47 protein-coding genes (1 of these 47 cut by a window edge) are annotated in these 57061 nt (G+C 72.4%); 18 read left to right on the top strand and 29 right to left on the bottom strand.

Going from position 1 to position 57061, the window contains the following annotated elements:
• Positions 1-319 (top strand): hypothetical protein (locus tag AC4IJH_RS30540; RefSeq protein ID WP_490855152.1); only part of this gene is annotated, 319 nt, incomplete at its 5' end.
• 24 nt (positions 320-343) lie between these two features.
• On the opposite strand, the gene AC4IJH_RS30545 is transcribed toward AC4IJH_RS30540, so the two are convergent.
• Entirely contained in the window at positions 344-1351 is a 1008-nt protein-coding gene (locus AC4IJH_RS30545; protein ID WP_490855153.1) for a stage II sporulation protein M, read from the bottom strand.
• Positions 1352-1485: 134 nt separating this feature from the next.
• Between AC4IJH_RS30545 and AC4IJH_RS30550 the strand changes: the two genes are divergently transcribed.
• The gene (locus tag AC4IJH_RS30550; RefSeq protein WP_490855154.1) at positions 1486-2448 is read left to right on the top strand and encodes an RDD family protein; all 963 of its coding nucleotides are present in this window, start codon (positions 1486-1488) and stop codon (positions 2446-2448) included.
• 277 nt (positions 2449-2725) lie between these two features.
• On the opposite strand, the gene AC4IJH_RS30555 is transcribed toward AC4IJH_RS30550, so the two are convergent.
• Complete coding sequence (locus tag AC4IJH_RS30555) at positions 2726-3340, bottom strand: hypothetical protein (RefSeq protein WP_490855155.1); 615 nt, start codon at positions 3338-3340, stop codon at positions 2726-2728.
• A 134-nt stretch (positions 3341-3474) separates the two neighbouring features.
• On the bottom strand, positions 3475-4932 hold the full coding sequence (gene ahcY, locus AC4IJH_RS30560; protein WP_490855156.1) for an adenosylhomocysteinase: 1458 nt from the start codon (positions 4930-4932) through the stop codon (positions 3475-3477).
• Positions 4933-5580: 648 nt separating this feature from the next.
• Between ahcY and AC4IJH_RS30565 the strand changes: the two genes are divergently transcribed.
• The gene (locus AC4IJH_RS30565) at positions 5581-7644 is read left to right on the top strand and encodes a fructose-specific PTS transporter subunit EIIC (protein ID WP_490855195.1); all 2064 of its coding nucleotides are present in this window, start codon (positions 5581-5583) and stop codon (positions 7642-7644) included.
• A gap of 95 nt (positions 7645-7739) precedes the next feature.
• On the opposite strand, the gene AC4IJH_RS30570 is transcribed toward AC4IJH_RS30565, so the two are convergent.
• The 7 genes from AC4IJH_RS30570 to AC4IJH_RS30600 all read right to left on the bottom strand — a co-directional run bounded on the left by AC4IJH_RS30570 (position 7740) and on the right by AC4IJH_RS30600 (position 15333).
• Positions 7740-8699, bottom strand: a complete 960-nt coding sequence (locus AC4IJH_RS30570) for a cation diffusion facilitator family transporter (RefSeq protein ID WP_490855157.1) — start codon at positions 8697-8699, stop codon at positions 7740-7742.
• A 187-nt stretch (positions 8700-8886) separates the two neighbouring features.
• A complete protein-coding gene (manA, locus tag AC4IJH_RS30575) occupies positions 8887-10083 on the bottom strand; it encodes a mannose-6-phosphate isomerase, class I (RefSeq protein WP_490855158.1) in 1197 nt (398 codons plus the stop codon).
• A gap of 99 nt (positions 10084-10182) precedes the next feature.
• Complete coding sequence (locus AC4IJH_RS30580; protein ID WP_490855159.1) at positions 10183-11325, bottom strand: SIS domain-containing protein; 1143 nt, start codon at positions 11323-11325, stop codon at positions 10183-10185.
• A gap of 49 nt (positions 11326-11374) precedes the next feature.
• Positions 11375-11557 (bottom strand): Trm112 family protein, encoded by a 183-nt coding sequence (locus AC4IJH_RS30585; RefSeq protein WP_490855160.1) that lies wholly within the window; start codon positions 11555-11557, stop codon positions 11375-11377.
• A 116-nt stretch (positions 11558-11673) separates the two neighbouring features.
• Positions 11674-13035 (bottom strand): phosphomannomutase/phosphoglucomutase, encoded by a 1362-nt coding sequence (locus tag AC4IJH_RS30590; protein WP_490855161.1) that lies wholly within the window; start codon positions 13033-13035, stop codon positions 11674-11676.
• An 83-nt stretch (positions 13036-13118) separates the two neighbouring features.
• Positions 13119-14744: an L-lactate permease gene (locus tag AC4IJH_RS30595; protein ID WP_490855162.1), complete on the bottom strand. Its 1626-nt coding sequence runs from the start codon at positions 14742-14744 to the stop codon at positions 13119-13121.
• Positions 14745-14883: 139 nt separating this feature from the next.
• Complete coding sequence (locus AC4IJH_RS30600; protein ID WP_490855196.1) at positions 14884-15333, bottom strand: DUF3499 domain-containing protein; 450 nt, start codon at positions 15331-15333, stop codon at positions 14884-14886.
• Positions 15334-15625: 292 nt separating this feature from the next.
• On the opposite strand from AC4IJH_RS30600, the gene AC4IJH_RS30605 reads away from it, so the two are divergent.
• The gene (locus AC4IJH_RS30605; RefSeq protein ID WP_490855163.1) at positions 15626-16075 is read left to right on the top strand and encodes a metallopeptidase family protein; all 450 of its coding nucleotides are present in this window, start codon (positions 15626-15628) and stop codon (positions 16073-16075) included.
• Positions 16076-16104: 29 nt separating this feature from the next.
• Here AC4IJH_RS30605 and AC4IJH_RS30610 read toward each other — a convergent pair whose 3' ends face one another.
• The 3 genes from AC4IJH_RS30610 to AC4IJH_RS30620 all read right to left on the bottom strand — a co-directional run bounded on the left by AC4IJH_RS30610 (position 16105) and on the right by AC4IJH_RS30620 (position 22073).
• On the bottom strand, positions 16105-17628 hold the full coding sequence (locus AC4IJH_RS30610) for a DUF5719 family protein (protein WP_490855164.1): 1524 nt from the start codon (positions 17626-17628) through the stop codon (positions 16105-16107).
• Positions 17625-21455 (bottom strand): glycosyltransferase family 2 protein, encoded by a 3831-nt coding sequence (locus AC4IJH_RS30615; protein WP_490855165.1) that lies wholly within the window; start codon positions 21453-21455, stop codon positions 17625-17627. The genes AC4IJH_RS30610 and AC4IJH_RS30615 overlap by 4 nt, the downstream gene beginning before the upstream one ends.
• A gap of 354 nt (positions 21456-21809) precedes the next feature.
• Positions 21810-22073, bottom strand: a complete 264-nt coding sequence (locus tag AC4IJH_RS30620; RefSeq protein ID WP_003983763.1) for a WhiB family transcriptional regulator — start codon at positions 22071-22073, stop codon at positions 21810-21812.
• A gap of 680 nt (positions 22074-22753) precedes the next feature.
• Here AC4IJH_RS30620 and AC4IJH_RS30625 point away from each other — a divergent pair.
• From AC4IJH_RS30625 to AC4IJH_RS30635, 3 genes are read left to right on the top strand one after another with little or no spacing between them, the layout of a single operon-like run.
• Positions 22754-23266: a cysteine dioxygenase gene (locus tag AC4IJH_RS30625; protein WP_490855166.1), complete on the top strand. Its 513-nt coding sequence runs from the start codon at positions 22754-22756 to the stop codon at positions 23264-23266.
• Positions 23267-23299: 33 nt separating this feature from the next.
• Entirely contained in the window at positions 23300-24256 is a 957-nt protein-coding gene (gene cofD / locus AC4IJH_RS30630) for a 2-phospho-L-lactate transferase (protein ID WP_490855167.1), read from the top strand.
• Complete coding sequence (locus AC4IJH_RS30635) at positions 24253-25575, top strand: coenzyme F420-0:L-glutamate ligase (protein WP_490855168.1); 1323 nt, start codon at positions 24253-24255, stop codon at positions 25573-25575. Before cofD ends, AC4IJH_RS30635 begins: the two co-directional genes overlap by 4 nt.
• Before the next feature lie 71 nt (positions 25576-25646).
• Here the strand turns inward: AC4IJH_RS30635 and AC4IJH_RS30640 are convergent, their stop codons facing one another.
• From AC4IJH_RS30640 to AC4IJH_RS30650, 3 genes are all read right to left on the bottom strand, one after another.
• Positions 25647-26561: a DNA-3-methyladenine glycosylase family protein gene (locus AC4IJH_RS30640; protein WP_490855169.1), complete on the bottom strand. Its 915-nt coding sequence runs from the start codon at positions 26559-26561 to the stop codon at positions 25647-25649.
• A gap of 94 nt (positions 26562-26655) precedes the next feature.
• On the bottom strand, positions 26656-27738 hold the full coding sequence (gene manB, locus AC4IJH_RS30645) for a mannose-1-phosphate guanylyltransferase (RefSeq protein WP_490855170.1): 1083 nt from the start codon (positions 27736-27738) through the stop codon (positions 26656-26658).
• 74 nt (positions 27739-27812) lie between these two features.
• Positions 27813-29183, bottom strand: coding sequence for a peptidoglycan recognition protein family protein (locus AC4IJH_RS30650; RefSeq protein ID WP_490855171.1), 1371 nt, complete (start codon positions 29181-29183; stop codon positions 27813-27815).
• Between the two features lie 138 nt (positions 29184-29321).
• Between AC4IJH_RS30650 and AC4IJH_RS30655 the strand changes: the two genes are divergently transcribed.
• The 4 genes from AC4IJH_RS30655 to AC4IJH_RS30670 all read left to right on the top strand — a co-directional run bounded on the left by AC4IJH_RS30655 (position 29322) and on the right by AC4IJH_RS30670 (position 35245).
• Positions 29322-30074: a TIGR03089 family protein gene (locus AC4IJH_RS30655; protein WP_490855172.1), complete on the top strand. Its 753-nt coding sequence runs from the start codon at positions 29322-29324 to the stop codon at positions 30072-30074.
• Between the two features lie 159 nt (positions 30075-30233).
• Complete coding sequence (locus AC4IJH_RS30660) at positions 30234-31559, top strand: LCP family protein (RefSeq protein ID WP_490855173.1); 1326 nt, start codon at positions 30234-30236, stop codon at positions 31557-31559.
• Positions 31560-31794: 235 nt separating this feature from the next.
• The gene (locus AC4IJH_RS30665) at positions 31795-33549 is read left to right on the top strand and encodes an LCP family protein (protein WP_490855174.1); all 1755 of its coding nucleotides are present in this window, start codon (positions 31795-31797) and stop codon (positions 33547-33549) included.
• A gap of 82 nt (positions 33550-33631) precedes the next feature.
• Entirely contained in the window at positions 33632-35245 is a 1614-nt protein-coding gene (locus AC4IJH_RS30670; protein WP_490855175.1) for an LCP family protein, read from the top strand.
• Here AC4IJH_RS30670 and AC4IJH_RS30675 read toward each other — a convergent pair.
• Positions 35233-36261, bottom strand: coding sequence for a glycosyltransferase family 2 protein (locus AC4IJH_RS30675; protein ID WP_490855197.1), 1029 nt, complete (start codon positions 36259-36261; stop codon positions 35233-35235). The two genes, AC4IJH_RS30670 and AC4IJH_RS30675, sit on opposite strands and share 13 nt — an antisense overlap.
• A gap of 206 nt (positions 36262-36467) precedes the next feature.
• On the opposite strand from AC4IJH_RS30675, the gene AC4IJH_RS30680 reads away from it, so the two are divergent.
• The gene (locus AC4IJH_RS30680) at positions 36468-37898 is read left to right on the top strand and encodes an LCP family protein (protein ID WP_490855176.1); all 1431 of its coding nucleotides are present in this window, start codon (positions 36468-36470) and stop codon (positions 37896-37898) included.
• Between the two features lie 19 nt (positions 37899-37917).
• On the opposite strand, the gene AC4IJH_RS30685 is transcribed toward AC4IJH_RS30680, so the two are convergent.
• Entirely contained in the window at positions 37918-38469 is a 552-nt protein-coding gene (locus AC4IJH_RS30685; RefSeq protein ID WP_490855177.1) for an acyl-CoA thioesterase, read from the bottom strand.
• A gap of 117 nt (positions 38470-38586) precedes the next feature.
• Between AC4IJH_RS30685 and AC4IJH_RS30690 the strand changes: the two genes are divergently transcribed.
• Entirely contained in the window at positions 38587-39993 is a 1407-nt protein-coding gene (locus AC4IJH_RS30690) for an LCP family protein (protein WP_490855178.1), read from the top strand.
• A gap of 74 nt (positions 39994-40067) precedes the next feature.
• Here AC4IJH_RS30690 and AC4IJH_RS30695 read toward each other — a convergent pair whose 3' ends face one another.
• Positions 40068-41228 (bottom strand): acyl-CoA dehydrogenase, encoded by a 1161-nt coding sequence (locus AC4IJH_RS30695; protein WP_490855179.1) that lies wholly within the window; start codon positions 41226-41228, stop codon positions 40068-40070.
• A gap of 190 nt (positions 41229-41418) precedes the next feature.
• Between AC4IJH_RS30695 and AC4IJH_RS30700 the strand changes: the two genes are divergently transcribed.
• The gene (locus AC4IJH_RS30700; protein WP_490855180.1) at positions 41419-42759 is read left to right on the top strand and encodes a UDP-glucose dehydrogenase family protein; all 1341 of its coding nucleotides are present in this window, start codon (positions 41419-41421) and stop codon (positions 42757-42759) included.
• Positions 42760-42817: 58 nt separating this feature from the next.
• Here the strand turns inward: AC4IJH_RS30700 and AC4IJH_RS30705 are convergent, their stop codons facing one another.
• The gene (locus AC4IJH_RS30705; protein WP_490855181.1) at positions 42818-43366 is read right to left on the bottom strand and encodes a CGNR zinc finger domain-containing protein; all 549 of its coding nucleotides are present in this window, start codon (positions 43364-43366) and stop codon (positions 42818-42820) included.
• A 73-nt stretch (positions 43367-43439) separates the two neighbouring features.
• Here AC4IJH_RS30705 and AC4IJH_RS30710 point away from each other — a divergent pair, with 73 nt between their 5' ends.
• The gene (locus tag AC4IJH_RS30710; RefSeq protein WP_490855182.1) at positions 43440-43811 is read left to right on the top strand and encodes a VOC family protein; all 372 of its coding nucleotides are present in this window, start codon (positions 43440-43442) and stop codon (positions 43809-43811) included.
• A gap of 19 nt (positions 43812-43830) precedes the next feature.
• On the opposite strand, the gene AC4IJH_RS30715 is transcribed toward AC4IJH_RS30710, so the two are convergent.
• From AC4IJH_RS30715 to AC4IJH_RS30730, 4 genes are all read right to left on the bottom strand, one after another.
• Complete coding sequence (locus AC4IJH_RS30715) at positions 43831-45021, bottom strand: dipeptidase (RefSeq protein WP_490855183.1); 1191 nt, start codon at positions 45019-45021, stop codon at positions 43831-43833.
• Between the two features lie 113 nt (positions 45022-45134).
• Complete coding sequence (locus tag AC4IJH_RS30720) at positions 45135-46346, bottom strand: dipeptidase (RefSeq protein WP_490855184.1); 1212 nt, start codon at positions 46344-46346, stop codon at positions 45135-45137.
• Positions 46343-46885, bottom strand: coding sequence for a 5-(carboxyamino)imidazole ribonucleotide mutase (gene purE / locus AC4IJH_RS30725; protein WP_490855185.1), 543 nt, complete (start codon positions 46883-46885; stop codon positions 46343-46345). Before purE ends, AC4IJH_RS30720 begins: the two co-directional genes overlap by 4 nt.
• Positions 46882-48021 (bottom strand): 5-(carboxyamino)imidazole ribonucleotide synthase, encoded by a 1140-nt coding sequence (locus AC4IJH_RS30730; protein ID WP_490855186.1) that lies wholly within the window; start codon positions 48019-48021, stop codon positions 46882-46884. The genes purE and AC4IJH_RS30730 overlap by 4 nt, the downstream gene beginning before the upstream one ends.
• Positions 48022-48140: 119 nt before the next feature.
• Between AC4IJH_RS30730 and AC4IJH_RS30735 the strand changes: the two genes are divergently transcribed.
• Both AC4IJH_RS30735 and AC4IJH_RS30740 read left to right on the top strand, forming a co-directional pair.
• Positions 48141-48641: a protease inhibitor I42 family protein gene (locus tag AC4IJH_RS30735; RefSeq protein WP_490855187.1), complete on the top strand. Its 501-nt coding sequence runs from the start codon at positions 48141-48143 to the stop codon at positions 48639-48641.
• A 138-nt stretch (positions 48642-48779) separates the two neighbouring features.
• A complete protein-coding gene (locus tag AC4IJH_RS30740; RefSeq protein WP_490855188.1) occupies positions 48780-49304 on the top strand; it encodes a GtrA family protein in 525 nt (174 codons plus the stop codon).
• A gap of 13 nt (positions 49305-49317) precedes the next feature.
• On the opposite strand, the gene AC4IJH_RS30745 is transcribed toward AC4IJH_RS30740, so the two are convergent.
• Both AC4IJH_RS30745 and AC4IJH_RS30750 read right to left on the bottom strand, forming a co-directional pair.
• A complete protein-coding gene (locus AC4IJH_RS30745) occupies positions 49318-50601 on the bottom strand; it encodes an ATP-binding protein (protein WP_490855189.1) in 1284 nt (427 codons plus the stop codon).
• 87 nt (positions 50602-50688) lie between these two features.
• Positions 50689-51369: a response regulator transcription factor gene (locus AC4IJH_RS30750; protein ID WP_490855190.1), complete on the bottom strand. Its 681-nt coding sequence runs from the start codon at positions 51367-51369 to the stop codon at positions 50689-50691.
• Between the two features lie 451 nt (positions 51370-51820).
• On the opposite strand from AC4IJH_RS30750, the gene AC4IJH_RS30755 reads away from it, so the two are divergent.
• Positions 51821-53347 (top strand): peptide MFS transporter, encoded by a 1527-nt coding sequence (locus AC4IJH_RS30755; RefSeq protein WP_490855191.1) that lies wholly within the window; start codon positions 51821-51823, stop codon positions 53345-53347.
• Between the two features lie 366 nt (positions 53348-53713).
• Here AC4IJH_RS30755 and AC4IJH_RS30760 read toward each other — a convergent pair whose 3' ends face one another.
• The 3 genes from AC4IJH_RS30760 to AC4IJH_RS30770 form a co-directional block, all read right to left on the bottom strand.
• The gene (locus AC4IJH_RS30760; RefSeq protein WP_490855192.1) at positions 53714-55114 is read right to left on the bottom strand and encodes a hypothetical protein; all 1401 of its coding nucleotides are present in this window, start codon (positions 55112-55114) and stop codon (positions 53714-53716) included.
• Positions 55114-56244, bottom strand: a complete 1131-nt coding sequence (locus AC4IJH_RS30765) for a hypothetical protein (RefSeq protein ID WP_490855193.1) — start codon at positions 56242-56244, stop codon at positions 55114-55116. The genes AC4IJH_RS30760 and AC4IJH_RS30765 overlap by 1 nt, the downstream gene beginning before the upstream one ends.
• A gap of 206 nt (positions 56245-56450) precedes the next feature.
• Positions 56451-57061: part of a COG1470 family protein coding region (locus AC4IJH_RS30770; protein WP_490855194.1), annotated on the bottom strand (this coding region is incomplete at its 5' end). Its footprint extends 699 nt past the window's final position; the window shows 611 of its 1310 annotated nt.

Below are 57061 nucleotides of genomic sequence, written 5' to 3' on the forward strand. Positions count from 1 at the left end.
TCCTGGTTTCCCTTTCCGGCGGTTCCGACTTTACCAGATTCTTTTCCTTGTCGTTTCCGACTGGGATTTGATTCCGGCGGCCTTTGGATTGGCCTTTGTCTTTCGACGTTTCCGACTTTATCAGAAGCATTTTGGTCGATTGGATCGACTTGGTGTTCCCGATAGATATTCGGAGGTGCTCGACCGAATCGAAATTCTGGTCCGAGCGAAGGAGATGCTAACCGTTGCGGTCGAACTTGTCCAGTTCGAGGCAACTGCTCGAATCTACCTCCCCGCGGCACCCGTGTCAACGGGTTTCTTGGGGCGGAGAGGAGGCTAGCAGGTCAGAGGCGGTCGGCGCACATCATGCGGCGATGGGGAGGGCGGCGTCGCGGTCGGCGGTGTCTACGTCACCCGTCTCACCGGAAAGGGTGGCGCGGCGGCCCAGCACGTAGACGTACAGGAGAAAGGCCAGTTCGGCGGCGATGCCGATACCGATGCGGGCCCAGGTGGGGAGGCCGGAGGGGGTGACGAAGCCTTCGATCGCGCCGGAGACGAAGAGGACCGCGGCCAGGCCGACGGCCACGCCGAGGGCGGAGCGGCCTTCTTGGGCCAGGGCTGTGCGGCGGGGGCGGGGGCCCGGGTCGATGACCGTCCAGCCGAGGCGCAGGCCTACGCCGGCGGCGACGAAGACGGCGGTCAGTTCCAGGAGGCCGTGCGGGAGGATCAGGCCGAGGAAGGTGTCGAGGCGGTCCGCCGAGGACATCAGGCCGATGCCGACGCCGAGGTTGAGCATGTTCTGGAACAGGACCCACAGGACCGGGAGGCCCAGGAAGGCGCCGAGGACCAGGCACAGGGCGACGGCCTGGGCGTTGTTCGTCCAGACCTGGGCGGCGAAGGACGCGGCGGGGTGGCTGGAGTAGTACGTCTCGTACTGGCCGCCGGGACGGGTCATTTCGCGGAGGTCGGCCGGGGCGCCGATGGAGGACTGGACCTCGGGGTGGGTGGCGATCCACCAGCCGATGAGGGCGGCGACCGCGGTGGAGAGCAGGGCCGTGGGGATCCACCAGTGGCGCAGGCGGTAGACGTCGGCCGGGAAGGCGTGGGTGAAGAAGCGGGCGGCGTCGCGCCAGGAGGCCTTGCGGGCGCCGGTGACCGTACTGCGGGCGCGGGCGACGAGGGAGGTCAGGCGCGCGGTGAGGACGGGGTCGGGGGCGCTGGACTGGAGGAGGGAGAGGTGGGTGGTGGTGCGTTGGTAGAGGGTGATCAGCTCGTCGGCCTCGGGGCCGGTCAGGCGGCGCTTGCGGCGCAGGAGTTCTTCCAGGCGGTCCCACTCGGCGCGGTGGGCCGTGATGAAGACATCGAGGTCCATGCGGGGTCTCTCCTCGTTTCTCCTCGCGGCGCCGTCGGGCGTGGGATCGGCTGGGGCCGGTGTGCTGCCAGCTTGGCAGACTGGGGATGTCGGGAGTGGGGCGGGCGGGCCCGGGGACAGGAAGGACGGCGCACGTGAACGAGCTCGTGACGGGCGAGGCGGTGGTGCTGGGGCTGCGGCCGGCCAGGCTGCCGAGCCGGGCTCTCTCGGTCGCCATCGATCTGGTCGTGGCCTGGGCCGCGTACATCGGGGTGTCGATGGCGGTGTTGAGCGCCATGGCCTCGATGGACGACGCGTCGGTGGCGGCCGTGTCGGTGGCGACGTTCGTGCTGGTGCTGATCGGGGTGCCGATCGTGGTCGAGACGCTGAGCCACGGGCGTTCGCTGGGAAAGCTGGTCTGCGGGCTGCGGGTCGTACGGGAGGACGGCGGGCCGATCCGGTTCCGGCACGCGCTGGTGCGCGGGGCGATGGGGGCCATCGAGATCGTGCTGACGATGGGCGTGGTGGCGTGTATCGCCTCGCTGGTTTCGGCGCGGGGGCGGCGGCTCGGGGATGTCTTCGCGGGGACGTTGGTCGTACGGGAACGGATTCCGGCGCCGCGCCGGGCGGTGGCGCTGCCGCCTGCGCCGCCCTGGCTGGCGCAGCAGCTGCGGGCGCTGGACCTGTCGCTGGTGCCGGATGCCTGGTGGCTGACGGTCCGTCAATACCTGGCGCGGATCGGGCAGTTGGATCCGCAGGTCGGCGGGGCGATGGCGGCGCGGCTGGTCGGGGACCTGGTCGGGTGGACCGGGGCGCCGGTGCCGGGCGGGGTGCCGCCGTACGCGTACTTGGCCGCTGTGGTGGGCGAGCGGCAGGCGCGGGAGACGCAGCGGGCGTTCGGGGCGTCGTTGGGGGCGCCGTCGGTGGTGGCCGCGCCCGGGCAGGGGGCCGGGATGCCGGGGGCAGGGTGGCCAATGGGGCAGTCGTCGCCGCCGGAGGGGGCCGGGTCAGGGGCCGGCCCGGTTGCCGGCGGGGAGGCGGTGCAAAGTTCCGTACGGGATGCGGCGCGGGAGCGAGGTGGCGGGGAGCGGCGGTCGGGGTTTGCGCCGCCGGCGTGAGGTGGGGCGAGTGGGGGCGGTGACGGTGGTGCGCGGGGCGGCTGCGGCCTCGTAGGCGGCCGGGCGGTGCTCGGCACGGGTATGACGGCGGCGTTGTGCGATGTGGCCTGCGGTTCCGTCCCTCTGGGCATGGGGCGGCGTGAGTCGGCGGGCCGGTGCTCGGGGTGGGACGGGCCGACTGGTCCAGGGGTGAGGGCGGGGACGGGAGTCAGGGCGGCGGTGGCCAGCCGTGGTCCCGGATTCGGTCGGACGGGCCCCAGAAGGCGGAGGGGCGGGGTCAGCGGAAGGTCGAGGGCGGGGAGTCGAGGGATTCCAGCTCTATGCCGGGGGCGGAGAGGACCACGTCGCCGGCGAGGTGGACGGAGTGCTGTTCGCCGGTGGCCAGGTCGTTGACCTGGTATTCGTCCACGGTCAGCGGGTCGTTGTCAGTGGCGTGTGCTGTGCTGTTCAGCAGGGCCCAGGACTGGTCGACGGTGCGGGGGGCGAGGACGGGGGGTGTGAAGGCGACGAGGCGGGTGCGGACGGCGCCGGTGCCCTGGGTGGGGCGCAGCAGGCGGGCCGTGGCGACGAGGAAGGCGGGGGACGCGCCAGTGAAGGCGTGGGCGGGGACATTGCCTTCGGTGGCGTGGGTGCCGGTGGGGTCGGTACGCACCCAGGTGACGCCGTCCAGGGCGGCGCCGCGGATCTGCCAGGCGGCGGCGTGGAGTTCGAGGCGGATGGGGCGGCCGAGGTCGTCGAGGGTGAGGTCGACGGAGCCCGCGTGATCGCCGGAGGGGGTGGTGATCTGGGAGACGTAGCGCCAGCCGGAGGGGCCGGTGGCGCAGTGGAAGTGCTCGTCGCCGAGGGGGGTGTGATCGTGCGGGTCGTGGAGGGAGTAGCGGCCGCGGGGCATGGGGGTCCTTCGGGTGGGGCCGGGGTGAGGCGCTCGAAGGGGCCTTCATGGGCCAGGCCCCCGCCCTTGGGGGACGGGGGCCTGGACTACCGGCTGCTGCTGGCGCGGGTGGTCAGCAGTGAATCAATTGCGGATCAGTAGCGGTAGTGGTCGGGCTTGTACGGGCCCTCGACCGGGACGCCGATGTAGTCGGCCTGCTCCTTGCGCAGCGTCGTCAGCTTCACGCCCAGCGCGTCCAGGTGGAGACGGGCGACCTTCTCGTCGAGGTGCTTGGGGAGCACGTAGACGTCGGTCGGGTACTCGGACTGCTTGGTGAACAGCTCGATCTGGGCCAGCGTCTGGTCCGCGAAGGAGTTGGACATCACGAACGACGGGTGGCCGGTGGCGTTGCCGAGGTTCAGCAGACGGCCCTCGGACAGGATGATCAGGACCTTGCCGTCGGGGAAGGTCCAGGTGTGCACCTGCGGCTTGACCTCGTCCTTGACGACGCCCGGGATCGCGGCCAGACCGGCCATGTCGATCTCGTTGTCGAAGTGGCCGATGTTGCCGACGATGGCCTGGTGCTTCATCTTGGCCATGTCGGTGGCCATGATGATGTCCTTGTTGCCGGTCGTGGTGATGAAGATGTCCGCGGTCTCGACGACGTCGTCGAGGGTGGCGACCTGGTAGCCGTCCATCGCCGCCTGGAGGGCGCAGATCGGGTCGATCTCGGTGACGATGACGCGGGCGCCCTGGCCGCGCAGGGACTCGGCGCAGCCCTTGCCGACGTCGCCGTAACCACAGACGACGGCGGTCTTGCCGCCGATGAGGACGTCGGTGGCGCGGTTGATGCCGTCGATCAGGGAGTGCCGGCAGCCGTACTTGTTGTCGAACTTCGACTTGGTGACGGCGTCGTTGACGTTGATCGCCGGGAAGAGGAGGACGCCGTCGCGCTGCATCTCGTACAGGCGGTGGACACCGGTGGTGGTCTCCTCCGTCACGCCGCGGATCTCAGAAGCCAGCTTCGTCCACTTCTGGGGGGACTCGGCCAGGGTGCGGTTGAGCAGCTGGAGGATCGCGCGGTGCTCTTCGTTCTCGGCGGTCTCCACCGCGGGGGCCTTGCCGGCCTTCTCGTACTCGACGCCCTTGTGGACCAGGAGCGTGGCGTCGCCGCCGTCGTCCAGGATCATGTTGGGGCCGCCGGTGGGCGAGTTGGGCCAGGTCAGCGCCTGCTCGGTGCACCACCAGTACTCCTCCAGCGTCTCGCCCTTCCAGGCGAAGACCGGCACGCCGGCCGGGGCGTCGGGAGTGCCGTTGGGGCCCACCGCGATGGCGGCGGCGGCGTGGTCCTGGGTGGAGAAGATGTTGCAGGAGGCCCAGCGGACCTCGGCGCCGAGCGCCACCAGGGTCTCGATGAGGACGGCGGTCTGCACGGTCATGTGCAGCGAGCCGGTCACCCGGGCGCCGGCCAGCGGCTGGGAGGCGGCGTACTCCTTGCGGATCGCCATCAGGCCGGGCATCTCGTGCTCGGCGAGGGTGATCTCCTTGCGGCCGAAGGCGGCGAGGGAGAGGTCGGCGACCTTGAAGTCCTGGCCAGTGGCTGCTGTCGTCATGGTGGGGCTGCTCCTCGGGAGGTCGAGGTGGACACGGGCTGTCAGTCTGCGGCGCGGGCAGGCAGAATCATCAGCGGAAGCGGATACACCTCTCCCCTGGCCGCAGCGCAGTCCGTCGGAGGCCCTCTCTCCCTCGGCCGGTCCGTCGCGCGAACCGCCCGACCGCCATCAGCAGCGACGTCTGGCACTGGGCACGAATCTACACCGATCGGCCCAGTGAACCCCAGCCCGTCCGTGCAGATTCGGCAAGTGACCCCTGGCGTGCGGCGGGGCGGAGAGCGCTGTGGCTCGGGGCCAGGGGATGTGCGTACGGTCCCGCTCGTTCCCCCGGGGGCGGGAGGCCCGGCGTTCACGCGCGAGGGAGAGCTTCGCCGTCCGCCGGGGGCGGGCCGTGCGGCGGGGTCGTCGAGGCGCCGCCTGCCTGGTGGCGGCCGGTGTGCGGGGTCCGTCGTACGGAGGAACAGTGGGGGTTCCAAGACGGGACTCAGAGCACTTTGCTCCCCGGCCCGTGTGTTGCAGGATGCGAGGAGCGCGGGAACACTTGCACGGCTTCGCGCGCCCGTCCGTTAGGAGAACCACGTGACCACCAGTCCAGCCGATCCCCCCGAGGACGCGGGGAGGGACGGGCAGGGTCTGAAGCTGCTCGCTGTGACCGCCTGCCCCACCGGCATCGCCCACACCTACATGGCCGCGGAAAAGCTGGCCCAGGCCGCCGAGTCGCTCGGCCATGAGATGAAGGTGGAGACGCAGGGCTCGATCGGGGCCGAAAATGTCCTGTCTGACAACGATGTCAAGAGCGCCGACGGCATCATCATCGCCGCGGACAAGGACGTCGACCCGAGCCGTTTCGTCGGCAAGAAGCTGTTGGTGGTCGGTGTCGCCGAGGGCATTCACCACCCGGAGCAGCTGATCGAGCGGGTGCAGAGCGCGCCCGTGTACGCGGGGGACGGTGGCGCGGCCGGGGGCGGCGGGGCCGCGGCGGCCGGCGGCGGTGGCGGTGGCGGTGGCGGTGGCGGCAAGGAGCGCAGCGTCGCGTACAAGGCGCTGATGAACGGCGTCAGCTACATGATCCCGTTCGTGGTGGTCGGCGGACTGCTGATCGCCATCTCGCTGGCGCTGGGCGGGCACACCAGCCCCGAGGGCGGGCTGGTCATCCCCGACGGGTCGTTCTGGAAGCACGTCAACGACATCGGCGACATCGGCTTCAAGCTGATGGTGCCGATCCTCTCCGGCTATATCGCGTACGCGATCGGCGACCGGCCCGCGCTGGTGCCGGGCATGATCGGCGGCTGGATCGCCAACAACGGCGCGCTGTACGACTCCAAGGCGGGCGCCGGCTTCATCGGCGCGATCGTCACCGGCTTCCTGGCCGGATACCTGGTGCTGTGGATCAAGAAGGTCAAGGTCCCCAAGTTCGTCCAGCCGATCATGCCGATCATCGTGATCCCGATCGTGGCGACCACCGCGCTCGGGCTGTTCTTCATCTACGTCATCGGCAGGCCCATCTCGTGGGTGTTCACGCATCTGACCGACTGGCTCGCCGGCATGACCGGGACCAGCGCGATCCTGCTCGGCGCGATCCTCGGCCTGATGATCGCGTTCGACATGGGCGGGCCGGTCAACAAGACGGCGTTCCTCTTCGGCGCGGGGCTGATCACCACCGGCAACCAGACCGTGATGGGCATGTGCGCCGCCGCGATCCCCGTCATGCCGCTCGGGCAGGGGCTGGCCACGCTGATCCGTAAGCGGCTGTACTCCCAGCAGGAGCGGGAGACCGGTATGGCCGCGCTGTTCATGGGCCTGTTCGGGATCTCCGAGGGCGCGATCCCGTTCGCCGCCGCGCGCCCCGCGCAGGTCATTCCGGCGAACATGCTCGGTGGCGCGGCGGCCGGTGCCGTCGCGGGCATGGCCGGGGTGACGGACGCGGTGCCGCACGGCGGTCCGATCGTGGCGGTGCTGGGCGCGGTCGGCGGGGTGCCGATGTTCTTCCTCGCGGTGGCCGTCGGTTCGGTGGTCACGGCGCTCGCCACGGTGGCGCTGGTCGATCTCGCGGAGCGCAAGAAGAACGGCGGTGCGGCGGCGTCCCCGGCGCCCGAGCCGGTGCCCGCCGGTGTGGGAGCAGATGTGGGAGCGGGTGGCGGCGCCTCGGTGGCGGCCGCGTCGGCGGCGGCTCCTGCTGTGGCCGGAGGGCAGGCCGGCGGAGCGCGTACGGCAGCGGATGCCCGTACGGAAGAGACGCCCGGAGCCGAGGGCGGCGAGGTGCTGTCCGGGTATCTCACCGGGCGGACCGTGAAGGTGAGCCTGGACTCCGCCGAGAAGGAGGCGGCGATCCGCGAGATGGCCGAACTGGCCGCCGCCTCCGGCAAGGTGGCGGACGTGGACGAGCTGGTGCGGGTGGCGCTGGCCCGCGAGGCGCAGGGCACCACGGGCCTGGGCGAGGAGATCGCCATCCCGCACGCCAAGACAGACGCGGTGAGCGCCCCCGTGGTCGCCTTCGCGCGCTCGGCGCAGGGCATCGACTGGGGTTCGCTGGACGGCACGCTGGCCAAGCTGGTCTTCATGATCTCGGTGCCCGAGGCGGCGGCGGGCGATGAGCATCTGCGCATCCTGGCGCTGCTGTCGCGCAAGCTGATGGACACCGGCTTCCGGGAGCGGCTGCAGAGCGCGCCGGACGCGGAGGCGGTGCTGCGGGTGCTGGGCGAGATCACGTAGCGGCCGGACAGCCGTACGGACCACGGGAAAGGGCCCCGCACCTGCGAGAGGTGCGGGGCCCTTGGGCGTACGGGCGCGGTCGGCCGCCGGCCGGCTCAGTGGCCGCCGGGTGCCTTGGCCGGGTCGCCGCCCGCCGCCGCGGCCTGCTCGCGGTAGATGTCCGGCTCCAGGTAGATGACCCGGGCGATCGGTACGGCCTCGCGGATGCGCGCCTCGGCGGCGTTGATGGCGTCGGCGACCTCGGTGGCCGTGTCGTCGTGCTGCACCGCGATCTTGGCGGCGACCAGGAGTTCCTCCGGGCCGAGGTGCAGGGTGCGCATGTGGATGACGCGGGTGACGGTGTCGCCGTCCACCACGGCGGCGCGGATCTTGGCGACCTCGTCGGTACCCGCCGCCTCGCCCAGCAGCAGGGACTTGGTCTCGGCGGCGAGGACGATCGCGATCAGGACGAGCAGGGCGCCGATGCACATCGTGCCGATGCCGTCCCAGATGCCGTCGCCGGTGGCCAGGGTGAGGCCGACGCCGGCCAGCGCCAGGACCAGGCCGACCAGCGCGCCGAGGTCCTCCAGGAGGACGACCGGCAGCTCGGGTGCCTTGGCGCGGCGGATGAACTGGGCCCAGGTCTGCTTGCCGCGGACCTCGTTGGACTCCTTGATGGCCGTACGGAAGGAGAAGGACTCGGCGATGATCGCGAAGACCAGGACGCCGACCGGCCAGTACCAGTGGTCCAGCGCGTGCGGTTCCTTGATCTTCTCGTAGCCCTCGTAGAGCGCGAAGACGCCGCCGATGGTGAACAGGACGATGGAGACGAGGAAGCCGTAGATGTAGCGCTCGCGGCCGTAGCCGAAGGGGTGCTCCTCGGTGGCGGCGCGCTTGGCCTTCTTGCCGCCGAGCAGCAGCAGGCCCTGGTTTCCGGAGTCCGCGAGCGAGTGCACGCCCTCCGCCAGCATCGACGACGAGCCACTGAAGGCGAACGCCACGAACTTCGCTGCGGCGATCGCCAGGTTGGCGCCCAGCGCCGCGACGATCGCCTTGGTTCCGCCTGATGCACTCATGGGTGCCGCTTGTCCCTTCCGTCGACCGGCCGCTGTACGCGTCACATCACCGGCTGCTTTACGAGCTCTTTAGGCGCGCCATTGTTGCAGCACGGTCGACGGGGGCCGCACCAGGAGGCGGCTAGGGCGCTTCTGACGGGTCTCCGCGATGTCGCGGAGACCCGTCAAAAGCGCCCTAGGGTCACAACTAGGCCACCACTGTTGCCCGGAAGAGTGTGCCCTCGCCGGTGACGGCGACGTCCTCGGCGGCGGGGGCGAAGGCCGACTGGCCCGGTGCGAGGGTCAGTTCGGTCCCGGGGGTGGTCAGCCGGATCCGGCCCGCGGTGCACAGCAGGATCTGGGGGGTGCGGGCGGGCAGGGTGCGGGGGGCGGAGCCGGGGGCCAGGACGTGGCGCGAGAGGCGGAACTCGTCGATGGGCGTCTCGTAGATCTCCTCGCCGTCCGCGGTGGCCTCGGGGCGCAGGACGCCCGCGTCGCCCGCCTCGAAGCGGACGATGCGCAGCAGTTCGGGCACATCGACGTGCTTGGGGGTCAGCCCGCAGCGCAGCACGTTGTCGGAGTTGGCCATCAGCTCGACGCCCAGGCCGTTGAGATAGGCGTGCGGGATGCCGGCGCCGAGGAACAGGGCCTCGCCGGGCTGGAGGCGTACGTGGTTCAGGAGCATGGCGGCGATGACGCCGGGGTCGCTCGGGTAGTGGTGGGCGATGGCGGCGTAGGCGGCGTAGGAGTCCGCGTACGCTCCGCCGGCGGCCGCCAGGCGCTGGGCCACGGCCGCCGCCTGGTGCACGGTCTCGGCCATCGCGTCGCGGTCGGCGCTCAGGACGGCGGTGAGGACCTCGCGCAGCGCGGCCTCTTCGGGCTCGGCGCGCAGGATGTCGGCGTACGGCTTGAGGCTGTCGACGCCCAGGCCCTCCAGGAGGGCGGCGGCCTCGGCGGGGCGCCGGAAGCCGCACAGGCCGTCGAAGGGCGTGAGGGCGCAGATCAGTTCGGGCTTGTGGTTGGCGTCCTTGTAGTTGCGGTGCGGGGCGTCGAGGGGGACGCCGCGCCGCTCCTCGTCGGCGAAACCTTCCTTCGCCTGGGTCAGGTCCGGGTGCACCTGGAGGGAGAGCGGCGCTCCGGCGGCCAGCAGCTTGAGCAGGAAGGGCAGCCGGGGGCCGAAGGCGCGTACGGCGTCGGGGCCGAGCTCTCTCTCCGGGCCGGCGGCGATCACCTCGGCCAGGGAGACGGGGCCGTCGCCGCGGTCGATACGGGAGGGGGCGCCGGGGTGGGCGCCCATCCACATCTCGGCCTGGGGCTCGCCGGTCGGCTGTTCGCCCAGGAGCTCGGGGATGGCGGTGGTGGAGCCCCAGGCGTAGGGGCGCACGGTGTTGGCAAGGCGGTCCATGGCGGAGGGTTTCCTGACTGTTGTACGTGCCCTGGCGCGGGCCGGGTCCCTAACCGGCTGCCGCGGGGCGTTCGTGACGGGCAGTGCGGCGGCAGGAGTTCATGGTCGCTCGGTGCCGGCGAGCGCCAGGTAAACGGCGGCGAAATCCGTGACGGCGAGGAGTTCGGCGGCGGTTTCCAGGGCGCTGCCCTCGTTGGGCTCCAGCTCGCTGACGGCGGTGTCGCGGCCGAGCGCGAGGTCGCGGGCGGCGGGTGCGGCGGACAGCGGGCCCGGCTCCTGTTCGCGCAGCAGGACGATGCGGGCGTGCAGCGCCTCGGGCTGCTCGACGCGGTCGCGGAAGAAGTCGTCCGGGTCGGCGCCCGCCGCGAACGCGCCGCTGAGCAGGGTGGCGTGGGTGGCCAGCGCCTCGGGGAGCGCGGCGGCCAGCGCGGGGCGGCCGGCCAGCCCGGCCAGCGCGGTGGCGAAGTGCCGCCCGACGGCTCCGGCCACATCGCCCTCGGTCCAGATCAGCGGCAGCGTGTCGGCGAGTTCGGCGGCCAGGGTCTTGGCCGGGTTGCTGTACGTGGCGATCGCCGGGCCGCAGCGCTCGGCGACCTGGTCGAGCCGGTCGGCGAGCTGGGCCAGCGCCTGGGGCGGGGCGGTGAGCAGGCCGATGCGGTCGGCGAGCGCGAGGAGCGGGGTGAGCAGCGACCACAGGGTGCCGGGGGCGGCGGGGGGCGCGCCCTCGATGTCGAACTCGGTGTCGTACACGGTGGTGGCCAGCGGGACGGTCAGGCCGCGGGCCTGGGCCAGGGCGTCGGCCAGCGGGGCGCCCGCGGGGGTGACGCCGACGACGGCGCAGCCGCGGCGGTAGGCCTGCTCGATGAGTTCGGCCAGGCCCGGGTCGCCGCCGTCGGGGCCGAGGACGAGCAGCAGGTCCAGCGGGCCGCTCCAGCCGGGCAGCGTCCAGCGCAGAGCGCCGGGAGCCGGGGCGACGCCGGTGGGGTGGATCAGGGTGACCGGGCAGCTGCCGCCGCCGAGCGCGCCGAAGAGGTCGGCGACGCAGGCCGCGGCCGGTCCGGGGCCCGCGACCAGGACGGTACGGGGCCGCCCGTCGGGCCTGAGGTCCCGGATGCCGGCTTCTTCGGCGTTACGGGAGGCCGTCCGCACCCGCGCGCCGGATTCGGCGACGCCGCGCAGCAGCCCGTGCCGGTCGGCGCGGGCCAGGGCGTCGGGGGCGTCGAGAAGTGACTCGTCGAGCATGGTGTGCGCTGCCTCCGATCGCCGGGTGCAAAAGGGCTGTGCCGCCGGGTCAGGCGGGGCGGCGCGCCTCGTCGACCAGCAGGACGGGGATGCCGTCGCGGATCGGGTAGGCCAGGCCGCACTCCGTGGCGGTGCAGACCAGCTCGGCGGGCTCGGCTCCCGACTTGTCCTCCAGCGGGGCGTGGCACGCCGGGCAGGCGAGGATCTCCAGGAGGCTGGCTTCGACCGGCATGGCGGCTTCCCCTTCAGGGTGGTGGTGGGTGCGGTGCTCCGCGTTGTCACGGCCTGGCCAGCCTACCGCCGGGCCGCGCCCCGGGCGCGGCCCGGCGGTGGCCGGTCGAGGCATCCTCAGGCGCGGACCACGGCCAGGACCTCGTCGCGCACGCGGGCCACGGTCTGGGCGTCGCGGGCCTCGACGTTCAGGCGCAGCAGCGGCTCGGTGTTGGAGGCGCGCAGGTTGAACCACCAGTCGGCGGCGGTGACGGTCAGCCCGTCCAGCTCGTCGATCTGCACGCCCTCGATGCCCTCGTACGCGGCCTTGATGGCGGCCAGGCGGCCGGCCTGGTCCCCGACGGTGGAGTTGATCTCGCCGGAGGCGGCGTAGCGGTCGTAGGAGGCCACGAGCTGGGACAGCGGGCCGTCCTGCTCGCCGAGGGCCGCCAGCACGTGCATCGCGGCGAGCATGCCGGTGTCGGCGTTCCAGAAGTCGCGGAAGTAGTAGTGCGCGGAGTGCTCGCCGCCGAAGATCGCGCCCGTCTTCGCCATCTCCTCCTTGATGAAGGAGTGGCCCACGCGGGTACGGACCGGGGTGCCGCCGTGCTCCTTGACGACCTCCGGCACCGACCAGGAGGTGATCAGGTTGTGGATGACCGTGCCGGAGCCGCCGTGCTTGGCCAGCTCCCGGGCCGCCACCAGGGCGGTGATGGCCGAGGGCGAGACCGGGTCGCCGTTCTCGTCCACGACGAAGCAGCGGTCCGCGTCGCCGTCGAAGGCCAGGCCCAGGTCGGCGCCGACCTCGCGGACCCGCTGCTGCAGATCCACGATGTTCTTCGGGTCCAGCGGGTTGGCCTCGTGGTGGGGGAACGTGCCGTCCAACTCGAAGTACATCGCGTCGAGTTCGATGGGCAGGCCCGCGAAGACGGTGGGGACGGTGTGGCCGCCCATGCCGTTGCCCGCGTCCACCACGACCTTGAGCGGACGGATGCCCGAGAGGTCCACCAGCGAGCGCAGGTGCGCGGCGTAGTCGCCCAGCACATCGCGCTGGGAGATCGTCCCGGCCGTGGCGGCGGGCTCGGGGGCGCCGGTGCGCGACCAGCCCTCCACCAGCTCGCGGATCTCGCCCAGGCCGGTGTCCTGGCCCACGGGGGCCGCGCCGGCCCGGCACATCTTGATGCCGTTGTACTGGGCGGGGTTGTGCGAGGCGGTGAACATCGCGCCCGGCAGCCCCAGCTGACCGCTGGCGAAGTACAGCTCGTCGGTCGAGCACAGTCCGATCTCGGTCACCGCCGCGCCCCGGGCGGCGGCGCCGCGCCCGAACGCCCGCGACAGTCCGGGCGAAGAGGGCCGCATGTCATGTCCGACCACGATCGCGTCCGCGCCCGTGACCTGGACGAACGCCGCACCGAACAGCTCGGCCAACGGCTCGTCCCACTGGTCGGGGACCACACCGCGCACGTCGTACGCCTTCACGATCTGCGACAGATCAGTCACAGCCAGCCCTCCTGGAGGTTATTACGGTGCCCCAAACCTACCCGTACGCATGGGCGGGGAGCCCCACGGCCACCGGGTGCGGCTCAGGGCAGCATCCAGCCGAGCACCGCCGTGCTCTGTCCGACCACGATCAGGCACATCACCAGCAGCAGCCCCAGGCTCCAGGGCAGGACCTTGCGCAGCAGGTCGCCCTCGCGGCCCGCCAGGCCGACCGCGGCGCAGGCGATGGTCAGATTCTGCGGCGAGATCATCTTGCCGAGCACGCCGCCGGAGCTGTTGGCGGCGGCGAGCAGTTCGGCGGAGAGGCCGGACTGCTGGGCCGCGGTGACCTGGAGGGCGCCGAAGAGGGCGTTGGCCGAGGTGTCCGAGCCGGAGACCGCGACGCCGAACCACCCCAGGACGGGCGAGAGGAAGGCCAGCCCGGCGCCCGCCGCGGCGACGAAGTGCCCGATGGTGGCGGCCTGTCCGGAGAGGTTCATGACGTAGGCCAGCGCCAGTACGGAGGTGACCGTCACGATGGCGTGGCGCAGCTCGTACACGGTCGTGGCCCATTCCCGCGCGGCCGTACGGGCGCCGAGGCCCAGCACCGCGACGGTGATCATGCCCGCCAGCAGCACCAGCGTCCCGCCGGTGGCGATCAGCGGCAGCGAGAAGGCATTGCCCGCGACCGGTCTGCCGTCCGGGCCCGCCACGTTCAACAAGGGCCAGTCGACGGTGCGGGTGGCGCCCGCCAGCAGGTCCTTGACGGGCGGTATCTGGGCGAGCGAGAAGATCACGATGATCAGGGCGTAGGGCGCATAGGCCCGCAGGACCTCCCGGCGCGGGTCTGCGGCGTCCAGGTCCTGGCTGCGTACGCCGGTCAGGACGGCGGCGCGCACCGGCTCCGCGGCCGGTCTGCGGGCGCCGGGCACCGCGACCAGCGCGGCGGCGCCGGCCAGCGCGGCCCCGATGTCTGCGAGCTGCGCGGAGAGGTAGTTGGAGGCCGCGAACTGGGCGGCGGCGAAGGCGAGTCCGCAGGCGAGCGCGGGCGCCCAGGTCTCGCGCAGCCCGCGCCTGCCGTCCACCAGCACCACCAGGACCAGGGGGACGACCAGGGCGAGCAGCGGGGTCTGCCGGCCCACGACCGAGGCGACGCTCTCCAGCGGCAGGCCGGTGACCTGGGCGAGCGTCACCACGGGGGATCCCATGGCGCCGAAGGCGACGGGGGCGGTGTTGGCGACCAGGGCGAGGACCGCCGCCTTGACGGGGTGGAAGCCGAGCGCGACGAGCATGACGGCGCTGACGGCGACCGGCGCCCCGAACCCGGCCAGGGCCTCCAGCAGCGCACCGAAGCAGAAGGCGATGACCAGGGCCTGGATGCGGGGGTCGGCGGAGAGGCGGGAGAAGGAGCGGCGCAGCACGTCGAAGTGGCGGGTGCGGACCGTCATCCGGTAGATCCACAGGGCGTTGACGACGATCCACAGGATCGGGAAGAGGCCGAAGAGCGCGCCCTGGGCGGCGCCGGAGAGGGCCTGCCCGAGCGGCATCGCGTACAGCAGCCAGGCGGTGGCCAGAGCGACGGCCAGGCCGATCGGGCCGGCGTGCTGGGCGCGCATGCGCACGGCGCCGAGCAGGACCAGGACGGTGACCAGGGGCAGTGCGGCGATCAGCGCGGACAAGGCGAGCGAGTCGGCTACGGGTTGCAGATCCTGTGTGAACACCTCGGACATACGGCCTCCCGGCGGCAAGCGGTGAGGCATGATCCGTTCCGCGCGGAGCGGGAGTCAATGCTGCGTCAGGAAGTGATCGCCGGGCGGGAACGGACGGCTGGTCAGGGCGCGTACGCCTGGTCCTGCGTCGGCCCGGGGGTCAGGAGTCCGGCGAGCGCAGCACCCGCAGATGGCCGCGGCGGGCGACCTCCATCGGGTCGGCCTCGCGGGGGCCCATCGCCTCCGGTCCCCCGCCGCCGCCCGCGGCGCGCTCCTGCGGCCGAGCGGCCTCGCGCACCGCGTTGGCGAGCGCTTCGAGGTCGTCGCTGTTGGGGCGGGCGGGTCCGGTGCCGGTGGCCAGGCGCACGACTTCCCAGCCGCGCGGGGCGGTCAGGCGCTCGGAGTGCTCGGCGCACAGGTCGTAGCAGTGGGGCTCGGCGTAGGTGGCGAGCGGCCCCAGGACCGCGGTCGAATCCGCGTAGACGTACGTCAGCGTTGCGACGGCGGGGCGGCCGCACGCAGTGCGCGAACAGCGACGTACAGGGCTCACGACGTTGGACGGTACCGCACTCTTGAGCGGGCCGCGACGACTCTCCCCGACCTCACCCAGCCGTGTCGTCCCGGTTCGTCCGATGCGTCTGACCTGCGCGCGCTCGGGCTGACCTGCACCGGGATCGCTTCGGAGCCCGTTGTGCGGGGATGGATCCCGTCATGAGTCGATGCAATTCATGTCAATCCAGATGCGATCTGCGATCTCATGAGTGTGTGCAAACGAACGCAACACACATCGGATCGATCAGTACGCGACATGCGCCGGGATCTGCCGCTCATGGTCCACGGGCGGGTGCGTCAGTCGCCGGAAAACCGCAGTCCCGGCTCCCGGGCGGCTACGCTCGATGCTGATGGACAACCCCGTACCGCCCCGCCCGACGGAGCCGCGACCACGCCACCGCGACCGCCACGGCCGCGGCATGCGCGGGCCGATCGCGCCGCCCCAGGTACCGCTCTCCGTCACCCGCGCCGACGCCTTCGTCGACCTGGTCTACGACTCCCGGGACCGTCTGGAGCGGCGCTGGCCGCAGCTGGCGGAGGTCGACTTCGCGGTCCAGGAGGTGCCCGGCCTCGGCGGCCAGGACGCGCCCGGCGAGGAGGAGGGCGTGCCGCTGGGCCGGCTGCTGCCCGCCTCCGACGGCCGCAGGGACCGCATCGTGGTCTACCGCCGCCCCATCGAGATCCGCACCAAGAGCCGCGAGGAACGCGCGTTCTTGGTGCACGAGGTCGTCGTCGAGCAGGTCGCCGAACTCCTCGGCCTCGCGCCGGAATCGGTGGACCCGCGCTACGGGCAGGACTGAGCCCGCCCGTACCGCGACAGCCCGCCGGCTCAGTCCGCCAGCAGTGACAGGTCCTGTCCGGCCGTGGGCACGCTCACGGTGCCCCGGTCGTCCGGCAGTGTCTGGACGGTGAAGGCGGGCACCCCGCCCTGCGGCAGCGCCAGCGTGCGCGCCGCGTACACCGGCCCGCCGCCCTCCTGCGGCTCGACGGTCAGCGCGTAGGAGCCCTTCAGGCCCTGCGGGACGGGCGGCTGGACGGCCAGGGTGGTGCCGCCCTTGACCGTGTAGGTCTTGCCGGCCGGGGTGCCGCCGCCGCTGCCCGCCGACGCGGTGACCTTGACCCGCACGTCCTTGCCCTTGTCCGGCGCGACGAGCGAGAGGGTGCTGCCCTTGTCGCGGTTGTCGGCGGCGGTGGCCCGCGTGCCGACCGGCCGGGTCGCCGGGATGAACGCCATCTCCTGCCGGCCGCCCTTGCCGCGGGTCACCCGCAGCGCCGCCGTGACGGGAGCCTTCGCGCCCGCGCCGTCACCTTCCTGGGTGAGCACCAGGGAGCCCGCCTCGCCCTTGGTGAGGTCCGCGAGGTCCACGGTGGTGGTCATGCCGCCCTTGACGTGCACGCTCTCCAGGCCGGCCGGGGTGATCAGGCCGTTGGGGGTGGCCAGTTGGACCTTCAGGTCGGCGTCCGCCTCGCCGGGCGCGACCGCGACCAGGCGTACGGAGGTGGCGTCGGCCGGGATGCCCGGCAGGACCAGGCGGGAGGCCGGGTCGGCCGCCGCGGGCAGCCAGTCGCCGCCGAGCTTGGCGTCCCTGGCCTGTACGGACGCGCCGACGCGGCCCTCGCGCACGGCCACGTGCAGCGCCAGTCCGTCCGTCGGTGCGCCGGTCAGCGTCGACAGCAGGACGGGGACGGTGGAGTGCGGCGGGACCTGGATGCCCTCGCCGGAGGAGGCCTTCAACGGGCCGTCCTTGCCGTGCAGTTCGAGGTCGACGACGGCGCCGGTGGCGTCCGGGTTGGTCAGGTGGACGTAGTCCTGGCGGTCCTTGGCGGTGCTGACGCCGGGGAACCAGAAGTCGGTGTCCGGGGGCGTGCAGGCCAGGCCCAGCAGACCGCGTCCGTCGCCCGCGGCGACGGCGGTGGTCTGCTGGACGCTCCAGCCGGGCGCGAGCCCTCCGTCGGCGGCGCCGATGAGCGCGGGGGCATCGGCGCGGTCCGTCGAGGCCGTGACCGGCTTGCCCGCCTGCGTCAGCGGCACGACCGGCTTTCCGCCCGGCCGCTGGGCCTTGGCGCCCTGCGCGGCGGCGGGCAGCAGCTCGGCGGTGCCCTCGCCGCCCTTGCCGCTCTTGCTTTCCGCGCCCTGGGAGTACGCCGGGGTGAAGGCGGTGTACGTCGTCTCGCCGACCGCCGAGGAGGTCGGCGCCGGGCACAGCAGCGCGGACCGCTGGACGGGCAGGCGGGCCGCGCCCTTGGCCGGGGTGCCGGAGGCGGCGCCGTCCGGGGCGGTGACGGCCGCGACACCGGTGACGGCGGCCAGCGCGAGCACCGCGCCGAGAAGGGAGTAGGCGGTGCGGTTCATCGGTCGCTCCCGTCGCGGCGGGGCTCGGACTGCGAGCCGTCGTACGGCTGTTGCTGGGGCGGGTGGGGGCTGTGGTGGTGCCCGTAGTCGTACGGGTCGTAGCGGCCGGTCCCGTACGGATCGGCCTGATAGGGGTCGGCGGCCGTGAACTCCTGTCCCTGTCCGCCGTGTTGGCCCTGCTGCTCCGGGATTCCGTACTGCTGCTGCCCGTACTGCTGGGGGGACTGCTGCTCGTAGGGCGTCCCGTACGGGCCGCCGTGCTGCGTGCCCTGCTGGTAGGGGTCGGCGGCGGCGCCACCGGTCCCGGCGTCCGTCCCGTAGGGCTGCTGCCACTGCTCGTAGGACTGCTGCTGGGGCACGGCGGCGTACGGGTCGGCGTTCACCGCCTCCTGCGCGGGGCGGGCGGCCGGCACCTGCGGCTGCTCGGCCTCCGGTGCGGCCGGGGCGCCCTGTCCGCTCTGTGCGGCCTGTGCGGCGCGCAGCCTGCGGGCCCGGCGCCCCTCCCCCGCCACCGGCTGCGCGGGCACCGCGGCGACGCCCTCCTCGGGCAGGTCGTCGTCGATCTCCCGGCGGCGGCCCGGCAGCGCGAGCACCACCAGGACCACCGCGAGCAGGCCCTGGGCCCACAGCCAGGCGGTACGGGCCGCCGGGCCCTGGTGCGTGAGGTCCAGCCGGCCGCCGGCCGCGGGGAGTTCGAAGCCCTGCGCCCAGCCGTCCAGGGTGACGGGCTTGAGCGGCTTGCCGTCCAGGGTGGCCTGCCAGCCCGCGTCGGCCGCGTCCGCCACCCGCAGCACGCGCCCGTCGGGGCCGTTGGGCAGGTCGGTGTGCGCCTCGACGGGCCCGGCCGCCACCGCGACGGGCGCCGCGGCCCGGCCCGAGCGCGTACCGTCCTTGGTCTGTCCCGCGGTGATGGAGACGCGGGAGACCCGCTGGTCCACCCGCCACAGGGCGCTGCCGTCCTCCTGGCTGAGCCGGGTCAGGCCCGGGGTGGCGTCCAGGACCCGGCCCATCGAGCGCGGCGCCCCGTCGCGTACGAGCACATAGCGGACCGCGTAGCCGCCGAGCTGGCTGGTCTGGTCGGCGCCGGAGCCCGCGACGAGGTTGGCGACGATGCCGCCCAGGCGCCGGTCCTCGCCCGCCTCCGCGGCCAGGTCGGCGTCTCCCGTGCGGGCGCCGGAGCCACGGACCAGGGTGTAGCCGACGCGCCCGTCCGAGCCGTCCAGGACCAGGGTGCGGGGCCGGTCGACGGAGTCGGAGTCGGCCGCCACGAACGCCGGGACGCGCACCGGGTCGCGCCGCTCCAGCGGCCCGTCGGCGCCACCGGCCATCCAGCTGACGGCCGCGTACAGCGGGGCCAGCGCGGCGGCCAGCGCGATCAGCACCGCGACCGGCTGCTTCCAGCCGAAGCCCAGGGTGGCCATGCGGGTACGGATGCCCTCGGCGCCGATCGCCGCGGCGCACAGCAGCGCGAGCCCGTACAGCAGGGCCGCCGGGCCCGCCCAGTCCGAGCCGTTGGACAGCGCCGCGAACAGCAGCGCGACCAGCGCCACCGCCCAGGCGGTCCGGATCGCGAACTGCCTGCCGTCGCGCAGCGTCGCGGCGAGCGCCGCCAGCACGAAGCCGAGCAGCAGCACACCGCCCGCGCCCTGCGGGCCGCCCGGGCTGAGCCCCAGCAGGTCCAGCGCGGAGGCCCGGCCGGAGCCGAGGCCGAGTCCGGCCTGACGGAAGAAGCGCCCGGGGTGCGCGAGCAGCGACAGCGACCAGGGGGCGAGCACGATCATCGGGGAGAGGACGACGGCCGCGAAGCGCAGCCCGTACGACAGCAGCAGCGGGCGGCTGCCGTCCAGGGCGCGCAGCACCAGCAGGCCCAGGCCCAGCACCACGGCCAGCGGCCACACCACGGGGGTGAAGGCGGTGGTGAAGGTGAGCAGCAGCGCGTAGGTCCAGGTGGCGCGCCAGGTGGGCTTGGTGCCCCGCGCGGCGCGCAGTCCGCTCGCGGCGATCGCGGCGCGGGCCATCAGCGGCAGCAGGACGGCGAGGACGGCGGTGCCGATACGGCCGGTGGCCAGCGCTCCGGTGGCGGCGGGCAGGAAGGCGTACGCGACGCTCACCCAGGCCCGCAGCAGCCGGGACTCCACCAGCGGGCGGGAGGCGAAGTAGGCGGTGAGCCCGGCCAGCGGCACCGAGCAGACCAGCAGGAGGGTGACCGCGAGGCCGGTGCTGCCGAACAGCAGGGTCGCCACCAGCGCCAGCAGCGCCAGGTAGGGCGGTGCGGAGGCGGTGGTGCCCACCCCGACCGCGTGCCAGTCGTCCAGGTAGGCCGACCACAGGTCGGACACCGAGCCGGGCACCGGCAGCAGGGCGCCGCCGGCCAGCGCGCCCGGGGACAGCAGCGCGCGGCAGGCGATCAGCGAGACGAGCAGCAGCAGGGCGAAGAGCACCGGCGCGGGCTTGCGGGCGATCCGCTTGAGCCGCGCGAACTGCTCGACCTCCAGGAAGTCGGCGTCGTCGCCGCCGGGCCCGGACTCCACGGCGCCGTGCCGCCCGGCCGAGGCGCTCTCCGGCGCGGAGTCGCCCGAGAGGTGGGAGGCGAGCTGCTCGACGGTGGCGCGTACGGTCGCTCCGGGCGGCGGGAAGAGCGGCCGCAGCTCGCTCGCCGCCACCGCGGGGCGGCCCCTCTTCTTGCGCGCCGCCAGGATCCTGCCCGGCCGCAACAGCGTCCCGAAGAGCCCGGCCGTCTCGTCCAGCGCCTGGCCCGGCGCCTTGCCCAGCAGGTAGGCCAGTACGCGCAGGACGGTGCCCACCAGGAGCCTGAGCAGGACGTAGGGCAGCAGCGGGCCGCGCGTGTTGGCGAGCAGGGTGTAGACCGCGCCCGCCTTGTCCACGCGGTGGGGGGAAATGCCGCGCCGCGCGAAGCGCGTCCTTGAGGGGTGGCGGTCGGGCGACGGGCGGGCCGAGCGACCCACGCAGTCGATGGGGCGCCGTTCGCGCGCGGCGGCCTCGGCGTGCCGCAGCACCGCGTCCGGCGCGATCAGCACCTGGTGGCCCGCCGCCTGGGCGCGCCAGCACAGGTCCACGTCGTCGCGCATCAGCGGCAGCCTGCGGTCGAAGCCGCCCAACTGCTCGTACACATCGCGCCTGATGAGCATGCCGGCGCTGGAGACGGACAGGACGGGGCGGATCTGGTCGTGCTGGCCCTGGTCCTGCTCGCGCCGGTCCAGGCCGGTCCAACGGCGGCCGCTGCGCGCGATGCTGACGCCGGTTTCGAGCAGCTGGCGCCTGTCGTACCAGCTGCGCAGCTTGGGCCCGAGGATGACGGCGGACGGGCTCGCGTCGGCGACCCGCAGCAGTTCGGCGAGGGCGTCCGGCTCGGGCGCGCAGTCGTCGTGCAGCAGCCACAGCCACTGCACGGGCTCGCCGTGCGGGAGTTCGGGCATGTCGTAGGCCTCGTCGCGCCAGGTGCGGCTGACGGGGTCCCAGCCGCTGGGGCGCTTGAGGTAGGGCAGGTCCTCCGGGGTGAGGACACCGGCGCTGCGCACCGCCTCGTCGACGGCCGTGCCGAAGCCGGAGCGGCGGGCGAGGTGCAGCACCCGCTGGTCGCCGAGGGCTTCGGCGACCAGCCGGGCGGAGTCGTCCGCGCTGCCGGTGTCGGCGCCGACGGCGCTCTGCACCGGGCGCTCCTGGCCGAGCAGTCCGGCGAGGGCGTCGGGCAGCCAGCGGGCGCCGTCGTGGGAGACGATCACGGCGGTGACGACGTGCCGCGGGAACTCTGGTGTGTCGGCTGCGTATGAGGCGGCCTGGGCCGCCGACTGGCTGTGCACGGACATCGAGGTACGGGCCCTCCGGGACCGGGGGTGGGGCCCGCGGCCGGAGCCGCTGTGAGCCGGTGCCCCCGGAAGACGCTGCGTTTACGGACTCCGGTGGACGCGCGCGCCCCTTGGGGGTGTTGGTGCGTCCCGGACGGGGCCCCACACTAATGGTTCGCGCAGCGCCGCAGACCGGCTCCGCACACAGCACTCCGCCCCCGGCGGGCACGATGCCGGGGGCGGAGCGTTGTCTATAGGCGGAGATGTACCGCTCTGTCATATGGCCCTGTCGTACGGGCCGGTGTGCACGGGCTTGTATGTGCGGGTATGGACGGGACCGGGGTGACGGGCATTGCGTACGGGACCGCCGTCCCGTCAGACCGCCGCCTTCTTCAGCCGGCGCCGCTCGCGCTCGGACAGACCGCCCCAGATTCCGAAGCGTTCGTCGTTGGCGAGGGCATATTCGAGACATTCGGAGCGGACCTCGCACGCGAGGCAGACCTTCTTGGCCTCGCGGGTGGAGCCGCCCTTCTCCGGGAAGAAGGATTCGGGGTCGGTCTGGGCGCACAGTGCGCGCTCCTGCCAGCCGAGCTCCTCGTCCGCCTCTTCGACCAGCAATTCCTGGAACAGCTCGGTCATGTGCGCCCCTCGTCTGTCTTTGCGTCCCCGTGATGTAGCCGTGACCTGTGACGGCTGAACGACACGAGTGAAATTACAAGTGTGCCGATCCGGGCCAGTCAAGCCGAGATCTGCTATTGGGCCCCTTATTCACTCTGCGGAACCAAGGGTATGCGGAAAGTGTTCAAATCGGCAAAAACCAGGACACTTCATTGACCGCACCTCCCGCGCACCTCCCGTCACATCTCCTCGGTAAGCAAGGACGTGACGAACGACGCTGCCGTTGCACCCCTCCCGGCGAAGCGGTCCGGATCACAGTCCGGTCACAGGACCACAACGACGTTTGGGCTCACGGTTGCCAGGCGACTTCTCCCGCCCCTGGGTGCACAAACCTTTCGCCGGACACGGTAACCGGATGAGGTGAAACATTTGGCCCAAAACCGGCATCCGGTTGACAGCCTCGTGCCGCCTCCGGTCTCCTTGAACACATGCCAGTGACCTCCGCGCGCCACCTGACCCGTGCCTACGGGTCTCTCTGCGCTGCCCAGGCCCGCTGTCGCTGTTCGAGCTGTTGAAGCCACTGAGCTCCAGCTTTCTTCTGTCGCACCACCCCGCACCATCCCCGCGCCGCCTCCGCGACCGCGCGCAGTGGCGCACCCCTTCTGCGTAACTCCAGCTCTTCAGCCGAGGACCTTCCGCACATGAACAGCGACGTCCAGATCGCCGGCGACCCGCTCGCCATCCCGCACCTCCTGCCGCCCGTCCCCGCCCACCCCTCCACCGTCGCCGGGTTCGCCGGGCTGGCCCGCAGGATCGCCGCCGACCGCGCCGCGTGGGCGCCCCTGGTCCGCTACGACGCCACCACCCGCTGGTACCACCGGCTGCGCACCGGGCCCGGCTACGAGGTCTGGCTGCTGAGCTGGGTGCCGGGGCAGGGCAGCGGGTCGCACGACCACGGCCGCTCCTCGGGCGTACTGACCGTCCTGGAGGGCGAGTTGAGCGAGCGCACGCCCGGCGGGCACCGCACTCTGGCCGCGGGGGCGCAGCGGGTCTTCGCGCCCGGCTACGTCCACGAGGTGGTCAACGACGCGCTGACGCCCGCCGTCAGCCTGCACGTCTACTTCCCCGGCCTGACCAACATGCCGATGCACCCCGGCCAGGAGTCCGAACCGGCCGTCGGCGAGACGGCCGCCGCCCGGCTCCTGGCCCCCTGACGCGCCGTCGCGGACCCCTGACATCCTGGGGCCATGCGCATTGTGGTCTTGGCCGGCGGTATCGGCGGCGCCCGCTTCCTGCGGGGTCTGAAAGCAGCGGCTCCCCACGCGGACATCACGGTCATCGGGAACACCGGTGACGACATCCACCTGTTCGGGCTGAAGGTCTGTCCCGATCTGGACACCGTGATGTACACGCTCGGCGGGGGTATCAACGAGGAGCAGGGCTGGGGGCGTACGGACGAGACCTTCCAGGTGAAGGCGGAGCTGGCCGCGTACGGCGTGGGGCCAAAGTGGTTCGGGCTCGGGGACCGGGACTTCGCCACCCACATCGTCCGTACGCAGATGCTCGGCGCCGGTTTCCCGCTCAGCGCGGTGACCGAGGCGCTGTGCGCGCGCTGGGAGCCCGGGGTGCGGCTGCTGCCGATGTCGGACGACCGCGTGGAGACGCATGTGGCCGTCGAGATGGACGGCGAGCGCAAGGCGATCCACTTCCAGGAGTACTGGGTCAAGCTGCGCGCCTCGGTGGACGCGCAGGCCGTGGTGCCGGTCGGCGCCGAGGAGGCCAGGCCAGCGCCCGGCGTGCTGGAGGCCATAGCGGAGGCGGACGTGGTGCTCTTCCCGCCGTCCAACCCCGTGGTCAGCGTCGGCACGATCCTGGCGGTGCCGGGCATCCGGGAGGCCATCGCGAAGGCACAGGTGCCCGTGGTCGGGCTCTCGCCGATCGTCGGGGACGCGCCGGTGCGCGGCATGGCGGACAAGGTGCTGGCGGCGGTGGGCGTCCAGGCCACGGCCGCGGCGGTGGCCGAGCACTACGGCAGCGAGCTGCTGGGCGGCTGGCTGGTGGACTCCGTGGACGCGGCGTGCGTGGAGCGCGTCGAGGCGGCGGGCATCCGCTGCCGGGCCGTACCGCTGATGATGACGGACCTGGAGGCCACGGCGGCCATGGCACGCGAGGCCCTCGCGCTCGCCGAGGAGGTCCGCGCATGACGGGCGTGCCCTCCTACGAGGTCTGGGCGCTGCCCGGCATCCCCGAGGTGCGGGCGGGCGACGACCTGGCCAAGCTGATCGCCGCGGCGGTGACGGGCGAGGACGTGCCCCAACTGGCCGACGGGGACGTCCTGTTGGTGACATCGAAGATCGTCAGCAAGGCCGAGGGCCGTATCGTGCGGGCCACCGACCGGGAGGCCGCGATCGACGCGGAGACCGTGCGGGTGGTGGCGCGCCGCGGGACGCTGCGGATCGTGGAGAACCGGCAGGGCCTGGTCATGGCCGCGGCCGGCGTCGATGCCTCCAACACCCCTGCCGGGACGGTGCTGTTGCTGCCCGAGGACGCGGACGCCTCGGCGCGCGCGATCCGCGCCGGGCTGCGGGACGCGCTCGGCGTGGACGTCGGCGTCGTGGTCACCGACACCTTCGGGCGGCCCTGGCGCAGCGGGCTGACCGATGTCGCCATCGGCGCGGCGGGCGTGCGGGTGCTGGAGGATCTGCGCGGCGGCACGGACGCGTACGGCAATGCGCTGAGCGCGACGGTGGTGGCCACCGCCGACGAGCTGGCCGCGGCGGGCGACCTGGTCAAGGGCAAGTCCGGCGGGCTGCCGGTCGCGGTGGTGCGCGGGCTGCCCGGCGTGGTGACCTCCGCACGACCGGACACGGGAGCACGGGAGATGGTGCGCGTGGCGGCGGACGACATGTTCCGGCTGGGGACCTCCGAGGCCGTACGGGAAGCGGTGACGCTGCGGCGTACGGTCCGGGAGTTCACCGACGAGCCGGTGGACGGCGGGGCGGTACGGCGCGCGGTCGCGGCGGCGGTGACCGCGCCGGCGCCGCACCACACCACGCCGTGGCGGTTCGTCCTGCTGGAGAGCCAGGAGTCGCGCACCCGGCTGCTGGACGCGATGCGCCAGGCGTGGATCGCGGATCTGCGCGGCGACGGCTTCAGCGAGGAGTCCATCGCCAAGCGGGTGCGGCGCGGCGATGTGCTGCGCAAGGCTCCGTATCTGGCGGTGCCGTGCCTGGTGATGGACGGCTCGCACACCTACCCGGACGCGCGGCGCAACGCGGCGGAGCGGGAGATGTTCGTGGTGGCGAACGGCGCGGGCATCCAGAACTTCCTGGTCGCACTGGCCGGGGAGCGGCTGGGCTCCGCCTGGATCTCGTCGACGATGTTCTGCCGCGACGTGGTGCGAGACGTCCTCGGGCTGCCCGAGGGCTGGGATCCGATGGGGGCGGTGGCCATCGGCCACCCGGCCGCCGACCCGCGGCCCCGGCCGTCGCGGCCGGGGGACGACTTCGTCGTGGTGCGCTGACGCTCCGCTGCGGGCGGGTGGTCCGTCGGCTGCGGGCCGTCGGTGGCCGGTCGCGCGGGTCCCCGCGTCCCTTAAAGGCGCGCGATGTCGCCCACCGGGAATCTCGGGGCGCGGCGGGGCGGGGTGCGGCCCGAGAGGAGGACGAGGCGGGCGGCGCGGTGGCGCTGGCCCCCGTACGGCGCGAGGAGGTCGAGCATCTGGGCGTCGGTGCCGTCCCGGCGCCCGGTGAGGGCGTAGCCGACGATGCGCGGGAGGTGCAGGTCGCCGACCGTGATGGCGTCGGGGGCGCCGTTGGAGCGCTGGAGGGTCTCGGCGGCGGTCCAGGGGCCGATGCCCTGGACCGCCTGGAGGCGGCGCAGGGCGTCGCCCAGGTCCATGTGCGCGGCCTCTTCGAGGCGGTGGGCGACGCGGGCGGCCCGCACGATGGCGTCGGAGCGCTTGGCGTCCACGCCCGCGCGGTGCCACTCCCAGGACGGGATCAGTGCCCAGCCGCGCGGCTCGGGCATCACCCGCATCCGCTCGCGCGGGCCGGGCGCGGGCTCGCCGTGCCGCTGGAGCAGCAGGCGCCAGGCCCGGTAGGCCTCGTCGCTGGTGACCTTCTGCTCCAGGATCGCCGGGACCAGCGACTCCAGCACCAGTCCCGTGCGCGCCAGCCGCAGGCCGGGGTGGCGGCGGCGCGCCTCGTGCACGATGCGGTGCCGGGGGGTGAGGGCGTCGGGCCGGTCCGACTCCCCCAGCAGGACGGGGAGTTGGTCGAGCATCCACTGGGCGCCGGGGCCCCAGGCCTGGGCCTGGACGGTGCCCTGCGCCCGCAGCGCCTCGATCCGCAGCGTCGCGGGGCCCTGGGGGGTGCGGCTCGCTCGCCAGACGGCGCCGCCGTCCACCGCGAAGGCGGGGTCGCCGGGCCCGCGCTGCAGGACGCACAGGGTGCGGTGCAGGTCGTACGGGCCGGGTGGGGCCCAGGTGCGGGTTGGGGCGACTGGCATGGGGCCAGGGTAGGTCCTCCCACTGACAGCCGAAGTCCTCGCAGGTCACGGTCTGGATCGCCGTTGTTCTCACGGCGGGGCGGGCGGTCGCGGCTCAGGCGTCCGAGGAGAAGCGGACCGCGGCGGCGGGGATGGTGGTGTTGCACCAGATGCGGATGCCGTCGCGCAGCTCGTTGTCGGGGCCGATGGTGGCTCCGTCGCCGATGACTGCGCCCTCCAGGACCGTACGGGCGCCGATGCGGGCTCCGGCGCCGATGAGGGAGTCGTGGACGCGGGCGCCGGGTTCGACGACGGCGTCGTCCAGGACCGTGCTGCCGTCCACCCGGGCTCCGGCGCCGATGCGGGCGCGGGCGCCGATGACGCTGCCGCCGGTGATCTTCGCGTCGGCGGCCACGTCGGCGCTGGGCAGGACGAGGCGGTCGCCGCAGCGGCCGGGCACGGCCGGGGAGGGGGCGCGGCCCAGGACCAGGTCGGCGGAGCCGCGTACGAAGGCGTGCGGGGTGCCCAGGTCCAGCCAGTACGTGGAGTCGACCATGCCCTGGAGGTGGGCGCCGGAGGCGAGGAGGCCGGGGAAGGTCTCGCGCTCGACGGAGACCGGGCGGCCGGTGGGGATGGTGTCGATGACCGAGCGGTTGAAGACGTAGGCGCCGGCGTTGATCTGGTCGGTGACGATCTCCTCGGGCGTCTGCGGCTTCTCCAGGAAGGCGGTGACGCGGCCGGTGGGGTCGGTGGGGACCAGGCCGTAGGCGCGGGGGTCCTCGACACGGGTGAGGTGCAGGCAGACATCGGCGCCGGTGGTGCGGTGGGTGCGGATGAGGGCCTCGATGTCCAGGCCGGTGAGGATGTCGCCGTTGAAGATCAGGACGGGGTCGTCCGGTCCCGAATGCAACCGGTGCGCGACGTTGCGTATGGCGCCGCCGGTGCCCAGCGGCTCCTCTTCGGTGACGTACTCCAGGTGCAGGCCGAGGGCGGAGCCGTCGCCGAAGTGGGGCTCGAAGACCTCGGCGAGGTAGGACGTGGCGAGCACGATGTGGGTGACACCGGCGGCCCGGGCGCGGGCCAGCTGGTGGGTGAGGAAGGGGACGCCGGCCGCCGGGACCATGGGCTTGGGCGTGTGCACCGTCAGTGGGCGCAGCCGGGTGCCCTTGCCGCCGACCAGGAGGATCGCTTCAGTCACCTTGTCTTCTCTGCTTCCTGCTGGGGTCGGCCGGATCGGCGGACCAGTCTAGGCAGATGCCGTCGAACGGACTTTCAGCGGCCCTGGAGGTGGGCCGAGGTGCTGCGGGCGGCGTCGAGCTTGCGGTAGAGGCGGCCTCCGGGGCACTCGGTGTTGAAGCCGTCCCGGTGTCCCGAAATGACGTTCATCCTGACTTTGGCGCCCTTCTCGAAGCGGTTTCCGCCCGCGGAGACCAGGTGGGTGGTGCCGCGCGGGTCGGCGCCGTACAGACCGAGCTTCCAGGCCGCCAGCCGGGCCACCGCGTCCACGGCGGGCCGGGGCGGATTTGCGTTCACGAACGTTCCGAGGACAGCGATGCCCATGCTGTTGGAGTTGAAACCGAGCGTGTGCGCGCCCATCACGGGCTTGGCGACGCCGCCGGCCCGGCCTTCGTAGACCGTTCCGCACTTGTCGACGAGGAAGTTGTAGCCGACATCCCGCCAGCCCCAGCTCTTGACGTGGTAGCGGTAAATACTGCGGATGACCGAGGGCGCCTGTCGGCAGCTGTAGTTGTTGCCGGAGTCGGTGTGGTGGACGAAGGCGGCCTGGACGGTCTGGGTGTAGGCGAAGTCCTTCTCGCGCAGCTTCTCGTCGGCGCCCCAGCCCGCCCGGGTCACGATCCGCGGGCGCGGCCCGACGAAGGGGCGCGCGGTGGTGCCACGGCTCCCGTCGTAGGCGGCCATCGCGTCGGCCTCGGAGGCGGCCTTGTCCAGGGCCGGGATCTCGGTGGCGCCCAGCGGTGCGAGCTGCGCGTTGACGGCGGAACTGGCCGCGGAACCGGGGGTGGTGAGGGACAGCGGCACCCCGGAGGGGACCGGGCGGGCGCGCCGCGGGGAGCCCGGGTCCGGCTCGGCGGGCTGCTCGCCGGGGTCGACGAGCTCCAGGCGCAGGCCGCCGGGCAGGGCGGTGGCGGCGCGGCGGCCGCTCTCGGGGGTGATGCGCAGCTGTACGCCGTCGCTGTCGCCGACCCACAGGGGCGCGGTACCGCCGCGTACGGGGCGGCCCGCGCGCTCGGCGGTGCCGGGGTCGGGGGCGTCGTCGCTGTGCGCGTCGAGGTCCTGCCAGGCGGACCAGGTGGTGGTGCCGGTGGCGCGGGTGCGGGCCTGGACGCGGCCGTGCAGTGCGGCGCCCGCGTCGTCCCAGACGACGCCCAGGAGCGAGAAGGGCTTGACGTCCTGGGCGGGCAGCCCCTGAGCGGCGGGGCCCGCGGCGCCCATCGCGCGGTCGCTGCTCCTGAGGGGAGCCAGCGGCAGGGACTGGGTGCTGCCCGGGAGCTCGGCGAGGGGAGCGGGGAGGGGAGCGGCAGCCGCGGGGACGGTGTCGGCCGCCCCGGCCGGCAGCGCGAGCGGCAGAGCGAGGGCGGCGGTGCACGCGACGCCGAGAGAAGTCGTGAGGAAGGCACGCATGGAGAAAATCGTGGGCATGACCGGACAGAATCCGCCATTTGTGATCTGACGGACTGTCGGTCGAAACGCCCGGATTCCCGGGCCGCCGCTCCCCCGCCCGGGCCGCCCGCCACCCCTCGCGCGCGTACTGTGGCGGGCGTGGACGCCACCAAATACACCCCCGCCGACCTGCTGCGATCCGCGCTCGCCGCGGACCCCGCCCGCCCTCTTGTGACCTTCTACGACGACGCCACCGGTGAGCGCGTCGAACTCTCCGTGGCCACCTTCGCCAATTGGGTGGCGAAGACCGCCAATTACCTCCAGGGAGACCTCGCCGCCGAGCCCGGCGACCGCCTGGCGCTGCTGCTGCCCGCGCACTGGCAGAGCGCGGTGTGGCTGCTGGCCTGCTCCGAGGTGGGCGTGCTGGCGGACGTCGGCGGCGACGCGGCGGCGGCCGATCTCGTCGTCAGCGGCCCCGACACCCTGGAGCGGGCCGGGGCCTGCTCCGGCGAGCGGGTGGCGCTGGCGCTGCGCCCGATGGGCGGCCGGTTCCCGCAGCCGCCGCAGGGCTTCGCCGACTACGCGGTCGAGGTGCCGAGCCAGGGCGACCGCTTCGCGCCGTACGCGCCGGTGGACCCGGACGCCCCCGCGCTGGCCGTCGGCGGTCTGGAGCTGAGTGGCACCCAGGCCGTGGAGCGCGCCCGGGCCGATGCGCGCGAGCGCGGGCTGGGGCCCGGCTCGCGGCTGCTGAGCGCGCTGGCGTACGACTCCTGGGAGGGGCTGTCGGCGGGGCTGCTGGCGCCGCTGGCGGCCGGCGGCTCGGTCGTACTGTGCCGCAACATCGGCCAGTTGGCGGCGGACGGGCTCGCCCGGCGCCAGGAGAGCGAGAAGGTCACGCACACGCTGGTCTGACGCTCCTCCCCCGTCCGGCGGACGGTCCGCCCGTCAGGGCGGGCCCCGCCGCCCCGCGCGGGCCATGATCTTGGGGTACGTACAACCATGCGCGGGGTTTGCACGTCTGCCTGTTCGACCGGAGGCCCCCGCGCGGATGCGAGGCCGACTCCGTGAGGGATGGACGCATACGTGACCGACAGCCCGGAGACGCCCGCCGAGCCACCAGGTGCCGGCGAGGACGGCGCACCGCCCCAGGAAGCCGACGCCGAGAAGGCCGCCGCCGAAGAAGCCGGCGCGGCGACGGCGGAAGCCGCCGGTGACGGCGACGCGGCCGAGGAGCCCGCGCGCCGGCGCGGCTGGCTGCGCTGGGCCGCCCTGGGAGTCTCCGCGCTGGTGCTGGCCGCCGCCGGTACGGGCTGGGCGCTCTACCAGCATCTCGACGGCAACATCCGGACCGACGCCGCCACCCAGAACGAGCTGGAGCTCTACGAGGCCCAGCGGCCCGCGGCCGGGCCCACCGACGCGGCCAATATCCTCCTGATCGGCTCGGACAACCGCGGCGCGGGCAACGGCAAATACGGCAAGGACAGCGGCACCCAGCGCTCGGACACCACGATCCTGCTGCACCTGGCGGCGGACCGGAAGAGCGCCACCGCCGTCAGCATCCCGCGCGATCTGATGGTGGAGGTCCCCGGCTGCAAGCGCTCCGACGGGAAGCCGATCCCGCCCCAACGCATGCAGTTCAACTGGGCGTTCGAGTTCGCGGGCGCCGCCTGCACGATCCGTACGGTCGAGAAGATGACCGGCATCCGCATCGACCACCACATGATCGTGGACTTCACCGGCTTCAAGAAGATGGTGGACGCGGTCGACGGCGTGGAGGTCTGCCTTCCGCAGGCCATCGACGACGACGACGCGCATCTGGTGCTGCCGGCCGGCCGCCAGGTGCTGCGCGGCGAGGCCGCGCTGGGTTACGTACGCGCCCGCAAGAGCCTGGGCAATGGCAGCGACACACAGCGGATGGAGCGTCAGCAACGGTTTCTCGGTGCCCTGGTGAAGAAAGTGCAAAGCAATGGTGTGCTGCTCAATCCCGGGCGGCTGTATCCGCTGCTGGACGCCGCGACGAGTTCACTCACCACGGACTCAGGACTGGCGTCTCTGCGAGGGCTGTACGAATTGGTACGTGGTATGCGCAGCATTCCGACCGACAAAGTGCAGTTCCTGACCGTGCCACGGCAGGCGTACCGCTATGACGCCAATCGCGACGAGCTGGTACAGCCGGACGCGGACCGGCTGTTCAAGCGGCTGCGCAAGGACCGGCCCCTCTCGGTGCGCCCCGCGCCCAGCAACGTACAACGGGACCCCGACAACACCGCGGAGTACGACGACCCGGCGAACGACCCGGGGAACGGCGATGCGCACGACGACGGCGCGGGGCCGGCTCCGGCCAGCCCCACGCCCACGTTCCGGGGAACCACCGCGGACCGCGGGATCTGCCAATGAAAGACGCTAAAGGCACCCTCGGCGATTCGAAAGGACTCGAATGGATTGGGCAGATTGCCCAGTTGTAGGGGAGTGGAATTTGTCACGGGCGTCGCTCGACGCTGAACTGGGCGGATAGTGTGAGCGCTCCGGTCCGCAAGACCAGGCTGGCCGTTTTCACAGCAGTGCACTATCGACCGAACGAGCGCCTTTAGAGGGAGGCGCTGCGTGGCACCGACGGAGGACTCAAGGCACCGTGGACGCGCAAGGCCGTGGGCGGGCGGGCGACATCGACCCCGCCGATCAGTGGGTGTTCGATCCGAACACCGGCAGCTACGAGCTGCGGCTGGACCCTGCCGGGGCACCGGCGAACCAGCCCGCCGCCCGCAAGGACCCCGCGTCCAGACGCGCTCCGGGCGGCCCGGGGCACCCGCCGCCGACCGCGCTGCCCCCGCAGGACACCGACACCCGCGAGCTGCCCGCCCAGCGCGACCGCCGCTCTGCGAACCGCTCGGCGAATCGCTCGGTGAACCGCCCCGACAGCCGCTCGGCGCCGCCGGCCGGTCCCGCCAGCCGCCGCAAGCCCAAGCCGAAGAAGTCGGGCAAGAAGAAGGCGCTGTACTGGACCGGCGGGGTCATGGGCTTTGTGCTCGTCGCGGGCTGCGGCGGCGCGTTCTTCGTCTACCAGCACCTCAACGGCAACATCTCCAAGGTGGACGTCGGGATAGAGAACGCGGCGGTCACCGACGGCCCGGTCAACATCCTGATCATCGGAACGGACGCCCGCGAGGGCAAGGGCAACCAGGGGTACGGCGACACGGGCAGCGTCGGCCACGCCGACACCACGATCCTGATGCACGTCTCCGAGGACCGCTCCAACGCGACCGCGCTGAGCATCCCCCGGGACATGATCACCGACATCCCGTCCTGCCCGACCAAGCAGGAGGACGGCTCCGAGAAGCTCATCCCCGGGCAGTCGGGCGTGCGCTTCAACACCAGCCTGGGCCAGGAGGGCCGGGACCCGGGCTGCACCTGGCGCACCGTGGAGAAGCTGACCGGGCTGAAGATCAATCACTTCATGATGGCCGACTTCAACGCGGTCAAGGAGCTGTCCACCGCGGTGGGCGGGGTCGAGGTGTGCGCGGCCAAGCCGATCAACGACCCCAAGTCGCATCTGCAGCTCCCGGCGGGCAAGAGCGTCGTCCAGGGCGAGCAGGCGCTGGCGTTCGTACGGACCCGGCACAGCGTCGGCTACGGCAGCGACCTGAGCCGTATCGAGCTGCAGCAGCAGTTCCTCAGCTCGATGATCCGCAAGATGAAGTCCAGCGACACCCTCTCCAACCCCGCCAAGCTGTGGTCGCTGAGCAACGCGGCGACCAAGGCGCTGACGGTGGACACCGGCATCGGCAGCGCGGGCAAGCTGATGGACCTGGCCAAGGACCTCCAGCGGGTGGACGTCAAGAACGTCACCTTCGCGACCGTGCCCGTCCTGGACAACCCCCACGACAAGGCCACCGTCATCCTCGACAAGGCCAAGGCCGAGCCGCTGTTCAAGATGGTCCAGCAGGACAACTCGCTGTCCAAGAAGAAGGGCAAGGGGAAGAAGAAGGAGAGCAAGCCCGTCGCCAAGGCCCCGGCCGACAAGGTCAGGGTCGATGTCTCCAACGGCGGCGGCCCGCTGGGCGCCGCGCAGGAGACCGTGGACTGGCTCCAGAACTCCAAGGGCGCCAAGCTGTCCACCAACAGCGGCAACGCCCCCACGAAGCTGAAGACGACGCGCCTGGAGTACGCCCCCAACCAGGCCGACCAGGCGGCGGCCCTGGCCGAGTGGATGGGGCTGCCCAAGCAGGCGCTGAAGAAGACCACGGCAGACGCCGGTCCCAAGGTCCCGATGAAGCTCATTCTGGGCAAGGACTTCCAGGGCGCGGGGCAGCCGGTGGAGGCACCGACCGAGACCCCTGAAGGGGTACAGAACGTCAACGCGGACGACAAGAACGTGTGTGCCAAATGAGGTGGAAGCGAGCGGCCGCCGGGTGATCCGGCGGCCGCCCCGCCGGGCCGCCGGGCGCACCACCGACTGACGGGGAGAGCCGATGCGGCCGAGCAGGACGCGTCTTGAGAACTCCGGACCGCCCTCGGGCGAGGGCGGTCAGCGCGTACGGGAGCCGGCCGGCCACGGGGGCGGGCACCGCCGCGGCGGCCACCGGCGGCGGCGCAAGGGCCGGCGGATACTGCGCTGGGCGGCCATCACCCTGGCCGTACTGATACTCGGCACGGCAGGTGCCGGATATCTCTACTACCAGCACCTGAACTCCAACCTCCGCAAGGAGGAACGGGATCTGGGCCCCGGCGGGCTGCGCCGGCCCGACCCCAACGCCTTCGGCCAGCGGCCGCTGAACATCCTGCTGCTGGGCTCGGACGGCCGTAACAGCGAGAAGAACATCGAACTCGGCGGCGCCCGGCGGGACGCGGACCGCAAGCCGCTGGCGGATGTGCAGATGCTGCTGCACGTCTCGGCCGACCGCTCCAACATGTCGGTCCTCTCCGTCCCGCGCGACACCCGGGTGACCATCCCCCGGTGCACCGACCCCGACGACGGCACGGTCTATCCGCAGACCACCGCCGCCATCAACACCTCGCTGCAGCACGGCGGTCCGGGCTGCACGCTGGCCACCTGGCAGGCGCTGACCGGCGTCTACATCGACCACTTCATGATGGTCGACTTCGCGGGCGTGGTGGACATGGCGGACGCCGTCGGCGGGGTGCCCGTATGCGTGGACAAGAACATCTACTCGCACGGCCGCAAGGGACACGGCAGCGGGCTGCGGCTGACCGCGGGCACCCACTCCGTCAAGGGCGTACAGGCCCTGCAGTGGCTGCGCACCCGCTACGGCTTCGAGGACAACACCGACATCGGGCGGGCCAAGGCCCAGCACATGTACATGAATTCGATGGTGCGGCAGCTCAAGGCGGGGACCAAGCTGACCGACCCGGGCAAGCTGCGGGCGCTGGCCGAGGCGGCGACCAAGGCGCTGACGGTCGACAAGGGGCTGGGCTCGGTCAAGAAGCTCTTCGACCTGGGCGGCGATCTGCAGCGGGTGCCGACCGGGCGCATCACGATGGTCACCATGCCGTGGGTGTACGGGCCGGGCGAGCGCTACGTACTGCCCCGGCCCGGCGACGCGGAGCGCACCTTCGCGCTGCTACGGGACGACCGGGCGCTGGACGGCAAGGACGCGGGCGGGAAGAAGAAGCAGCCCGCGCCCGACCCGAAGCCGTCAACGGCCAAGCAGGAGCTGGCCGTTGTCGTGCAGAACGGCACCGGCAGCACGCTGCGGCGGCCGGTCCCCGGGCGGGCGGGACAGCTCCGCGAGGTGCTCGGCGCACTCGGCTACACGGCGGCGCGCGCGGACACGGCGCTCGTCGCACAGGCCGACACCACCCTCACCTACCCGAGCGCGCGGCAGCGGGGCGACGCGCTCGCGCTGGCCCGGGCCCTGGGCATCCCCAGGAGCGCGGTGAAGGAGTCGAGTCCGTCCAGCGGGATCCGGCTGGTGGTCGGCGGCGACTGGCGTACGGGGACGCGCTACCCCGAGCCGGCGGGCGGCCCGAAGGAGTCCGCCGACAAGGCGCCGGACAGCGCGGGCGCGCTCAACGGCGAGGACAAGAAGGCCTGTATGAAGGTGAACCGGGCCTATACCTGGTGAGTGCTCTGCTGCACCGCGGGGCGGCGGCTGGCGATGACCTTCCTGGCCAGCGAGCGCGGGCTGGTCAGGAAGCCGAAGCCCCAGGACATGTGCATGGTGGCCAGGGCGACGGGGATCTGCGCGCGGGCCTTCAGCGGCAGGCCCTTGCCCGCGGGGACGGAGCCCGCGGCGATGGCCGCGAGGTACCCGGCGGGAACGACGAAGCCCCAGGGGGTGACGGCCGCGCCGACCACCACGCCCGCAGCGATCGCGCACAGCGCGGTCGGCGGCGCGAGATAGCGCAGGTTGATCGAGCCGGAGTGGTAGCGCGCGACGACGTGCCGCCAGCGGCCGTAGTCCTTGTACTGCTTGGCCAGCGCGCGCACGCTCGGCCGCGGGCGGTACTGCACCTTCAGCTCGGGCGAGAACCAGATCAGCCCGCCGGCCTCGCGGATGCGGAAGTTCAGCTCCCAGTCCTGGGCGCGGATGAACTCCTCGTTGTAGCCGCCCTGTTGCTCCAGCGCCTCGCGCCGGAAGACCCCGAGGTAGACCGTCTCGGCCGGGCCCGCCTCGCCGCCGGTGTGGAAGGCGGCGTTGCCCACGCCGATCCTGGAGGTCATGGCGGCCGCGACCGCGTCCTCCCAGGCGTTCTCGCCCTCGGCGTGCATGATGCCGCCGACGTTCTGCGCGCCGGTCTCCTCCAAGAGGCGCACGGCGGTGGCGATGTAGTCCGGCGAGAGCATGCCGTGGCCGTCCACGCGCACCACCACGGGGTGCCGGGAAGCCTTGATCGCGGCGTTCAGCGCGGCGGGCGTACGGCCCGTGGGGTTGGGCACCGTGTGGACCCGGGGGTCCTCGGCGACCAGCTCGGCGGCGATCTCGTCCGTACGGTCCGTGGAGGGGCCCAGCGCGATCACCACCTCCATCTCGCCGGCGTACTCCTGCTGGAGGATGTGCCGGACCGAGTTGCGCAGATGGCGTTCCTCATTGAGCACCGGCATGATCACGGAGACGGCCGGGAGCTGCTGCGGGGGCATGGCGTTCATCAAGGGCACGTTACCGCGTACGGGGGACAGCGGCCGACGGCAGCCGGGTGGCCCTGGGCCCGGCGCCCGGCGTGTGGCGCTTTGCAGCCGATCGTATGGGCCTACGGTGACCTGTCCCCGCCTGTGCCTGCTGCTGCCCGCTCCGCCGGGGCGCGCAGCTCAGTGCGTATGGCCCCGTCCGCCGCGGAGGTGTCCCTGTGACCGTGCCGTCCCGCTCCCCCCGTCCCCCTCGCCGTCCCCGCTGGGGGGTGCGCGCCGCCGCCGGGATCTCCCTGCTGGTACTGACCGCGGGCGGGGTGGGGCACACCATGATCTCCGGTGTCGAGGACGGCATCGAGCGGGTGGACGCCTTCAAGAACATGGGCAAGCGGCCCCAGGACAGCGACGGGGGCGGGCTGAACTTCCTGGTCGTGGGGACCGACGGGCGCGACCGTCTCAGCCCGGAGGAGAAGCGGCGCTACCACCTGGGCGGGGCGCCCTGCCACTGCACCGACACCCTGATGCTGGTGCACCTCTCGGCGGACCGGGACCGGGCCAGCGTGGTCAGCCTGCCGCGCGACTCCTACGCCGAGGCCCCCGATCACACGGACGAGACCACCGGCGACAAGCACCGCACCCACCCCCTGAAGCTGAACGCGGCGTACGCGGAGGGCGGCCCCAACCTGACCGTGCGGACCGTGGAGCACATGACGGGGGTGCACATCGACCACTATCTGGAGGTCGACTTCACCAGCTTCATGAAGACCGTGGACGCGGTCGGCGGGGTGCAGATCTGTACGGCCAAGCCCATGAAGGACCACTACTCGGGCCTGGACCTGCCCAAGGGCGCCAGCACCCTCAACGGCGGGCAGGCCCTGCAGTACGTGCGCTCGCGGCACATCGACGGCGCGGCCGACCTGGGCCGGATGCAGCGCCAGCAGAAGTTCCTCGCCGCGCTGCTGCACAAGGTCTCCGGCTCCGGGGTGCTGCTGAACCCGGTCAAGTTCAAGCAGGTCACCGGCGCGCTGCTGGGGTCCGTACGGGCGGACGAGGGCTTCGGCGCGGGCGAGATGTTCGCGCTGGGCCAGGCGATGCGCTCCTTCGGGCCCGCCTCCTCGGAGTTCGCCTCCGTGCCCATCAGCGACATCGACCATGCGGTGCCCCATGTCGGCTCCACCGTGCTGTGGAACCGGGCGCGGGCGCACCGGCTCTTCCAGGCGCTGCGCGAGGACCGGCCGCTGGCCGTGCGGCGGCCGCTGGACCGGCGCGCGGTGCCGGTGGAGGTGGCGCCGAGGACCGTACGGGTGCACGTGGACAACGGGACCGGGCGGGCGGGGCTGGGCGGCACGGTGGACAAGGCGCTGCGCGCCACGGGCTTCGCCACCGACGGCGCGCCGGGCAACGCCGCCTCCCAGGACGTGGCGCGCACCGTGATCGCCTACGACCCGCGGTGGGACCGCTCGGCGCGCTCGCTGGCCGCGGCGCTGCCCGGCGCCGAGCTGCGGGCCGTACCGGAGCAGGGCGCGGTGCTGCAGGTGACGGTCGGGCACGGGCACAAGGCGGTGCGGCCCGTGCGGGCGGCGAGCACCGGCCGGGCGCCGGGCGAGTTCGCGGCGATGACGGGCGACCAGGCGGCCTGCCCCTCCTAGAGGGCGCCCTCGGACCGGCTCAGTCCTCGATGCCGTCCGCGGCCCGCTGTTCGCGCAGTTCCTTGATGGCGCGGCGGCGGGCGAGGCGGTGGGTGCGCCGGATCTGCGCCTCCTGATAGCGGCGCTTGTCGCGCTCGGTCTCGGGGACGACCGGGGGGACGGTGCGGGGCTTGCCGTTCTCGTCGACGGCGGCGAAGACGAGGTAGGCCGAGCCGACCTGCTGGGCGGGGGTGGACTCGTTCCAGCGCTCGGCCAGGACGCGTACGCCGATCTCCATCGAGGACCGTCCGGTCCAGTTGACCTGCGCCTTGACGTGGACCAGGTCGCCGACCCTGACGGGCTCCAGGAAGGCCATCTCGTCCATGGAGGCGGTGACCGCGGGGCCGCCGGAGTGCCGCCCGGCGACCGCGCCCGCCGCGTCGTCGACCAGTTTCATGATCACGCCGCCGTGCACCGTGCCCAGCAGATTGGTGTCGCTGCCGGTCATGATGTGGCTCAGGGTCGTGCGGGACGCGGAGGTGGGCTTGCCGGGAAGGTCGCCCTCCGGACTGCCACTGACGAAATCGGTCATACGTCCACCCTATGCGGCGGCCCTCGTGTGCCGCTTTGCATCAGCTCTGCAACAGCCCTGGCCCGATCACGTACCCGCCCTGTGAGGCTCTGCCCTTCGCCAGGCACACTTCCTCCCATGAACCAGTGGCAAGGGGGCACCTCCCGCCCGGGCGGATCCGGGGGCGGGTCGGGGTGGTCCGGCGACAACGACGGTGACCGGTACGGGCGCGGCAGTGGCAGCGCCGAGCCGGAGGGCGCGCGTGCCATGCCGCACGTGCGGCGCGGGCCCGGTGGCGGATACGGGCAGCAGCAGCCCGAGCCGCCGCTGCCGCCGCACCTCTCGCCGCGCCGGCCCGCCGCATCTGCGCAGCAGGCCTCGTCCCAGGGCGGCCCGTACGGCAACGGGTACGCCGGCGACGCCGGATACGGCAACAGCCCCCAGGCCGGGTACGACTCCGGCTACAACACCGGCCAGGTCTACGGGGGCCAGGGCGGCGGACAGGGCGGCCGGCCGGGCGGCAGCGGTGGCGGCCGGGGCCGCGGCGCCCGCGGGCCCCGGCCCGCGCCCAACTGGGGCCGCCGCATCAAGTGGACCGCGCTGACCCTGGTCGCCGTCTTCCTCGTCACCTCCGTCGCCACGTACTTCTGGGCGGACGGCAAGCTGCGCCGCGAGGTGGACCTGAGCAAGGTCATCGACCGCCCGCAGGAGGGCGAGGGCACCAACTACCTGATCGTGGGTTCCGACAGCCGTGAGGGCATGTCGGACGACGAGAAGAAGAAGCTGCACACCGGCTCGGCCGAGGGCAAGCGGACCGACTCGATGATGATCCTGCACGACGGCAGCAACGGCCCCACCCTCATCTCGCTGCCGCGCGACTCGGACGTGGAGATCCCCTCCTTCGTCGGCTCGGAGTCCGGCAAGAAGTTCCCGGCCCAGGGGCGACGCGTGAAGCTGAACGCGGCGTACGCCGAGGACGGCCCCGAGCTGCTGGTGCGCACCGTCGAGCACGCCACCAAGCTGCGCATCGACCACTACGTCGAGATCGGCTTCGCCGGTTTCGCGAACATCGTGGACGCGGTCGGCGGCGTGGAGCTGGACATCCCCAAGGCCTTCAAGGACAAGAAGTCCGGCGCCGACTTCCAGGCGGGCAAGCAGACCCTCGACGGGGAGCAGGCGCTCGCCTTCGTACGGACCCGGTACGCCTTGCCGGGCAGCGACCTGGACCGCACCAAGAACCAGCAGAAGTTCCTGGCGGCGCTGGCGAGCCAGGCCGCCACCCCCGGCACCGTCCTGAACCCCTTCAAGCTCTACCCGACGATGGGCGCGGGCCTGGACACCCTCATCGTCGACAAGGACATGGGGCTGTGGGACCTGGGCCGGATGTTCTTCGCGATGAAGGGCGTCACCGGCGGCGAGGGCACGTCCATGAACATGCCGATGTCCGGCATCAGGGGCGGCAACGTGCTCTGGGACCAGGCCAAGGTCGCGCAGCTGGTCCAGCAGCTGAAGAACGACGAGAAGGTCACGGTCAAGGGCGACTGAGCCCGGCCGAACCCACCGGCACACACGAGGGGCGCCCGGCTCGCACCGGGCGCCCCTCGTGGTGAACTGCCGGACTACTTGGGCAGGTTGCGCGCCATGACGATGCGCTGGACCTGATTCGTGCCTTCATAAATCTGGGTGATCTTGGCGTCGCGCATCATGCGCTCGACCGGGTAGTCGCGGGTGTAGCCGTAGCCGCCGAGCAGCTGGACGGCGTCGGTGGTGACCTCCATCGCGACGTCGGAGGCGAAGCACTTGGCGGCGGCGCCCTGGAAGGTCAGGTCGCTGTCGCCGCGCTCGGACTTGGCGGCGGCCGCGTAGGTGAGCTGGCGGGCGGCCTCGATCTTCATCGCCATGTCGGCGAGCATGAACTGCACGCCCTGGAAGTCGCCGATCGGCTTGCCGAACTGCTTGCGCTCCTGGACGTAGCCCTTGGCGTAGTCCAGCGCGCCCTGGGCGATGCCGAGCGCCTGGGCCGCGATGGTGATGCGGGTGTGGTCCAGGGTCTTCATGGCGGTGGCGAAGCCGGTGCCCTCCGCGCCGATCATGCGGTCGGCGGGGATGCGGACGTTGTCGAGGTAGACCTCGCGGGTCGGGGAGCCCTTGATGCCGAGCTTCTTCTCCGGGGCGCCGAAGGAGACGCCCGCGTCGTCCTTCTCCACCACGAAGGCCGAGATGCCCTTGGAGCGCTTCTCGGGGTCGGTGACGGCCATCACCGTGTAGTACTCCGAGACGCCCGCGTTGGTGATCCAGCGCTTGACGCCGTTGAGGACGTAGTGGTCCCCGTCGCGTACGGCCTTGGTCTTCATACCCGCCGCGTCCGAGCCCGCGTCCGGCTCGGACAGGCAGTACGAGAACATCGCGTCACCCTTGGCCAGCGGGCCCAGGTACTTCTTCTTCAGCTCCTCGGAGCCGGAGAGGATGACGGGGAGCGAGCCCAGCTTGTTGACGGCCGGGATGAGCGAGGAGGACGCGCAGACGCGGGCCACCTCCTCGATGACGACGACCGTCGCCAGGGCGTCGGCGCCGGCGCCGCCGTAGGCCTCGGGGACGTGCACCGCGTGCAGGTCGTTCAGGGTCAGCGCGTCCCGCGCCTCCTGGGGAAAGCGGCCCTCCTCGTCGACCTCGGCGGCGAACGGCGCGATCTTCGCCTCGGCGAGCGATCGCACCGACTCACGGAGCATGTCGTGCTCCTCGGACGGCCGGTACAGATCGAAATCAGCGGTTCCCGCCAAGGTTTCTCACTCCCCTGAGAGCTGGCTGCAGAGCGGCCCTGCAGTGCTAATTACCGTTAAGTAACCCGAAGTCTAGGGGCCTGGCCCCGGCCGGGATACGTGAGCTTGCCGACAGGGCTGGGACTGCCCCGTTCCGCTCGCGGATATGCTCAAGCAGCGCACGTCACCCCTGTTTGCGTCTGGAGCACCAATGGCCCTGAAGATCACCGTGATCGGCACCGGCTACCTCGGCGCCACGCACGCCGCCGCCATGGCCGAGCTCGGCTTCGAGGTGCTGGGTCTGGACGTGGTCCCAGAGAAGATCGAACTGCTCTCGCGCGGCCGGGTCCCGATGTACGAGCCCGGCCTGGAGGAGCTGCTGCAAAAGCACGTCGCGGGCATCGAGGGCTCCACCGGACGGCTGCGCTTCACCACCTCCTACGAGGAGGTGGGCGAGTTCGGCGATGTGCACTTCGTGTGCGTCAACACCCCGCAGAAGCACGGGGAGTACGCCTGCGACATGAGCTATGTCGAGGCCGCCTTCAGCTCGCTGGCGCCGCATCTGCACCGCCCCGCGCTGGTGGTGGGCAAGTCCACCGTCCCGGTGGGCAGCGCGGCCCGGCTGGCGGCGCGGCTGAGGGAGCTGGCGCCGGCCGGCGAGGGCGCGGAGCTGGCCTGGAACCCGGAGTTCCTGCGCGAGGGCTTCGCGGTGCAGGACACCCTGCACCCGGACCGGATCGTGGCGGGCGTGGCGGGCGAGCGCGCCGAGGAGCTGCTGCGCGCGGTGTACGCGACGCCGATCGCCGAGGGCTCGCCCTTCATCGTCATGGACTACCCGACCGCCGAGCTGGTCAAGACCTCGGCCAACTCCTTCCTGGCGACGAAGATTTCGTTCATCAACGCGATGGCCGAGGTGTGCGAGGCGGCCGGCGGCGACGTGGTCAAGCTGGCCGAGGCCATCGGGCACGACGAGCGGATCGGGAAGAAGTTCCTGCGCGCCGGGATCGGCTTCGGCGGCGGCTGCCTGCCCAAGGACATCCGGGCCTTCATGGCGCGCGCCGGCGAGCTGGGCGCCGACCAGGCGCTGACCTTCCTGCGCGAGGTCGACTCGATCAACATGCGGCGCCGCGGCCACATGGTGGAGCTGACCCGCGACGCGGTCGGCGGCTCGTTCCTGGGCACCCGGGTGGCCGTACTGGGCGCGACGTTCAAGCCGGACTCCGACGACGTACGGGACTCCCCCGCCCTCAATGTCGCCGGGCAGATCCACCTCCAGGGCGGCCAGGTGACGGTGTACGACCCCAAGGGGATGGACAACGCGCGCCGGGTCTTCCCGACGCTGGGGTACGCGAACTCCGCCGTCGAGGCGGCGCGCGGCGCGGATGCGGTGCTGCACCTGACCGAGTGGGCCGAATTCCGCGAGCTGGACCCGGCGTCGCTGGGCGATGTGGTCGCCGAGCGCCGCATCCTGGACGGGCGCAACGCGCTGGACCCGGAGCTGTGGCGCAAGGCCGGGTGGACCTATCGCGCGCTGGGGCGTCCGCGCGGCTAGCCGGGCGGCCTCCGGCGGCCCCGGTGGGCGGTCGCGCGCCGTCGGCGGCCGCCGGCCGTCAGGCGCTCCGGCCCTTGCGGGCCCGGTAAGCGCGCATCTTGGCGCGGCTGCCGCAGACCTCCATCGTGCACCAGCGGCTGCGGCCCGCGGGGCTGCGGTCGTAGTAGACCCACTGGCAGTCGTCGGCCGCGCAGGCCTTCAGGCGCGGCCAGGCGCCGTCGGCGGCGGCGGCGATGCCCGCGGCGATACGGGCGGTCAGCGCGGGCAGGCCGGTCAGGCCCGGGGCGGGCCGCAGCGAGGCGCGCCCCTGGGCATCGACGGCCAGGGCCAGCGGGGCCGCCGTCAGCAGCCGGTCCAGGGCACTCAGCCCGCTCTCGGGCAGATCGTGGCCGCCGTGTGCCAGGCAGGCGCCGCGCAGCGCCTCGCGCAACTCCCTCAGCTGCGCCAACTCCCGCTGGCCCGGGGCCCATTCACTCACCCCGTGCTCGCGCAGGAACGCCACCGCGCCCTCGGGCGCGGCCAGCGTGTCCCGCCCGGTCCCGACGTCGAGGGTGTTGGCCAGCGCCTGGACCAGGACCAGGGAATCGGGCGCCCGTCTGTCTCCCACCCTTGTCACGTTACCGGTGATGGGCCACCATGCAGTAACGAAGTTACCGGTTAACGCACTCAGGAGGTAACCCATGGCCATCGCCACGTTCGGGGTCGTCGCTCTGGACTGTCCCGACGCCGAGGCGCTCGCCGGGTTCTACGCCGAGGTCCTCGGCGGGAAGGTCGTGCGCAAGCTCGACCACTGGGTCGACGTCGTCGATTCCCAGGGCAAGCAGCTGCTCGCCTGCCAGGAGGTGGCGGGGTACACACCGCCGCAGTGGCCGGGGCAGGAGCGCCCCCAGCAGCTCCACCTCGACCTGGACGTGGAGCTGGAGCGGATCGACCAGGCCGAGCGGGAGGTCCTCGCACTCGGCGCGAGGCTCGTGCAGAGCGACGAAGGGGTGCGCAACTTCAGGGTCTACCTCGACCCAGCGGGGCACCCCTTCTGTCTGTGCTTCAGCTGAGCGGCCGGCCGGACGGGCCCTAGATCCGCGGCCGGTCCAGGCGATCGATGGTCGCGGTGGAGGGGGCGCGGCGCAGGCGGGCCGAGCGGGCGGTGAACTCCGCGCCGCGCAGCGCGCGCAGGGCGTTGCCCCAGGTGAGGTTGGCCAGGTCCTTGAACGACCAGCCGCGGCCGATGAGTTCGGCGATCACATGCGGGTAGCCGGAGACATCGGCGAGCGGGTGGGGGTGCTCGTCGGCGGCGCCGGTGTCGTACCCGGCGCCCAGGCCGATGTGTTCGGGGCCCGAGACCGAGCGCAGGTGGTCCAGGTGGTCGGCGATGTCGCGTACGGAGACCGGGCCCGTGCCGCGGGCCACGCGCTCGGGCACGAAGGAGACCATGCACACCCCGCCGTTGCGCGGGAGCTGGGCGAGCACGTCGTCGGGCACGTTGTGCGGGTGGTCGGTCAGCGCGCGGGCCGCCGCCTGGCACCAGAACACCGGCGCCTTGGTGACCGCGAGGGTGTGCCGCATGGTGTCGACGGAGGCGTACGAGAGGTCGATGAGCATGCCCAGGCGGTTCATCTCGCGGACCACCTCCTCGCCGAACGGCGTCAGCCCGCCCGCCCTGGGCGCGTCGGTCGCCGCGTCCGCCCACGGGGTGTTGCGGTCCGCGGTCAGCGACAGCGAGCGCACGCCGAGCTGGTGCAGGGAGCGCAGCGCGCCCAGCGAGCTGTCGATGGCGTGGCCGCCGGCGGAGCCCAGCAGGGAGGCGACCCGGCCGCGGTTGCGGGCCTCGGCGATGTCGTCGGCGGTCAGCGCCAGGCGCAGCGCCTCGGGGTAGGCCCGTACCAGCGCGTGCACGAAGTCGATCTGTTCGAGGGTGGCGCTGATGGCGCGGTCGCCGGTCAGGTCGGAGGGGACCTGCACGGACCAGAACTGGCCGCCGACGCCGCCCTCGCGCAGCCTCGGCAGGTCGGTGCGCACCGAGGTCTCGCCGTAGTCGAGGTCGAAGCAGTGGCCCGGGGTCAGGTCGTGGCCGGTGCGCAGCCGCAGCGCCCACGGGAGACCGTTGTGCCCGTCCACGACGGGGTGCGCGGCCAGCAGCGCCCTGGCCCGTACGAGCGGATCCCGTCGGTTCAGCGGCAGCGGCTGGTGGCCGGCTTCCGGTTCGCTCTCCCCTACTGCGGCAGCGCTGTCTTCTTCCTTCTGCTCGGGGGCGAGGTCGGCCATGGCGGGACTCCCTGGATGGTCGGCAGTATCGCCACGGTTGCATGGGAGCCCCGCCGGTTCGCGGTGGACGATCCGTACGGGTTACCGATCAGTCGCCCGGAGCCGGGGGCCGGTCACCGGGGCGCGGCGGGAGCGTCCAGCTGCTCGATGGTGGCGTGGGACGGGCCGTACTGGGTGCGCAGCTCGCGGGCGCTGTCCTCGGCGGCGCGCAGCGTACGCACCGCGTTGCGCCAGGTGAGCTTGGCCAGGTCGTCCTGGGACCACCTGCGCTCCAGCAGCTCGGCCAGGAGGTTGGGGTAGCCGGAGACGTCAGCGAGGTCGGCGGGGGTGAAGGCGGTGCCGTCGAAGTCGCCGCCGATGCCGAGGTGGTCGATGCCGGCGACCTCGCGCATGTGGTCGAGGTGGTCGGCGACGGTGGCGGCGGTGGCCTGCGGGCGCGGGTGGGCGGCCTCGAAGGCGCGCTGGACCTTCATCGCCTCGGGGGTGGTGTCGAGGTGGTGGAAACCCTTGGCGCGCATGTTCTCGTCCGCGCGCAGCGTCCATTCGACGGCCGCGGGGAGGATGAACTTCGGGACGAAGGTGGCCATCGCGATACCGCCGTTGGCGGGCAGCTGGGCCAGGACGTCGTCGGGGATGTTGCGGGGGTGGTCGCAGACCGCGCGGGAGGAGGAGTGCGAGAAGATCACCGGCGCGCGGCTGGTGCGCAGCGCGTCGCGCATGGTGTCGGCGGAGACGTGCGAGAGGTCCACGAGCATGCCCAGGCGGTTCATCTCGCGTACGACCTCGTGGCCGAAGGCGGTGAGCCCGCCGGCCCGCGGCTCGTCGGTCGCCGAGTCGGCCCAGTCGGTGTTGTCGTTGTGGGTCAGCGTCATGTAGCGCACGCCGAGCTGGTGCAGGGCGCGCAGCGTGGCCAGGGAGTTGTTGATGGAGTGGCCGCCCTCGGCGCCCATCAGGGAGGCGATACGGCCCTGGGCGCGGGCGGCCTCCATGTCGTCGGCGCTCAGCGCGAGGCGCAGCTCGCTCGGGTATCGCTCCGTCAGCTGCCGTACCACGTCGACCTGTTCGAGGGTGGCGCTGACGGCCTGGTCACCGGCGAAGTCGGTGCGTACGTAGACCGACCAGAACTGCGCGCCCACGCCGCCGGCCCGCAGCCGGGGGATGTCGGTGTGCAGGGTGGCGCTCTGGTCGGTGGACACATCGCGCGCGTCCAGGTCGTAGCGGACCTGCTGGCGCAGCGCCCAGGGCAGGTCGTTGTGGCCGTCGACGACGGGCCAGTGGTCCAGCAACTCCTTGGCGGCGGCGAGGCTCTGGGCCGAGGCGCTCACTTGCCGCCCCCGAAGCCGAAGCCCGCCGGGCCGGCCGCGATCTTGCTGCGCAGCCGCTTGCCCTTCTCGGTGGCCTGGTCGTTGAGGTCCTGCTGGAAGTCGCGCATCCGGCCCAGGAGTTCGCTGTCGTGGGCGGCGAGCATCCGGGCGGCGAGCAGACCGGCGTTGCGGGCGCCGCCGACGGAGACGGTGGCGACCGGGACACCCGCGGGCATCTGCACGATGGACAGCAGGGAGTCCATGCCGTCCAGGTACTTCAGGGGGACGGGGACGCCGATGACGGGCAAGGGGGTGACGGAGGCCAGCATCCCCGGGAGGTGGGCAGCTCCCCCGGCACCCGCGATGACCGCCTTCAGGCCGCGGTCCGCGGCCTGCTCGCCGTAGGAGATCATCTCGTGCGGCATGCGGTGCGCGGAGACGACATCGACCTCGTAGGGGATCTCGAACTCGTCCAGCGCCTTGGCCGCGGCCTCCATGACGGGCCAGTCGGAGTCGGAGCCCATGACGATGCCGATGAGGGGGGAGCTGCTCGCCATCATTCCGTGATCGTTCCTCGCAGATAGCCGGCGGCATGGGCGGCGCGCTCGCGCACGTCGGCCAGGTCCTCGCCGTAGGTGTTGACGTGTCCGACCTTGCGGCCGGGCTTCACGTCCTTTCCGTACATATGGATCTTCAGCTGCGGGTCCCGTGCCATGCAATGGAGGTACGCGGAATACATGTCGGGATAGTCGCCGCCGAGCACATTGGCCATGACCGTCCACTTGGCGCGCGGGCGCGGGTCGCCGAGCGGGAGGTCCAGCACGGCCCGGACGTGGTTGGCGAACTGCGAGGTGATCGCGCCGTCCTGGGTCCAGTGGCCGGAGTTGTGCGGGCGCATGGCCAGCTCGTTGACCAGGATGGCGCCCTCGCGCGTCTCGAAGAGCTCCACCGCCAGGTGGCCGACGACGTCCAGCTCCTTGGCGATGCGCAGGGCCAGCTCCTGGGCCTGCACGGACAGCTCGGGGGCGAGGCCGGGGGCGGGCGCGATCACGGTGTCGCAGACCCCGTCGACCTGGATGGACTCCACGACCGGGTAGGCGACGGCCTGGCCGTGCGGCGAGCGGACGATGTTGGCGGCCAGTTCGCGGACGAAATCGACCTTTTCCTCCGCCAGGACGGGCACGCCGGCGCGGAACGGCTCGGCGGCCTCCTTGGAGGATCGTACGACCCATACGCCCTTGCCGTCGTAGCCTCCGCGGACCGTCTTGAGGATCACGGGGAACCCCTCCCCTTCGGCCGCGAAGCGCTCCACGTCCGCCGGGTCCTCGACCAAGCGGTGGCGCGGGCAGGGGGCGCCGATCGCATCGAGCTTCGCCCGCATCACCCCCTTGTCCTGGGCGTGCACCAGAGCGTGGGGGCCGGGCCGTACGGGAATACCGTCGGCCTCCAGCGCCCGCAGGTGCTCGGTGGGAACGTGCTCGTGATCGAAGGTGATCACATCGCAGCCACGGGCGAAGGAACGCAGCGTGTCCAGGTCGCGATAGTCGCCGATGACGACATCGCCGACCACCTGGGCCGCCGATTCCTGCGGGGTGTCGCTGAGGAGCTTGAACTTGATGCCGAGGGGGATACCCGCCTCGTGGGTCATACGGGCGAGCTGACCGCCACCGACCATGCCGACTACCGGGAACGTCACGCCACCAGGGTATCCGCCCGGCCGTACGACCCCGACCTCCCCTTAGAGGATCATCCAAGGGGAGGGCCTTGGCGATCGATGAGGGCGGTGGGCTCGCGGCGCCGCCCAGGGGAGGACCCATGGCAGAGGCCGGGCACAGCGGGAACGGCGGGCGGCGCCGGGGCGAGGCGGGCGGCTCCCGCGACGGCGCGCGCAGCGGCGGCATATCCCGGCAGGCCAGAACGGCGGGCATCGCGATCGCGCTGACGGCCCTGGCCGCGGCGGTCTTCTCCGTCACCACCATCCTGTCCGGGCCCGCCGTCTTCGACGAGGAGGACCCCGAGATAACCGTCTACGCCGGGGACGGCTTCTCGCTGAAGCTGGCGGACAACCCGGACGCCGGATACCGCTGGATCCTCGACAGCCCCCGGCCGGATCCGGCCATATTGAAGGCGTCGGGCAGCCGCTACCGCGCCGCCGAACCGGCCGCCGAGGGCTCCGGCGGGATGCGCTACCTGGACTTCCGGGCCGTCGGCGCGGGCCGTACCGACATCCGCTTGCTGCACTGTTTCCGCTGCGGCACCCCGCAGGCCGACCTCCAGGACGCCAGGGCCCTCACCTTCCGGGTGACCGTCCAGTGATTCCGGCCGCGCCGAGGCCTTGCCACACCTTTGACAAAGGGCGGGAGGCATCCCCAGGAGGCGCTGGTTAGCATGAGTGGGCGGATCGAGGTTGACGTTCGTCCGCACTCGTCCATCACCAGGAGCTGAACGATCACCATGGGTGAACGGAGCGCACTGAGGGCGCGGCTGGAGTCGCTCACGCGGGAGATCGTGAAGTTCGGCGCGGTCGGCGGCGCCGGGGTGCTCGTGAATTTCGCGGTCTTCAACCTCGTACGGCAGCTGACCGAGCTGCCCGTGGTGCGGGCCAGCGTCGTGGCGACCGTGGTGGCCACCGGCACCAACTACCTCGGCTACCGCTACTTCACCTACCGCGAGCGCGACAAGCGGCGGCGCAGCAAGGAGCTGACGCTCTTCCTGCTGTTCAGCGTCGTCGGCCTGGTGATCGAGAACGGGGTGCTGTACGCCGCGACCTACGGCGCGGGCTGGGACACCTCGCTGCAGAGCAACGTCTTCAAGTTCCTGGGCATCGGCATCGCCACGCTCTTCCGCTTCTGGTCCTACCGCACCTGGGTCTTCCGCGCCCTGCCCGCCCGGGAGGCCGTGGAGACCGCCGAATCGTTCCTCACCGCCTCGCAGGCGGAGCAGGATTCCGTACGGGCCGAGCGCAGCCCGGCGAAGTAGTCCCCGGCAGCCCCTAGCGGGTGGGCCGCTCTTCGGGCTCGCGGGCCAGGCCCTTTTGGTACTGGTCCGCCTCCCGGCTCAGGAACAGCGCGAAGACCGGCGGCATCTGCTGGAGCAGCTCCAGGCGCCCGCCGTCCGCCTCCGCCAGGTCGCGGGCCACGGCCAGGCCCAGGCCCGTGGAGTTACGGCCCGAGACCGTGCGCTCGAAGACCCGCGAACCCAGGTCCGGCGGCACGCCCCGGCCGGCGTCGGTGACCTCCACGACCGCCTGGTTGCCGGTGACGCGGGTGCGCAGGGCGACCGTTCCGTCGCCGTGCATCAGGGAGTTCTCGATCAGGGTGGCGAGCACCTGGGCGACCGCGCCGGGCGTGCCGACGGCCCGCAGGCCCTTCTTGCCCGAGCTGACGATGACCCGGCCGGCGCTGCGGTAGGCCGGGCGCCACTCCTCGATCTGCTGCTTGACGACCTCGTCCAGGTCGAAGGCGACGGCCGATCCGCTGCGCGGGTCGCGGGAGTTGGTCAGTAGGCGCTGCACGACGTCGCTGAGCCGGTCCACCTGGGCCAGCGCGATGGCCGCCTCCTCCTTGACCGTGTCCGGGTCGTCGGTGACGGTGATCTCCTCCAGCCGCATGGACAGCGCGGTCAGCGGCGTCCGCAGCTGGTGGGAGGCGTCCGCGGCCAGGCGGCGCTCGGCGGTCAGCATCCGGGCGATGCGCTCGGCGCTGGCGTCCAGGACGTCGGCGACCCGGTCCAGCTCCTGGACGCCGTAGCGGCGGTGGCGCGGGCGGGGGTCGCCCGAGCCCAGGCGTTCGGCGGTCTCGGCCAGGTCGACGAGCGGCGCGGTCAGCCGGCGGGCCTGGCGTACGGCCAGGATGACGGCGGCGATGATCGCCAGCAGCGCCACCGCCAGAATGATCATGAGGGTGCGGCCGATCTCCGCGCTGACGATGGACCGCGACTCCTGGACGGTGACCGACTCACCGCGGTCGCCGTCCTGCTTGGACTCGATCACATCGCCCTTGGGCCGACTGCCGATCTCCAGCGGCGCCCGGCCCGGCAGCTCGATGCGGGCGTAGCGCTCCCCGGTGAGCTGGTCCGACAGCGCCTCCGGGGTGATCTTCTCGCCGCTGCTCATCCGGCTGTCGACCGTGCCGATCAGGCGTACGGCCTCGGCGTCCACGCTCTCCTGCGCACCGGCCTGGATCGTACGGGTCTCCACGATGACGATCGAGAGACCGAAGACGGCGATGACGACGAGCACCACGGCGAGCGTGGAGTTGATCAGGCGGCGGCGCACGGTGTCCTCCGGGCAGGAATCAGAGCCTGTGTCTCACCACCGGCTCTCGGGTGGTTCTCGGTGTCGCTCCCGCCCGGCGGCAGGGCCTCAGCTCTTCTCGAAGCGGAAGCCGACGCCTCGGACGGTGGCGATGTAGCGGGGGTTGGCCGCGTCGTCGCCGAGCTTCTTGCGCAGCCAGGAGATGTGCATGTCCAGCGTCTTGGTGGAGGACCACCAGGTCGTGTCCCAGACCTCGCGCATCAGCTGGTCGCGGGTGACCACCCGCCCGGCGTCGCGCACCAGCACCCGCAGCAGGTCGAACTCCTTGGCCGTGAGCTGGAGTTCCTCCTCCCCCATCCAGGCGCGGTGGGACTCCACGTCGATGCGTACGCCGTGCGTGGCGGGCGGCTGCTGGGGCTCGGCGCTGGAGCCGCGGCGCAGCAGGGCCCGGACGCGGGCGAGGAGTTCGGCGAGCCGGAAGGGCTTGGTGACGTAGTCGTCCGCGCCGGCGTCCAGGCCGACGACGGTGTCCACCTCGTCCGCGCGGGCGGTCAGGACCAGGATCGGGAAGGAGTGGCCTTCGTTGCGCAGCCGGCGGGCGACCTCCAGGCCGTCCATTCCGGGAAGGCCCAGGTCGAGGACGAGCAGGTCGATGTTCCCCTTGAGACCGGCGTCGAGCGCCGTGGGGCCGTCCTCACGCACCTCGACCTCGTAACCCTCGCGGCGCAGAGCGCGGGCGAGCGGCTCCGAGATGGACGCGTCATCCTCGGCGAGCAGTACACGGGTCATGGGCCGATGGTAGTCCGATGCACTGTGCGTACGGGGCGGATGGGCTGCGGGTACGGGGTGGACCGTCTGCGGCCGGGGGCGTACGGACGGTTCCCGGCTCCCGATGTGACCGTTGTCTCACTGCTCCCACTGGCCCCGATGTCGGACGTATGGTGTGCGGACGTCCGACGCACAACCCCGGGACCCAGACCGTCGACTGACGGGATCGGTCCCTGTTGTGTGCAGGGCTGGAACCACCAGTCCTGCGACACAGTGAATGACCTGTCGACCGGGTCCGCCGCGCAAGGAAGCACGGGGGCGTGGATCCCGGTGTATGCCTGTCCTGCCGATACCTCTTGCATAGTGGCGTCGAACCCCTCGGGCGTGGGGGCGGGCGGAGCTGCGCCGGTGCCGGTCACCCGACCGGGCGCGTACGTGGTCACTGCGCGTCCCGAGCACACAAGGAACCCCCATGGCGTCCAGCCTGACGAAGGGCGCAGCCGAGCAGGGAACCCCTGCAGACGGCGGCAAGACCTTCTTCGGCCACCCCCGCGGACTGGCCACGCTCTTCATGACCGAGATGTGGGAGCGCTTCAGCTTCTACGGCATGAGGGCACTTCTCGTCCTCTATCTGATCTCCGGCGGCCCTGACGCCAAGGACGGCTCTCAGGGTGGCGGCCTGGCCATCACCACCTCCTCCGCACTGGCGATCTACGCCGTCTACATGGCGATGGTCTATCTGCTCGCCATGCCCGGCGGCTGGTTCGGCGACCGGGTCTGGGGGCCCCGGAAGACCGTGGCCATCGGCGCGTCGGTGGTCATCGCGGGCCATGTGGTGCTCGCGATTCCCGGCCAGATGTTCTACGTCGGCCTGGCCCTGGTCGCCTGCGGTTCGGGCCTGCTGAAGTCCAACATCTCCACGATGGTGGGCCACCTCTACAACGGCCCCTCGGACCCGCGCCGCGACGGTGGTTTCACCGTCTTCTACATGAGCATCAACATCGGGTCGTTCGCCGCCCCGCTGCTCGTGGGCTGGGTCGGCCAGAGCATCAACTGGCACCTGGGCTTCGCCACCGCGGCGCTGGGTATGGCCATCGGTCTGGTGCAGTTCCTCATCGGCACCAAGCACCTGGACGCGAAGAGCAGCCAGGTCCCGACGCCGCTGTCGCCCCAGGAGCGCAAGAGCTGGCTGCTCAAGGGCCTGATCTGGGCCGGCGTCGCGGCCGTCTTCTACGGCATCGTCGGCACCGCCGGGGTCTTCACGATCAACTGGGTGCTGGTCCCGCTCGGCGTCATCGGCATCGTCGTCCCGTTCGTGGTGCTGGCCCGCATCAAGCGGGACAAGGACCTGACGCCGGTCGAGCAGGGCAAGGTCAGCAGCTATGTGTGGATCTTCATCGCCGCCTCCCTGTTCTGGATGATCTTCGACCAGGCCGGTTCGACGCTGAGCGTCTTCGCCGAGAAGAACACCGCGGACACGATCTTCGGCTTCGGCTTCCCCTCCTCGTGGCTCCAGTCGGTCAACCCGCTGTGGGTGCTGGCGCTGGCCCCGGTCTTCGCCTCGGCGTGGCTGGCTCTGTCTCGTAAGAGCAAGGAGCCCAACACCACGGTGAAGTTCGCCATGGGCATGGTCCTGATCGGCTTCTCGTACTTCTTCTTCATCATCCCGATGCAGATGTCGGCCGACGGCACCAAGGTCAGCCCGATGTGGCTGATCACCATGTACGGACTGCAGACCATGGGTGAGCTGTGCATCTCCCCGGTCGGCCTGTCGGTGACCACGAAGCTGGCCCCGGCGAAGTACGCCAGCCAGATGATGGGTGTCTGGTTCCTGGCCAACACCGCCGGTGACAGCGTCATCAGCCTCGTGGGCATCGCGGGAGCGGACCTGAGCGGTATAGGGGTGCTGGCGGCGGAAGCGGCGTTGGCGACCTTGGCAGGTGTATCGATCTTCATGTACCGCAAGAGGATCAATGAACAGATGGGCGACGTGCACTGACGCACCGAGCGCTCACGCCGCAGGACGCGGTCCGCTGCAAGCAGTGAGTTGTACGCGGTGATGCTGTCCGCAGTGAAGGGGTCCGGCACCAGGGGTGCCGGGCCCCTTCGGCGTTTCCGGGGGGGCGGTGGGACAGGTGGTCAGGGGGTTGGATGGTCGGGGTCGGGTGGTCGGGGTCGGGGTCGGGGAAGGGCGGCCGGGGTCGGGGTCGGGGAAGGGTGGCCGGGTGGCCGGGTCGGGTGGCCGGGTGGCCGGGCCGGTGGCCGGGTGGTCGGGCCGGTGGCCGGGTGGTCGGGCCGGGTGGCCGGGTGGTCGGGCCGGGTCGGGTGGCCGAGGGTTGGATGGCCGGAGCCAGCCGGGAGGCGGTCAGCGGCGTAGGCGGCGCCATGGGGTGAGGGTGAAGACCGCGGCGCCCAGCAGGATCACGGTGCCGGCTATCAGGCCGAGGGCGGTCAGGCCGCCGTGGCCGTCGGCGCCGGTATCGGCGAGGCCGCCACCGCTGCCGCCCGAGGCGCTGGCGGGGCCCGCGGCGCTGCCGCCGGTGGTGCCGGTTGCGCCCGACGTGCCCGAGGAACCCGAGGTGCCTGACGTGCCTGACGTGCCTGACGTGCCTCCGCTGGCGCCGCCCGGCTGGGCCGCGGTGTCCAGGGTCAGGGAGGCGCCCGGGTCCTTCTCCGGGGTGCAGGTGGTGGTCGTACCGAGGGCGTTGACGGTCAGCACGCCCGGCGTGAGGGTCGCCTTGCCGGTCGCACCCGGTTTGTACGTGCCCGTCAGGTCCGGGATCTCGATCGGCCGGCCGGACTTGATCGGCTCCTTGTTGGCCGGGCCCTCGACCTTGACCGAGCCCTTGTCGGCGCCGCCCACCGCGACCTGCATGGACGGTTTGACGGAGTTTGCCGGTATATCGGCCGGACTGTCCATGACGGACTTGGCGAACTTCACGGTCAGGTCATAACTGCCGCTCTTCTTGGTGGCGTTGATCCGGACCGGCGAGGTGGCCTTCTTGTCGCCGATGGGGGTCTTGCAGGCGTACGGGACCTGGAGCTCCTTGCCCTGGTAGGAGGTGCCGTCGGGGTCACCTCCGCCGCCGGTGGTGGAGCCGCCGGAGGTGGCGCCGCCGGTGCTGCCGCCCGAGTCGCCGCCGCCGGAGGCCGTGCCGCCCGAGGTGGAGCCTCCGGAAGTCGAACCGCCGGAGGTGGAGCCGCCGGTGGTTCCGCCGCCTGCGTCCGTCACCTTGATGGTGACCGCGGGCGGCACCTCTTCCTTGGGCGTGCACTTGGTGTCCGTGGAGAGCGGTTTGCTGACGTTGATGTTGTAGAAGCCGGGCGCGAGCGTGACCTCGCCCGCCGCCGTCAGTTTCAGCTTGCCCTTCATCTCCGGCAGGATCATCGGGCTGTTCTTGGGGATCGGCGGATTCTGGCGCGGCCCCTCCACCGCCAACTCCCCGCTCTGCGCCCCCGCGACCTTCAACTTCCCGGTCGATTTGACGGTGTCCTTCTCCAGATCGAGGATGCCGGGGTTCTTCGAGGCGGCCTCCACCGTCTTCCACACCACCTCCACCTCCTCGCCGACCTTCGCCGTCGCCGGGGCACTCACCGCTACCTTCGTGGTGCCCTGCACGGGCGGCAGACCGGAGATCGGGGGCGGCAGGCACTCCGTCCTGTACGCCGCCTCCGCGGCCTGGGCCGGCCCCGCGGCCAGCACGATTCCCGCACCTGCGAGCGCCAGCGCGGCCCCGGCCGCGCCCGCTCTCCTGCCTTGCCTCATCACGTGGGACCTTTCGGTGTCGGTCGGTCGGTCGATGTGGGGGTGGACGGTGCGGTGTCCGGGGTGAACCACGGCAGGGCGGCGGTGTCCTCCGCCGCGGGCTCCGGCGCTCGCGCCGGGCCGCCGTCGGTCGTCGAAGGGGTGGTGTCCGGGCGCCGGGGCCCGGCGCGGTGCTTCTTGCGTGCGGAGGCGGCCCGTACGGACGCGGCGCGAGCGGAGGCGGCGCGAGCGGTCGCGGCGCGAGCGGAGGCGCGTGCGGACACCGCGCGTATGGGCGCGGGTTTGGTGCGCGCCCCGGCGGCCTCCCGTGGCCTGACCTTGTTGACCACCGCCATCCCGATACGGAAGACCGCGGCCGGCACGACGATGCACAGCAGGATCCAGAACAGCGTCACGCCCCAGGGCCTGCCGACCCCCCACGGCTGCTCGACCAGCAGCTTGCCGCCGTACTTGAGCGAGACGAGATAGTCGCCGTGGGCGCCCGCCGCCAGCTCGACCGGCAGCGAGACCTCTGCCTTGCGGCCGGCCGGGATGCTGCCGCGCCACTGCTGCTCCTCCCACTTGGGGGCGAAGACGCCGTGCGAGGTGCCGACCTGGAAGAGGGGGTCCTTGGCGGGGGTGGAGCCGACGTTGCCGACGGTGAAGGTCAGCTGGCGCTGCGGGGGCGCGCCGAACCAGGTCAGCAGGCCGCTCGTGCCGCGCAGCCGCGGCCGGTCCACCACGGTCAGCCGCCCGCCGCCGTCCTCCCGGGGCAGCGGGGCCACGGGGTGCCCGGCAACGGTGAACGCGGCGTCCGCGCTCTGCGCCCGCCCCGTCACGCTCGCCACGTGCACCACGCACGGGCAGGGCTTGGGCGGCTCGGCGACCGGGATCTCCTTGCTGAAGCCGCCCCCGCTGTCGGTCGTGACGGCCCGGCCCTCCGCGTTGGCGCAGGAGTTGGTGCCGCCGATCCCGTTCTGCCCGCAGATCAGCAGGGTCAGCAGCGCCCCGCCCCGCCAGCCCTTGCCGGTCACGGTCACGGTGCCGCCCTTGCCCGCCTGTTCCTTGGAGACGCGCACACTCGGCCCGTCGGCGGCGTGGCCCATCGGCGCGAGCAGCCCGGCGCACACGGCCGCCGCGCAGACGGTCACGGCCGCGGTCCACCACCGCCGCGCCCGATACGCCAGGCGACTCTTCGGCCCGCCGACTCCCGTACGCCGAGCCCCGCCCGCCCTCCGCACCGCCAGTACAGCCGGCACCGCCGATGCGGGCGGCGCCACCGATGCGAGCGGTTCCGTCGGTACAGCTGTCCCCAGCTCGGGTCCCAGCCCGGTCCCTGCGCCTGCCCTGCCGCCGTTCACGATCCCCCTCCCCCTCCCGGCCCCGACGCCGTGTCCGCCAAGTCCCGCTCTCCGTCGGCCCGTTCGCCCCGTACGTCCCGCTCCTTGCGTCCGGCCCGCTCGGCCGGTCCGGCGCCTTCGGTACGTCCGGTGCGCTCCGCGCCTTCGCTGACTCCGACGCCCTCAACGCGCCCGATGCTTTCCATACACCGCTCGCGCCCATCGCGTTCCGCCCGAACCCGCACGACGTCGTTCCGGCCCGCGCCCCGCACCGCACCGGTCCGGCCCGCGTCGGACGGTGACTCCGTACCTCTCCGCCCTGCCCCGTCGACGAGTTCGGCGCGCTCAGCGCGCTCCTGACCGGCTCGCAGCGAGTCCCCCCGACCCGCGTCGGACGGTGCCTCCGTACGCCTCTGCCCTGCTCCTTCAGCTCGCTCGGTGCGCTGGGCGCGCTCCGGACCGGCTCGTAGCAAGTCCCCCCGACCCACACCCGCCGGTGATCCCGTACGCCTGCGCCCGGCGCGCCGGAGTCCGTGCGTCAGGCCCGTGTCCTTGCCCGCCGCCCGCAGGCGGCGGCGTATGAGCCAGGTGCCGGTGGCGGTGAGGGCCAGTGTGGGGAGGGTGGCGG

Source organism: Streptomyces sp. UF-297 (assembly GCF_058245575.1).

What these genes read in the sequence shown, in the direction of transcription:
- AC4IJH_RS30675 (WP_490855197.1), bottom strand. Translation starts at nt 36,261, where the DNA reads ATGCCCCCGCAGCAGCTCCCGGCCGTCTCCGTGATCATGCCGGTGCTC.
- manA (WP_490855158.1), bottom strand. Translation starts at nt 10,083, where the DNA reads ATGGACCGCCTTGCCAACACCGTGCGCCCCTACGCCTGGGGCTCCACC.
- AC4IJH_RS30690 (WP_490855178.1), top strand. Translation starts at nt 38,587, where the DNA reads ATGAACCAGTGGCAAGGGGGCACCTCCCGCCCGGGCGGATCCGGGGGC.
- AC4IJH_RS30750 (WP_490855190.1), bottom strand. Translation starts at nt 51,369, where the DNA reads ATGACCCGTGTACTGCTCGCCGAGGATGACGCGTCCATCTCGGAGCCG.
- AC4IJH_RS30595 (WP_490855162.1), bottom strand. Translation starts at nt 14,744, where the DNA reads ATGTCCGAGGTGTTCACACAGGATCTGCAACCCGTAGCCGACTCGCTC.
- AC4IJH_RS30585 (WP_490855160.1), bottom strand. Translation starts at nt 11,557, where the DNA reads ATGCCGGTCGAAGCCAGCCTCCTGGAGATCCTCGCCTGCCCGGCGTGC.
- AC4IJH_RS30615 (WP_490855165.1), bottom strand. Translation starts at nt 21,455, where the DNA reads ATGTCCGTGCACAGCCAGTCGGCGGCCCAGGCCGCCTCATACGCAGCC.
- AC4IJH_RS30710 (WP_490855182.1), top strand. Translation starts at nt 43,440, where the DNA reads ATGGCCATCGCCACGTTCGGGGTCGTCGCTCTGGACTGTCCCGACGCC.
- AC4IJH_RS30700 (WP_490855180.1), top strand. Translation starts at nt 41,419, where the DNA reads ATGGCCCTGAAGATCACCGTGATCGGCACCGGCTACCTCGGCGCCACG.
- AC4IJH_RS30605 (WP_490855163.1), top strand. Translation starts at nt 15,626, where the DNA reads ATGGACAACCCCGTACCGCCCCGCCCGACGGAGCCGCGACCACGCCAC.
- AC4IJH_RS30755 (WP_490855191.1), top strand. Translation starts at nt 51,821, where the DNA reads ATGGCGTCCAGCCTGACGAAGGGCGCAGCCGAGCAGGGAACCCCTGCA.
- AC4IJH_RS30580 (WP_490855159.1), bottom strand. Translation starts at nt 11,325, where the DNA reads ATGCTCGACGAGTCACTTCTCGACGCCCCCGACGCCCTGGCCCGCGCC.
- AC4IJH_RS30660 (WP_490855173.1), top strand. Translation starts at nt 30,234, where the DNA reads ATGGACGCATACGTGACCGACAGCCCGGAGACGCCCGCCGAGCCACCA.
- ahcY (WP_490855156.1), bottom strand. Translation starts at nt 4,932, where the DNA reads ATGACGACAGCAGCCACTGGCCAGGACTTCAAGGTCGCCGACCTCTCC.
- purE (WP_490855185.1), bottom strand. Translation starts at nt 46,885, where the DNA reads ATGATGGCGAGCAGCTCCCCCCTCATCGGCATCGTCATGGGCTCCGAC.
- AC4IJH_RS30735 (WP_490855187.1), top strand. Translation starts at nt 48,141, where the DNA reads ATGGCAGAGGCCGGGCACAGCGGGAACGGCGGGCGGCGCCGGGGCGAG.
- AC4IJH_RS30715 (WP_490855183.1), bottom strand. Translation starts at nt 45,021, where the DNA reads ATGGCCGACCTCGCCCCCGAGCAGAAGGAAGAAGACAGCGCTGCCGCA.
- AC4IJH_RS30670 (WP_490855175.1), top strand. Translation starts at nt 33,632, where the DNA reads ATGCGGCCGAGCAGGACGCGTCTTGAGAACTCCGGACCGCCCTCGGGC.
- AC4IJH_RS30610 (WP_490855164.1), bottom strand. Translation starts at nt 17,628, where the DNA reads ATGAACCGCACCGCCTACTCCCTTCTCGGCGCGGTGCTCGCGCTGGCC.
- AC4IJH_RS30740 (WP_490855188.1), top strand. Translation starts at nt 48,780, where the DNA reads ATGGGTGAACGGAGCGCACTGAGGGCGCGGCTGGAGTCGCTCACGCGG.
- AC4IJH_RS30685 (WP_490855177.1), bottom strand. Translation starts at nt 38,469, where the DNA reads ATGACCGATTTCGTCAGTGGCAGTCCGGAGGGCGACCTTCCCGGCAAG.
- AC4IJH_RS30640 (WP_490855169.1), bottom strand. Translation starts at nt 26,561, where the DNA reads ATGCCAGTCGCCCCAACCCGCACCTGGGCCCCACCCGGCCCGTACGAC.
- AC4IJH_RS30650 (WP_490855171.1), bottom strand. Translation starts at nt 29,183, where the DNA reads ATGCGTGCCTTCCTCACGACTTCTCTCGGCGTCGCGTGCACCGCCGCC.
- cofD (WP_490855167.1), top strand. Translation starts at nt 23,300, where the DNA reads ATGCGCATTGTGGTCTTGGCCGGCGGTATCGGCGGCGCCCGCTTCCTG.
- AC4IJH_RS30570 (WP_490855157.1), bottom strand. Translation starts at nt 8,699, where the DNA reads ATGAGTGCATCAGGCGGAACCAAGGCGATCGTCGCGGCGCTGGGCGCC.
- AC4IJH_RS30555 (WP_490855155.1), bottom strand. Translation starts at nt 3,340, where the DNA reads ATGCCCCGCGGCCGCTACTCCCTCCACGACCCGCACGATCACACCCCC.
- AC4IJH_RS30760 (WP_490855192.1), bottom strand. Translation starts at nt 55,114, where the DNA reads ATGAGGCAAGGCAGGAGAGCGGGCGCGGCCGGGGCCGCGCTGGCGCTC.
- AC4IJH_RS30635 (WP_490855168.1), top strand. Translation starts at nt 24,253, where the DNA reads ATGACGGGCGTGCCCTCCTACGAGGTCTGGGCGCTGCCCGGCATCCCC.
- AC4IJH_RS30620 (WP_003983763.1), bottom strand. Translation starts at nt 22,073, where the DNA reads ATGACCGAGCTGTTCCAGGAATTGCTGGTCGAAGAGGCGGACGAGGAG.
- AC4IJH_RS30545 (WP_490855153.1), bottom strand. Translation starts at nt 1,351, where the DNA reads ATGGACCTCGATGTCTTCATCACGGCCCACCGCGCCGAGTGGGACCGC.
- AC4IJH_RS30625 (WP_490855166.1), top strand. Translation starts at nt 22,754, where the DNA reads ATGAACAGCGACGTCCAGATCGCCGGCGACCCGCTCGCCATCCCGCAC.